Source organism: Paenibacillus oryzisoli (assembly GCF_050467285.1).
In the GTDB taxonomy this organism is placed as follows: Bacteria; Bacillota; Bacilli; order Paenibacillales; family NBRC-103111; genus Paenibacillus_E; species Paenibacillus_E oryzisoli_A.
The window spans coordinates 57,672-105,140 of sequence record NZ_JBCMUN010000025.1 but is presented as its reverse complement, the minus strand read 5'-3'; the positions used below and the strand labels follow the sequence as shown (position 1 = coordinate 105,140).

Below are 47,469 nucleotides of genomic sequence, written 5' to 3'. Positions count from 1 at the left end.
ATCCCCCGTCTTACTCTACTAGTTGAATGCGCGCTTTCGTCGACTTCGCATAATCGGACGGGGGCATGCCAACCATCTTTTTAAAATCGCGTGAAAAATAGTGAATGCTGGTATACCCGAGCATCCCGGCGATCTCGGTCAAGTTGTAATGCTCCTCGCGGATGTACGTCTTGGCCTGCTCGATCTTCAGCACTTTGAACGTCTCCATCACGCCCATGCCGCGCTGGGATTGAAAGAGCTCTTTCATCCGGCTTTTGCCGAGATGAAACGTCTGGCACAGCGCATCCAGCGTCAGCGTCTCCGCGAGATGCGCCTGCAAATACGCCACGATGCTCGCGACGATGTCGTGCTCGGCTTTTTCTTTTTGCAGCGAGGATTGCTTGAGCCGAGCCTTGTCTTGCAACGCCGGCTGCCCCAGCCTGCGGATCAGCGTAATGAGCAGCAGCTCCAGCTGCAGCTTGATCATTTGCTCGCCGGCGAACGGCGCCGCCGGATTGCGCTCCAGCGCGTGCTCCGACGGGCTGTCGAAGGGCGGCAGAAACGCCTGGAAGCCTTCCTGCACGATCAGCGAGAGCAGATTCCGTTCGCGGTCGCCGAGCGCCACGATTTTGCGGGCAAGCCGCAGCATCGCCGGTGAATCCGAACTGAACGCAATCACGATCAGATTCGGCGGTTTGTACGAATGCTTCACATGCACCGTGTGGAACTCCTCCGGTTGGTGGACGATGAGCTGGCCTTGCTGCAGCACGTGCACCTGCTCGTCGGCGCGCACCTCGACCTCGCCTTTGTCGACGTAGAGAATTTCCCAGAAGTCGTGCTGCTCGCCCTCAAAGACGAAGCCTTTGGCATATTCAAAATAATGAAAGGAGATTAACTCCCGAATCGTAATGGATTCTTCCAGCGCAAGACGTGGAAATTGCATGCCGTCTGTCCCTTCTTAAGCGCTTGGCTGCGCCCGATGTCGTCCCTTTATTTTACCATAAGCGCTTTCGCAAAGTGCAAATTATTCGGCTGATTGGATAAATCCAAAGGGCCGGGCTCCTTTTATAATGAGGATATAGAACGGAGGAGATAAGGATGAAAAAAGGGATTAACATTTGGTCCTTTCCAGGGACGTTAAAGGTTAACGAGTGTATTGATATTGCGAAGAAGGCCGGCTTTGACGGCATTGAGCTTGCTCTGAACGAAACTGGCGAAATGAGCCTTGAAAGCAGTGAAAAGGAAGTTGCCTCTTATCGTCAGTATGCAGAAGATAAAGGCATAGAACTTAGCTCGCTCGCGAGCGGACTATACTGGTCGTATCCCCCGACGAGCAGCCAAGCGGTGACACGTCAGAAGGCCAAAGATATTGTGAAAAAGCAGCTTGAACACGCAGCCACACTGGGTGTGGATACGATTCTCGTTGTGCCTGGCGCGGTTGGCGTCGATTTTATTCCGGATTCCGAAGTGGTGCCGTACGATCAGGCTTATGACTATGCCTTGGAAGTGTTCACTGAACTGGCTGCGGAAGCGGAAGCGCATAAAGTTTCCATCGGGCTTGAAAATGTATGGAACAAATTCCTGCTCTCGCCGCTGGAGATGAGAGATTTCATTGATAAAATCGGCTCCCCGTATGTCGGCGCCTACTTCGATGTCGGCAACGTGGTGTTCTCCGGCTACCCTGAGCATTGGATTGCGATTCTCAAGGACCGCATCAAAAAAGTGCACTTCAAAGACTATCGCCGCGCGGCTGGCGGGCTGCATGGCTTCGTAGACCTACTGGCCGGTGACGTGAACTATCCGGAAGTCATGAAAGCCTTGCAAGCGATCGGCTATGACGACTATGTGATTGCCGAAATGATTCCGGGCTACACGCATCACGGCGAACAAATCATCTACAATACATCCGGGGCGATGGACGCCATTCTAGGGAGGAAGTAACTCATGTTAAAAATCGGATTAATCGGCCTTGGTTTCATGGGCAGAACGCATCTGGAAAACTACGCGCGTCTGGAAGCGGAAGGCGTCGCGATCCAAGTTGTAGCGCTGTGCGACGTAGATCCTGAGAAGCTGGAAGGCAAAGCGCAGGCGGGCAATATCGATACAGGCGATTCGGGACTTGATTTTAACCGTTATGCGAAATATACAAGCGTTGCGGAGATGTTGGAAAAAGAGCAGCTCGACATGGTCGATATTACGCTTCCGACGTTCCTGCACAAAGAGATTTCCGTGCAATGTCTAAACGCGGGCGTTCACGTGCTGTGCGAGAAGCCGATGGCGGGCTCGGTGGAAGAGTGCGAGGCAATGATCGCCGCGGCGGAAGCGAATGGCAAGCAGCTCATGATCGGACAATGTCTGCGCTTCTGGCCAGCATATGTGTACTTGAAGGACGTCATCGAAAAAGGCACGTACGGCAAGGTGACGAGCGGCTTTTTCTACCGCGGCGGCGCGACGCCGACCTGGGGACCTTGGCTGATCGACAAGTCGAAGTCCGGCGGCGCTCTGCTGGACATGCACGTGCACGACATCGATATGATCAACTGGCTGTTTGACAAGCCGGAAGCGGTGTCGACGCTGGCGCGGAATGTCGTGCCGGGCAGCGGCTATGACATCGTATCCACGAACTATTTGTACCCGGATGGCAAAGTCATCAACGCGCAAGCCGACTGGACGCTAGAAGGCGATTACGGCTTCGACATGCAGTTCCGTGTCAACTTCGAGAAGGGCAACCTGATCTTTAATGCCGACGGTCTCAAAGTGAACGAAAACGCTGGCGGCGGCTTCAAGCCGGAGATTTCACCGGAGATGGGCTACTACCTTGAACTGAAATATTTCGTCGAGACGCTGATTGCCGGCGGAACAGTCACAACGGCAACGCCTGCCTCCACGCAAGCGACGATTGAAATCGTCGTGGCGGAAATGGCCTCGGCGGACAGTAAGGGTGCATGGGTTAGCTTGAGCTAATCTGACTGTGCGAGTGAAAACTCTTAGATTATCCGAGCGATAGTCTGAGAGTTTTTTCCGTTTGTGTGAAGTTGGCGTAAATGCATTGACTGCAATCGCTTTCGTACCGTAAACTGATAGCATTTGCAACTTAGAGGTGATTTCAAGCGATGGAAGCACAAGCATCATGGAAAAAAATGAACTTATTCGCCGTCACGTGGCCGCTTCTGATCGATTCCGTTCTGCGGATGATGCTCGGAACAGCGGATGTCTTCATGCTGAGCCGCATCTCCGATGAAGTGACCGGAGCCGTCGGATTGGCGAATGAAATTATCGTCTTTTGTATTCTCTTATTCGGCTTTGTCGGGATCGGCACCTCCGTGTCCGTTGCGCAGTATTTGGGCGCGGGAAAAAAGGCGGAAGCCAGCAAAATTTCGGCGTTAGCCATTTCGATAAACGGGATTTTCGGTCTAGTGATCTCCGTCCTGTTAGTGGTGCTATCCGAGCCGCTCATGCGACTCATTCATCTGGCGCCGGAGCAGATTGAGATTGCCAAAGGCTATCTGCTGCTCGTCAGCTCTTTCATCTGGGTGGAGGCGCTGTCCAGCGCGATTGCATCGATCTTGCGCTCCAACGGGCACACCCGCGACGTCATGTTCGTGACGCTGGGCATCAACATCATTCACGTGATGGGCAATGTGCTGCTGATTTTCGGGATGTTTGGCTTCCCTGAAATGGGCGTGATGGGGGCCGCGATCTCGACGGTGGTCAGCCGGTTTATCGGTCTGCTCATTCTCATTCTGCTCCTGTACCGCAAAATTTCGGTGCCGATTCAGTGGCGCGATTATGTGCGCTTTGACCGGAAAATCGTCAAGCTGATTCTCGGCATCGGCCTGCCGGCCGCCGGGGAGCAAATTTCGTGGCAGACGCAGTATCTCGTCATTTTCGGCTTCATCAATGTCATTGGTCCGACGGCGCTTAGCGCGCATGTGTATGTGATGAACATTTCGAACTATTTTATGGCGCTCGGCATGGCGATCGGGCTTGGCACTGAAATTATTGTCGGGCACATGGTCGGTGCCCGCGCTTTCAACGAGGCGTATCACAAGCTGATTCGAAGCTTGAAAATCAGTTTCATGCTCGCGTTCGTCGTAGTGGGAATCACGGCGCTTTTCCGCAAGGAGCTGCTCGGTTTGTTTACCTCCAACCCGGATATTATCGCGCTGGGATCGAGTATTTTGCTGCTGTCGATTTTACTAGAGCCCGGGCGTACGTTTAACCTGGTTGTCATCAACTCGCTGCGCGCCGCGGGCGATGCCAGATTTCCGGTTTTGATGGGGGCTGTCTCAATGTGGGGCATCTCCGTACCGCTCGCTTACTATCTCGGCATTCACTTGGAAATGGGGCTGCTTGGCGTATGGATCGCCTTTGCCGCGGACGAGTGGACGCGGGGCGTGCTGATGTATTGGCGCTGGAAAAGCCGAGTCTGGCAGTCCAAGGCGCTTGTTAAACCGTCTGGCGAGGCCCTGGCGGGATAAATGATAAAGAAGCGCAAGTCTTTGTAAGCAAAGACTTGCGCTTCTTTGTGTGAAGAGGCGGGAATGAGTGGTGTGGCGGCTGGTGGTAATTCTATTATATGACGTCTCTCATTAAAAGATTGGATGTTTATAGAGTAGAGTTAAAAACGTGCTATTGTCCATCCGTATAAATGTGGATGGCGTCGCGCAGAAACTCCGCTGAACCTGGCTGCTTGGCGTCGTAGTACGCCTTGAAGCGCTCGTCGTCGACATACATTTGGGCAAGCCCTCTATGCGCCTCGGGCGAATACTGATCCCAGTAAAAGGTAAGCCACTGCTTGTGCAGCGCCGCGGCTTTTTGCGCGAGCTCGCTGGCAGGATCGCCGGTTTGATGGGCCTCGGCGAGCGTAGTCAGCACCTCTTCCGTCAGGCGGGTGATCTCCTCGTGCTGCTCCTGCGTCATATGTTTAACCTTCTGATTCGAGCGGTTTACCGCGTCTTCCCCGTATTTCTCACGGATTTCCTTGCCGTATTTCGCCTCGTTATCGTCGATCATCTTTTGTTTGAAGCCTTCGAATTTTTGTTTGTCGGACATGACCATTCTCCCTTCTGCTGCGGCAATCGTACGCTCCACATTGGTAATGAGGAGATCAAGCTGCCTGCGCTTGTCAAGAAGGAGCTCGCGATGGCTCTTGAGAGCAGCGGCGGGGCTGAAATCGGGCTGGTCCAGAATCGTTTTAATGTCCTCCAGACCGACGCCAAGCTCGCGGTAAAATAAAATCTGCTGCAGCCTGTCGACCTCCGCTTGCCCATAGATGCGATACCCCGAGGAATTGATTCTCGCCGGCTTGAGAAGCTCAATTCCATCGTAGTACCGCAGGGTGCGCGTGGAGATACCTGCCATTTTCCCTAGATGCTGTACAGTGTATTCCATCCTCGTCACCTCCTGACTTCTTTACTGTAAAGGTTGACGCAGCGGCAATGTCAACACCCGATTTTACTTTTGGCGCTTAGGGCGGTGGCGGAGCCAGGTGATAAGCGCAATCCCGCATATAAAAAGCAGTGCAATCGCGAAGCCTGTCCGGCTGAGCGGGTGAACCGCCGCGCCGACGATTGCGGTCAGAATGAGCAGCATACCGGCGTATCGCTTGGCGGCGCTCCAGGGTGCAGCGGGCAGCAGCTTGCCGGAGGCAGCGAGGATGAAAAGCCAGTTCACGAGCAGTGTCAGTCCGGCTGCTGTGGAGATGTACGTATAGAGCTGCTCCGGGAGCAGCAGCGCGAGCACGACGGCGGCGAGAAGCGCCAGCGCCGTGAACAGCACCGCGGCATACGGAATTTGCCGACGGCCTTTTGTTTGACGCAGGAAGACGGCCGGTGCGTCCAAGCCTTTCGCGAGGGCGACGAGAATCGCCGTCACGGCGAAGAACGAGGCCGCCAGCGTCGAGAAAGCCGCGATAATGAGAATAGCGGTAAAGATGTGCGGGACAAACGGAAGCGGATAGCCGTCTAAGGCGGTTTGGAACGGGCTTTTGGCGCTATCCAGTGCGGTGAGCGGCAGAATCGTCAGCGCGAGAAAGAGGGAGAGCACATAGAGCGCAGTCATCAGGATGAGCATGACATGGCTGGCTTTCCGCACGTCTTCCGGCTCCCGGAGCTTGGCGACGAACAGGCCGAGCATTTCCGCGCCGCCGAAGGCGTAGAACGCGTAGAGCAGGGACGACCATGCGCCGAGGAGCCCGTTCGGCAGCCAGACGGCATGCGTGAGCGGCAGCTTTGGCGCGTGCTTGCCGCCTTCGAGCCAGCCGATCACCGCGGCGCTGGCGATGAGCAGAAACATCGCGACGGCGGCGACCTTGACGAGCGCGAAAATATGCTCCGAGCGCTCGAAGGCTTGCGCGCCGAGCAGGATGACGCCGATCGCGAGCGCGGCGTAGATGATGGCGAAGACCCAGTCCGGCATCGCCGGGAGCCAGAAGCGGGTGAACAAGGACAGGGCAGCCAATTGGCTGCCCATGATCATAACTTGCGAGCCCCAGTAGAGCCAGCCGGAGCTGAAACCGGCCCATTCGCCGTAGGCGAGCCGCACATAGCTGCGGAAGGTGCCGTGCTGCGGCTGTGCGGCGGTCATGCGGAGCAGGCCGTCCAGCATGCAGTACGTGCCGAGCCCGGCGAGGAGAAAGCCGGCGAGCAGCGAAGCGCCGCCGATGGCCAGGCCGATGCCGGAACCGAGAAAGAAGCCGGTCCCGAGTGTGCAAGCGACGCCAAGCAGCGATAGCTGCCACCAGGCGAGTCCGCTTTTGATCTCATCTGCAGCTTTCATCGGTGTTGCACCCCCGTTTCCGTGAATGATACAGGGGATAGTATAGCTTGGCATTTGGTAAATTATACTGATCGGATCAGTCCAGTTCCGCATACAGCTGTCCGTTGATCTCGAGTACGGGATACGCTTGCAGGCGCGCGCTCGGCACATTGTGACAGCGCCCGGTATGGAGCTCGAACGTCCAACCGTGCAGCGGGCAGACGAGTTCTTCATCTTCGATTTCGACGGTAAATCCCGCATGCGGACACCGAGCGGACAGCAGCGTATACTGATCTTCTTCCTGAATCAGAAAGAAAACCTTGCCGCCAACTTTTACTTCGGTCGGACTTGCTGTAAACTGGTCTCGGGGACCAAGCAGGATGTTTGCCATGGGTAAATCTCCTTTTATTTGCAGGTATACCTCTAATTATAAACGAAACTTGAGCAAAGTTCTTGCTAATTTGAAATCAGATAAGGAGTCCGAACAGCATGACGAAACGAACACCATTAGCGGCAGCTTTTCATGAAGCCAAATACCAGGTGCCGGGGAACGGGCAGAGAAATGTGCAAGTGTTAAAAAATGTGCTGGAGGGACTGGACGGTTCGCTGGACAGCGATCACTACGGCACGGGAGAGCTCATCGAGCAGTTCCAGTCGGAGATGGCGGCGCTTGTGGGCAAGGAGAGCGCCGTCTTCTTCCCAAGCGGGACGATGGCGCAGCAGATTGCGCTCCGCATCTGGAGCGACGCCAAGGGGAGCAAGAAGGTGGCCTATCATCCGCTGAGCCATCTGGAAATTCACGAGCAGGACGGGCTGAAGGAGCTCCATCATCTGGAGCCGGTGCTGCTCGGAGAGGCGGATCGTCTCATCCGGCTGGACGATGTGACAGCGCTCGGTGACGATGTCGCCTGCCTGCTGCTGGAGCTGCCGCAGCGGGAAATCGGCGGAGAGCTGCCGCCGTATGACGAGCTAGAGGCGATCGCGGCTTACTGCCGCGGCAAGGGAATCAAGCTGCATCTGGACGGCGCGCGTTTGTTCGAGATTTTGCCGTACTATGGGAAGACGGCGACTGAGGTGTGCGCGCTGTTCGACAGCGTGTACTTCTCGTTCTATAAAGGCATCGGCGGCATTGCCGGGGCGATTCTGGCGGGGGACGAGTCGTTCACGACGTCGTCCAAGGTGTGGAAAAGACGGCACGGCGGCGATCTGATCGCGCTGTATCCGTATTTTTTGAGCGGCCGCTACTATATGGAGCAGCGGCTGCCCCGCATGGCTGCGTATTATGCGCAGGCGGTGGAGCTCGCAGCCATGTATAATGGCTGCGCGGGTTTGGAAACGAAACCGGCGGTGCCGGTTTCGAATATGTTTCACGTGCACGCCGTGCTGCCGGCGGAGCAGTTGGAGGAGATCCTGATCGCGCTGTACAAGGAGACAGGGATCGGGTTAACGGGCTACTTGCGGGTGACCGGCGAGTCGAGCTGTTATTTTGAAGTGAGCGTGGGCGATAGCTTAGGGCGGATTCCGCAGGCGGAGCTGGTTCGCACTTTCGAGCGGCTGGCTGCTCGGTTGTGGGAAGAGGCGTAGCCTAGCAAGGGCCCCCGATGTGATCGGGGGCTCCTTTTCATGTATGCTTAAGTTCCCCGGCAAACGTAGGCCGCTCCTAGTCACTTTCCTGCAAAATGTGCAGGGAATATCCTCTGAAAGTGGCTAAATGGCTGAGGATCATGTAAAACCTACAGTAAAAATGCGGCAATGGGTGCCTTTTCCACGAAAAATGGTGTGGAGGCGGCAATAAACCTGTAGGAAATGCAGCTTCCCTCGGGATATTCGTGTATTCTACGGATTTTGCTGTACAAAATGCAGTTTCTCCACAATGCTGGTAGTGACTTTGTATGCAGATGCCCTCTGTCTCATGAGCATGTGTGTGGGGGGGGACCGCCGCTATGCGCCGCTGAATAATGCGCGTGGTATTACTGGCGCTGGTAGGAACTGCGGCTTTCCGTCTGTGAAGGGCGGCGTGCCATTTGCGGAATCATAATTTTGTCCCCCTCCTGCTGCGAAAAACGTAAGATCGTTCCCCTCACACCGTCCGATTGTAGGTAGATGAACGCTGCCTGGAATCGGTATACTTCAAAAAGTAAGCCCTTACATTTTGCTCGGAAGCTCGGTGATTTGGCTAGTCGGATGTTCAGCTATTCGACTTTCGGCTAACGTGGGGGCTGCTAACTTTTGAATGGAGGGAACGTTAATGATCAAAAAAAGCTTCGCATCTGTGATGAGTCTGCTCCTTCTCTTGCTGCTGTTCGGCGCACTGCCGGCGTTCGCATCGAACGGTCCGATTACGTGGGGCTCGAGCGTGACGGTGACGAACATCAATACCTTCACCGATGCGGGAACGGACGCCCGCGGTCTGCATCCCGGGACGTTCGGCGCGGAATATCCGCGCATGATCAAGCTGGCGAATGGCAACTGGCTGGCGGTTGCGGCGATTTACGATAACAACGGCTATACGAAGGTGTCGTGGGGCGGTACGCGTCTGCAGGTGTTCCTGAGCACGGACAACTGCCGGACATGGTCGCTCGCGGCAACGCTGTGGGAAGACGGCCGCGATTTGGATAACGGCCAGTTTGCGCAGCTGCCGAACGGGGATATTTTGCTGGCGATGCGTTCGGTGCGCTGGCAGGAATCGTATCAGCTCAAAGTGTATAAGAGTACAAACGGCGGTTCCGCTTGGAGCTACTTGAGCACAATCGACGAGAACAATGGCTCGCCTGGTTCGTTGGGCAATCCGGACAAAGGCGTCTACGAGCCCCATATGGGCTTCCTTAATGATGGTTCGCTGGCGGTGTACTATGCCAATGAGAAGCATGTGACTGGTTCCCCGTCGTACAGCCAAATCGTGTCGGAGAAAATTTCGACGAACGGCGGCGCAAGCTGGGGCAGTGAAATTTACGTCGCCTGGGACCCGACGAACAGCGGGGCGCGTCCAGGCATGCCGGTATGGACGAAGATGTCCAACGGGCAATATATCGTGGCCTTTGAGGTGTGCGGCACGCAAAGCTGCAACATCTTTACGAAGAAGAGCAGCGACGGCAAAACGTGGTCCAGCGGCATCGGCACGCAGGTGCCGAGTCAGCAGGGCGGGCCTTACATTTTGTCTTTGAGCGACGGCCGGCTTGCGCTGATTTCGAACAGCAATGTCGTGTCGATGAGCAACAACTACGGCGCAAGCTGGTATACGAATGATGCGACGGCATTTGGCAACTCTTTATGGGGAGCGTTGTACCAAACCGGTACCAACGAGATCGCCTACATTGACTCGGTGAACCGCAGCGTGGGCGGGCACAATATTCAAGTGCGGTTTGGTTCGCTGTTGACGTCGTATTCGAACGATTTTGCAGCGAATGACAGCGGCTGGGTGCGCTATGGCGGCACTTGGGGCATCAGCGGAGGCACGTATAATGCTACGTCCTCCTCTGCGGATAAGTCGGTCCTGACGCCGTATCCGTCCAAACGGAATTTTACGCTCCAGGGCGACATCAAGCTGAATAATGCAGGTCAGGGCAGCCTGATTTTCAATGTGACGAACCCGGCGACAGGCACGGACAGCTTCACTGGCTACGGTGCAGGCATTGATTCAGGGACCGGCACCGTCTGGCTCGGCCGCTTCAACAACGGCTATACGCAGCTCAGTTCGGCCAGTATGTCGATTGCGACAGGCACGTGGTACACGATGAAGATCGTTGTGAACGAAGGCAACATTAAGGTGTATGTCGGGGATATGACGACGCCGAAAATCAACTTCACCGACACGACGTATACGAATGGCACTGTCGGCGTACGGGGAGGTTTCTCGAATAGCGTCAGCTTTGATAATGTTAGCGTGAATTAAAGTGTAACGGCCTGCCGGAGATTTCGGCGGGCTTTTTTTTGCGCCAACCATCCGTAAAATTTACAACTCCACCGTAATATTCTCCACCTCGAACCGTCCTAAGCCGCATAGAGAGCGTACGATCGTCGCCCAAAAGCAGGCTTTTTATCGGTTCAGCCCAGCCCGAAATCGCGCTAAAGTTAATACCAAGGAAGCCACACCGCTGCAAGGCAGTTTGGAAGGGCTTTCGCAAACCAACAAATTGTCAGAGAGAGGGTTGACCACCACAATGAAAAAGAAAATGGCAAGTCTGATGACGGCAAGTTTGGCGCTGGCTATGGTCGTGTCGGGGTGCTCGACGAGCACAAAAGAAAGCGGTGCCACACCAGCAGCCTCCGCTCCATCGGAGACAACCAAGGCAGCAGAAACGAAATCCGCCTCCCCGGTCGAGATTACGTTCTGGAACATGTTCGGCGGCGGCGAGGGCGACTTCGTCGACCAGATCATCAAAGGCTTCAACGATTCGCAGAAGGAAGTTACCGTGAAGCAGCTGCGCCTTGAATCCAATGAGTACTACGCGAAATTGAGCACAGCGCTTTCCTCCTCGAAAGGCCCGGACGTGGCCGTGGCGCACGTGGATCGCATTTCGCCTTTCGTGAAAGCGAAGCAGATCGTGCCGATCGACCAGCTCGCGAGCAAGGTTGGTTTTGACCTGAAGCAGATTACCGACTCCAACCTGAAGAGTGTGACGTACGATGGCAAACCGTATGCGGTGCCGCTCGATACGCACTTCCACATGTTCTACTACAACAAGGATTTGTTGAAAAAAGCGGATCTGCTGAACGCTGACGGCACGCCGAACCTAGGTGAGCTCTCGCCGGAAGGCTTTAAGAAAACACTCTCGCAGATCAAAGCGAAGGTGCCGGATGTGCAGCCGTTGGCTGTGAATACGCCGTACTTCCAGGAACCGTTCCTGAACCTCTACTACGAAGCGGGCGGCGACCTCTTGAACGCGGATATGAATAAAGCAGCGATCAATAACGAGAAAGCGCTCTCCGTTCTGAAATTTTACATGGATCTCTATAACAATAAATACAGCGATCTGAACGACAAAACGCCGTGGGATTCGTTCAACAACGGCAAAGCCGCATTCTGGTTCGGCGGCGTATGGGAAGCCGGGCTGTTGCTCGGCGACAAGACCAAGAACATCGGCGCGATGCCGCTGCCGGCGATTTTCGGCTCGCAGACACATTGGGCCAGCTCGCACTTGCTCGTTGTGCCGTCCTACGTTTCGGCTGAGAAGCAAGAAGCGTCCGCGAAGTTCATGAAATACTTCTCCGAAGTTGGCGGCCAGACATGGGGCCAAGCGGGGCACGTGCCGGCGAACAGCAAAGTGACGGCAAGCGCGGAATACAACAAGCTGCCGTACCGCAATTTCTTTATCGAAGCACAGAAAACCGTCAAATTCGCACCAAAAACCGATAAATACACAACGATCATCACGACGGTGTCCGAGTCGCTGCAAAACATTATTTTCGGCAAACAATCCCCGGAAGACGGCCTGAAAAGCCTGGAGAAACAAATCAACGAAGTATTGGCCAACTAACGCTGCACACAGACAAGGAGGGGCTTTCGGGCGGCTGCCCGCAGGTCCCTCTGCTAGATAGAAGCAAGGGAGAGTAACCTACCCATGGAGACGAAACTGAACGAGCACTTCCAGGCAGACAGCCGCACAACACAGCGTGCCTCGAAACCGCTTCGCTTTTTTCAAGAAATGAATGCGCTTGTTTATCTGCTGCCTTTTCTACTGCCATTTGCCGTATTTTACTTGTGGCCTGTCGGCCGTGGCGCCTGGATGAGCCTGCATGTTTGGGGCATTCAAGGGATGCAAAGGTTTGTAGGGCTGGCGAATTACCGAAAAATTTTTACCACATCCGATTTTTACTTGTACGTCTGGCATTCCTTCTATTTCGTTCTATTGTGTGCGCCGACGGTCATTATTTTGGGCCTGCTGCTCGCGCTGCTCATCAATCAGAAGCTCTGGTTCCGGACACTGATCCGATCGGTTTTCTTTTTGCCTTATGTGCTGTCGGTCTCGGTAATCAGCTTTATCTGGCTGCGCTTGTTTGATTCAAAATATGGACCGATTAACGCCTTTCTGAAGCTGATCGGGCTTCACGGGGATATCAACTGGCTGACGAATTCCCACTATGCCTGGTGGGCGCTTACGATTACGACGGACTGGTGGACGGTAGGGTTTGTGATGGTGCTGTTCCTGGCCGGCTTGCAAGAAATTCCGAGAGATCATTATGAAGCTGCGACAATCGATGGGGCTGACAGCTGGCAGCAGTTCCTGCACATTACGCTCCCCGGTTTGTCGAGGGTGATGCATATACAGATTTTTTACCAGATTATTGCGTGTTTGAAGCTGTTCGGGCAAGTGCAGATCATGACGGGCGGCGGTCCGGGGGATTCGACGAATACGATGATACGCTACATTTATGTGACAGGATTTAAAAAGGATATGTTCGGCCTGGCCTCGGCGCAGTCGATCGTCTTTTGCGGCTTGATGCTGCTGATCGCCCTTATTCAGTTTAAATTATCGAGCCGCTCGGATGGCTGACGGCAGCGGAGGTTGACTATGAAACGAATGGCTATGCAAGTGCTGGCGATCGTGCTGGCCTTATTATTTATTTTCCCGCTGATCTGGATGATCATCGTTTCGCTGAAGCCGGATGGCGTGAACGTCTATACGCTTGCGGATTGGCTGCGGTTATCTGATCTTCATTTCGATCATTACCGCAAGGTGATTAAGGATTCCCAGATTCTAAGATGGACGTGGAACAGCGCGGTGATCGGCGTGTTGACAACGGTCCTCTCTCTTCTGTTCAGCTCCTTGGCGGCGTTTGCGTTCTCGAAGCTGCCTTTTCGTTCCAAAGGCTTTTTCTACATCCTGATCGTCTCCGGCCTGCTCATTCCGACGGAAGCAATTCTCATTCCGCTGTATGAAACGACGCTTCATTTGAAGCTGATCGATAACATTTGGGCGATCATTTTACCGGGCCTTACGAATCCGCTGGGCATTCTGCTGCTGAAGCAGTTCATGGACGGTGTGCCCAAGGATTACATCGAAGCGGCTCAAATGGACGGCTGCCGCAACCTCGGCTTGTGGGCGAGAATCTGCTTGCCGCTGACCCGATCGGCAATGATTTCCGTTGGCATTTTCTATTTTATTATTTCGTGGAACAACTTCCTGTGGCCGTACTTGTCCATTACTTCGCAGGAGAATATGATTCTTTCGGCAGGACTCCCTACCTTTTTGTCGAATAATACGATGTCCTTGAATCTCATTATGGCAGCCAGCAGTATTGCGGCGATTCCGACGATTCTGGTGTTTGCGGTTCTGCAGCGGCATATTGTGCAGGGCGTGGCCATGTCCGGGATTAAAGGATGAGGCAGGATTATCCCTAAAAATGAGAGAAGGGCGGCGCAAGACGATGCATCTCACACCTGAACCTGCGCGCCCCTCCCGCTGGAAACCGCTAAGAAATCCGCTATCAACGCTGACAAGCTCCATCCGGGTCAAATGGATGCTGCTTTTATTTCTATTTTCGCTGACTCCGCTGCTGGCTTTGGGGTTTATTTCGTTTTCGATTTCGAAGTCGACGATGAATACCAAAGTGACGGAGTACTCTGAGCAGCTGCTCAAGCAAACGGCAGAGAATGTGGATACCCGCCTGGGTATTTATAAAGACATGATGATGCAAGTCGTGGGCAATAACGACATTGTCTCGATGCTCCGTACGATGGACCGAACCGATGGGGAACAGTACGATCTTGACAGTCTGTCACTGACGACGAAGCTGTCGACCATTATTGCGATCAATCAGGATTTGCAGTCGATTTCATTTATTTCGAATCAGCATTATATCAAAGGGATTTATCGCTGGAAAGATCGCAGCAAGATGACGGTTGCGCCGTTTCTGCAAACGCTGGATGACGGGAGCAATTTCCGTTGGTTTTCCACCCGGCTCGGCACATATGTCGACAGTCTGAATGCACAGACGGTGCCGGTCTTTTCGCTGGCGAAGCAGATTTACAAAATGTCGGATGACAGTCCCGTGGGGATCGTGGCCGTTTTGGATATTCGCGAGGATGTGCTGAAAGAAATCGGTTCGCGTACGACGAAAAGCCAGATGGATATTCAGAGCTTTGTCATCGACGGCAAGGGGCAGATGATTTCGTATCCGGACAACAGCATGCTCGGCAAAAGTGTAAAAGAAGTGCTCGGCGAGGACGGTTTCGAAGCGCTGATGGGCTCTGATGTCGGCGAGCGCGGCTTTCCGCTGAAATATCAAGGGCAGAAGCTGATTGTCAATTCAAAAAAGCTGCATACGAACGACTGGATCGTCGTGAATGTGATCTCGGAGTCCTCGCTCTATAAGGATTCAAACCGGCTGCTGCAGATTTTGATGATCATCGCGCTTATCTGCATTCTGTTCTCTGTGTTGACAGCCTTTCTGCTGGCGGGGTCGATCTCAAAGCCGATTCTGCGCATGATCAAGCTGATGCGGCAGGTAATGTCCGGCGATTTGACCGTCCGTTTCAAAGCGAAGCGGAGGCATGACGAATTCGACGTCCTTGGCGAAAATTTCAATTACATGGTGAGCCGAATTGATGAGCTGCTGGCCGCCGTCTATGAAGAGCAGAACCAGAAGCGGGTGGCTGAGCTGAAAGCGCTTCAGGCGCAGATCAACCCGCATTTTCTCTATAACACGCTGGATGTGATCAAGTGGACGGCGCTGCTGCAAAAAGCGAATAACGCCGCCGAAATGGTCAGCCTGCTCTCAAGGCTGCTGCGGATTTCGCTTGGCAAGGGTGAGGAAACGGTCACCGTTGAGGAGGAAATTGAGCATGTGCAGTGCTATCTCGGCATTCAGAAGTTCCGGTTTAATTTTGCCATTGAGACGGTTGTCGAGCTTGAAGATGACGTGCGGGCGCTGCGGACGCCGAAGCTGATTTTGCAGCCGATCGTGGAAAATGCGATCAAGCATGCGTTCCCTGACCAGGAAGCGGGCGGCGAAATTCGGATTCGCTGCTATCGCAGCGGGGGCGGCGTAACGTTCGAGATCAGAGATAACGGCTGCGGCATGGAGCCTGCGCAGGTAGCGAGCTTGAACCGGTTTGAAATGAGCGGGGAACGAGCGGGCGGAATTGGCCTCCCGAACGTCGATGAGCGGATTAAGCTGATCTGCGGCAAAATGTACGGACTCAACATTCAGAGCGAAACGGGAGCCGGCACGTGTATACGGATTCGGCTTCCGGAAATGAAGTAGGTGAAACAGATGCATCGCGTAATACTCGTGGAAGACGAATATATCGTCCGGTTCGGCATCAAGTCGATGATCGACTGGGAAAAGCTTGGCCTGACCGTGTCTGGGGAGGCGTCCAACGGTGTTGAAGCGTTGGCGCTGATTCAGGAGAATCCGCCGGATATTCTCATCACGGACATTAAAATGCCGCAGATGGACGGCATCACGCTCATTTCCGAAATACGCAAGGTGAGCCCTCGCATGAAGATCGTCATCCTGAGCAATCTGGAGGATTTTCAATATGCCAAAGAAGCGATACGGCAGGGGGTATCGGATTATGTGATCAAATCGGATATGATGCCGCGCGATTTTGAGAGTATGCTTGTGAAGGTGAAGGCTTCGATTGCAGATGTGGCGCACGCTGGCGGGGAGCATCCGCATGCGGTTGTAGAGCCGCTCCTCAGGGAGAAGCTGCTGCTTGAGCTGATCGAAAGCGGCGAGCGCAGCGCGGAAAGCCGTGGGGCGCTCGCCGGCAAAGCGGCGCATACGGCGCTGAGGGCTCCGCTTTGTCTGCTGCACGTGAGCAAGCAAGCCGGGGAGCCGGGTGTTCGCCATGGCGGCGAATCCGTTATTCGCCAAGCACTGGCTGAGGTGCTTCCGTCATATACGGAAGTGCAAGCGGAGGTGTTCGCCGACCGTCTGGGCGAAGTGAATGTGGTGCTCGGCGGCAAGGAGGCCGGTAAGCCGGAATTGCCGGAGCTGGCGTGGCAGCTGGGCGAAGCGCTGCTGGTGAGGCTTCGAGTGGCCTGCACGCTAACCGCAACGGTCGGCATTTCCCGCAGCGTGCCCGGTTGGGCGGAGCTGCCTCAGGCGTATGAGCAGGCCGTTGCGGCTGCGAAATACCGCATGTTTATCGGCGAAGGCATCGTCATCCGCTATGGCGTGGATTATGTGGGCGCGCGGTCGGCGGGAAGCGAGATGATCAAGATCAGCCCGCAGCAGATTCACTCCATGGTCTATGCTGCGCAAGGGAAAGAGCTGCGGGGGTATTTGGCGTCGATTTTCAGCGAGATGGCACTGCGCCAGGACTACGAGCTTGTGCAAATCGTCTCGCTCGAGCTGCTGATTCAGCTCACGACGCTGTGGTCGGATATCGCGAGCGATCCGGAAAGCGTGATGGGGCTGAAGAAGCAATACTACGAGCAGCTTGCCAAGCTGGAGACGCTTGAACAGAGCAAAGCTTGGTTCATGCAGGCCTACGAGTCGCTGATTCAGCACATGATCGGCGTTTACAGCAATGACCGAACGAGCATCCTCAAAGCGGTTCAGTATATGCAGATGAACTACCAGCAGGAAATGTCGCTGCAAGCGATCTCCAATCTGGTGCATCTCAGCAAAAATTATTTTGCCAATCTGTTCAAGAAGGAAATGGGTGAGAGCTTTCTGGAGCATCTGACCCGCATCCGGATCGAGAAGGCGAAGACACTGCTGACCAGCGAGCTGAAAACGGCGGACATCGGACATTTGGTCGGCATTCCGGATCCGAAATATTTTTCCAAAGTGTTCAAGAAGATTACCGGCGTTTCGCCGTCCGAGTATCGGGCGCGCGCCAGGGAGGAAGCGTGAGTTAGGCGAAGCCGCTTCAGATCAGATCGGGTAAGGGCGGCTTACGCCTACTGGTGAGTGCAAGCGCTTCCGGAATTGAGCGCAGAGGGAAGGAAGGATGTTCTTGTTCACATGTCGGAAAGTTTGGTGTCTGATAGCGGTGCTGTTGGTCGCTGTGTTAGGCGCAGGCTGCCAGGAGAGCGCTTCGTCAGGGAACGCCGGCGGTCAGGGGAGCTCGGCGGGCCCGGAGCAGACTGTGGAGCTTAGCTTCTGGAATCCGTTCGGCGGCGGCGAGGGGGATTATGTGGAGCGCATCGTCCATGATTTCAACGCTTCGCAGAAAGGGATTGCTGTGCGGCCGCTGCGCCTGGAGTCCAACGAGTACTATGTCAAGCTGAGCACGGCGCTCTCCTCGGGTAAGGGACCGGACATCGCGGTCGTTCATGCGGACCGTTTGTCGCCGTTCGTGAAGGCGAAGCAGATCATTCCGCTCGATGGCTTGGCGCAGGAGGCGGGATTTGATTATCAGGAGGTGGACGAGCGCAATGTCAGCGCAGTGACGTTTGGCATGAAGCTGTATGCGGTGCCGCTCGATACCCATTTTCACATGCTGTATTTCAATAAAACGATTCTCCGGCAGGCGGGCCTGCTGAACGGGGATGAGACGCCGAAGCTTGGGGAGCTGACGCCGGAAGGTTTCACGCAGATGCTGCAGCAGATTCGCAAGGCTGTGCCAGGGACGGAGCCATTTGCGGTGAACACGCCGTATTTCCAAGAGCCATTTCTCAATATGTATTATGAGGCAGGCGGCGAGCTGTTAAGCCCGGATGGAAAGCAGGCGGCTGTTCATAATGACAAGGCGGTTCGCGTGCTCCAGTTTTATCAGCGACTCTATGCAGACGGTCTGGCGGACGTGAACGACAAGACGCCGTGGGATACGTTCCATAACGGGCGTGCGGCTTTCTGGCTTGGCGGCGTGTGGGAAGCCGGCTATCATTTGAACGGGGCTTCGGACCGTTTCGGCATTATGGCGATTCCGCCGCTCTTCGGCAGCTCGGCGCAGTGGGGCAGCTCGCATACGCTGGTCGTGCCTTCTTATGTTTCCAGGGAGAAGCAGCAGGCGGCGATGACGTTCATGGCGTACTTCTCACGGGTCGGCAGCAAGCTGTGGGGCGAGGCCGGGCATGTGCCGGCGAACCGTGCTGCTGTGGAAAGCGAGGCGTATCAGGCGCTGCCGTACCGGAAGCTGTTTATCGAGGCGGCGAAGCATCAGGTCAAATTCGCCCCGCAAACCGATAAGTATTCGACGTTGTTTACGACGCTCTCGGAGGAGCTGCAGAGCATCGTGCTCGGCGGCACGGACCCAGAGGAAGGGCTTGCGGCGCTTGAAAAGAAAATGAATGCGATTCTGACGAATTGACGCCATCAAGCTTTTTATCGCCGAATTAGAACTTACATACTCCCCTATGCTAAAATAACAATGGTTAAAAACCCATTCAAGCAGACGAAGGAGCGGTGTACGTTGGACATTATTTTTCATGGACAAAGCTGTGTAGAAATTCGTTTCGAGGAACATACGATCATCATCGACCCTTTTTTGACCCATAATCCGCAAGCGGTTGTGAAGGCGGAAGACATAAAGGCCGACTACGTGCTCGTGACGCACGGGCATGGGGATCACCTCGGCGATACCCTTCCGATTGCGGAGCGCAACGGGGCGACGATCATTGCGCCGAACGACCTCGGTCGCTATCTCAGCTTCAAGGGGGCCGCTACGCATGGTATGGGAATTGGCGGAGCGTATCAGTTCCCGTTCGGTCGCGTAAAGCTGACGCTCGCCTTGCATGATTCTTCGTTCAGCGAGCCGGGTACCAAGGAAAATATTTACACAGGGATGGCAAACGGGTTCTTGATCACGGCAGAGGGCAAAACCATCTATCACGCCGGTGACACCGGGCTGTTCGGGGATATGAAGCTGATTGGGGAGCTGAACGATATCGATCTGGCGTTCCTACCGATTGGGGATAATTACACGATGGGGCCGGACGATGCGGTGATTGCCGCGAAAATGCTGAAAGCCAAATGCATCGTGCCGATGCATTACAATACGTTCCCGGTCATCGCCCAGGACCCGGAAGCGTTCGTCTCCCGCCTCGCCGCGGAAGAGATCAAAGGCCTTGTCATGGCGCCGGGGCACATGATCACTTTGTAAGCCGCGTTAATATGCAAACCATCGATGTGGGATGTCGATGGTTTTTTGCGACGCGTTGGGACAACGCTTGGCCCCGGGTGAGTACTCGGGCGCTGCCCGCAAGCCTTTGCGATCCGCCGGGAAGGCCGCCGGCTCACTTCTCCTCGGGTTCCAGCTTCGCGGCGGATTGCCGTTCTTTCCAGAAAAGAACGGTGAGCATGCGCTCGATCCATTCCTTATCTTCGGCACCCAGCACCATGCCGTCAAAGATCAGCTCATTCTCCCGGAGAAATCTCCGCAAGTTGACCGGGACGCCTGGTTCGTAAACCTTGTCCGAGGACGGCGCCTCCAGGTAGCCCGCAATGTCCATGAGCTCGGTGTAAGCGATGTTCAATCCTTCGGACAGCTTCATCAGCACGTCCGGTGAAGGGACGCCGCGGTTGCCATTCTCAAGCTGCGAGATATAGCCGGCGGAGACGCCGGAGCGATCCGCCAGCTCGCGGATCGTGAATCCTTTTAGCTTGCGGATGTCGCGTAATTTATAGTAAAAGTCCAAACACGGTCACCCTCCAAAAGTTAACAATAGTAAACATGTTCATAGTAGCAGGTTGTGGGAGGAAATACAATGTTTGTGTGGAGACCCTACCTAACGGTGGTGGAAGAAAGGAAAAGTTGGTTCGGACTTATGTTTACAAAAGTAAATAAAATGTGTTGCAAAAGATAACTAAATTGGGTATACTGGAAAAAGTTAGAGGGAGGTTATCGATATTAGAATAAAAATAATAGCTGGTGGTCTGGGTAAATAAAGTTCGTTAGTCGTTTTTACAACAGTAAACATAACAAAATTAGTGTCAGTATCAGATTAAATCGCGGTTGTTGGGGAGGTTTCCGGTATTAGAATAAAAATAACAGCTAAATCTGAAGCTTTTATAAAAGCTCGGATTACTAAAGGCTTTTCGCAACGGGAGCTTGCGCGGCACTCGGGATTTAGTCATGCATATATATCACTATTGGAACGTTCTATAAAGAATGTTGGGCCTTCCACCGCGAAGAAATTGAGCGAATTGCTTGAGAAGGAAGTTGAGGAGTTGTTTGAGATTCAAATTGCTTAAACTTGAGTTTATTAATAAACAATGAGTTTTACGAGTTTTATTTATGTACTATACGGGGTCAATCAACTCGAGCATAAAGTTATTAATAACCAAAGGAGTTAATAATAAAGGAGTTAATTACCTAGAATTAATAATCTCACAGGAAGAGATAAGATGGATAATGGTGAGGAGCAGTCGGATAATCCGGCTGCTTTTTTGTATTCAGTAAAGAAATTTATTTCATAGAGGGCATTCGATTAATTTACCCTCCAAGTCCTAAACAATGAGCCTTACTTGAAACTGCAGATGAACGATTTGTTAACAGTGTATAGCATCTGATACTACTTATTTATGATTTACCTCAAAGGATGAAAATAATATTTTAAATTGACTAGATTTAGGCTAGATGGTAGTATTGTCTTAATAATGAACAATGTTCAATATAATGAACGACTTCGATTATAACATTATCGGATGCAGTAATTCACTCAATATTGGTCTCTACTAAACATTGTGCTTAGGGTGGTGTAGTATGCGTGGCTTTGCAATTTTGCTCGGTTTTTACCTAGTTGGAATGTTTATTCAAAAAGTATTACATGTTCCTCTTCCCTCTAATGTGATCGGTCTAGCCCTATTTACTTTATTTTTATTTCTAGGACTAATTAAATTGAAGTGGGTTGAAAGAGCGGCGACATTTTTGAATCGTCATATGCTGTTGTTCTTTGCTCCCATTGTCGCTGGGACTGTATCCATTCTGCCATTGGTGCGGGGGCATGTAATTTCTATCATGGTGACTTTTTTTCTGAGTTGGTTAGCTGTACTGCTTTCAGCCGGATGGACGATGAAATCACTGAGTATCAGAAACGAAAAGAGTTCGAAAACGAATACTTCCAAATCTTCGCGTGTCGCAGTAAGGAGTGAACATTCATGAGTGTATCCTCATTGTCACAAAGCCCAATTTTCGGCATATCTTTGACTGTGCTTGCATACGTATTTTCCTTTGGCATAAATCGTTTTATTAAATGGCTTCATCCACTCTTTATATGCTCAGGTCTCATTATCGTTGTATTACTTATGGTTGGCGTATCGTATACGGACTACCAAATCGGAGGAAGTCTTATTGAGTTTTTTCTTGGCCCTGCGACGGTAGCAATGGGAGTTCCGCTTTATAAAAACGTGCAGAAGTTTAAAGAAAAGATAGCCCCAATATTAGCAGGGATATTTGCGGGTTCAGTTATGGGTATCGCGAGCAGCTCAGCCTTGATTTGGTTATTTGGCGAATCACGAGAAATCATGGTTACCATGATGCCAAAATCTGTAACAACTCCTATTTCAGTTGAAATTATCCGAAATATGGGGGGGATTCCGGAGTTAGGATCTGTACTTACCGTATTAACTGGATTGCTCGGAAGCATGATAGGTCCCGAGGTATTGAGGTTGTTTGGCCTGCGGGACAATTATTCGGTTGGCATTGCTATTGGAACTTCTTCCCACGGGATTGGAACGGGCAGGCTAATTCGTGAGTCAGACCTGCTTGGCAGCATCAGCGGTTTTTCCATGTGCATGGCTGGAATGATCACTTCGGTACTCGTAATCCCAGTCTATTGGTTAGTTTATCGATAGTGGTGGATTGGTCGAGTTTAACTATGGGGTTATAATACAAATAGGGGGAATAGTTAATGAAAGGAAAGGTAGCCATAATTACGGGTTCCGCTACCGGCATTGGAAAAGCAATCGCTCTTCGTTTAGCCAAGGAAGGGGTTCATATTATAATCAACTACTCCAAATCTAAAGGTGAGGCGTTGGAAACGATGAAACAAATTGAAGACTTAGGATCTAAAAGTTTGCTGATTAAAGCTAATGTTTCGGATGATTTTCAAGTCCGGCAAATGATCAATGAAAGTGTGGCCGCTTTTGGCCGCTTGGATATATTAGTTAATAATGCGGGAGTGACAAATTACGTAAACCATGAAGACCTTGAGGGGTTAAAGGAAGAGTTCTGGAACCGCGCGATGGATGTCAACGTCAAGGGCCTATTCTATTGCTGCCGGGCTGCAGCGCCCGAATTAAAAAAGCAAAGGGGATGTATCGTCAACATTACGTCGGTAGCGGGGTTGACGGGATTGGGGAGCTCAATTGCTTATGCAGCTTCGAAAGCCGCCGCCATCAGCGTAACGAAATCACTTGCCCGCGTCATGTCCCCTGAAGTCAGGGTGAACAGTATTGCACCTGGGATTGTTCAAACCCGTTGGGTTGATGGACACCAGGATCATATAATGCGAATGGCGGAAGGAACGCCGCTCGGCAGAATTGCAACTCCTGAAGATGTTGCGGAAGCAACGTACTCATTAATTGCTCATTCGCATTTCGTAACCGGAGAGGTCATCAAAGTAGACGGTGGGATGTTTATCTAAGATGAAACGACGGCAAGTTCCCCCCCATATAACCCTCAAAATAGTGGGAATTTAACAATAGTCAGATACGTGGATGAACGATTAGATATTTATTAAAGGAAACGAAATATAAAAAAGGTACAACATTGAAATGTCCTGTTTAATTAGGTACTATTAGTATTAGTCGCCTTGATCAGTAATTGCTTCAGATATATGACATTTATGTAAGCGTATACAAAAATAAGGATGGATTTGTTTGTCGGTGATATTTACCAGCCGATAAGAGATTCATTTATATCTCCGGTTGCTGATCAAGAATTGGACAATAACATTCTGAGGATGAATTTGCCATGGAGAATACCAAATGGCTCCCAAAAGTAGCTATGTTTATAAGAAATATGAAGCTCCATAACAAATTGATGGTAGGTTACCTGCTTGCTGGTGTTTTCCCTGTGGTGTTAGTTAGCGCAATTATTTATCAACAGTGGGTAACAGGTTTGGAAGATTCTTCGCAAGAATTTGCTGCGCTATACACTTCCCAGATCGAGGTTTCTCTAAATAATTTTACTAAAGAATATGACAAGATCACAAAATCAGTTTTGATGGATAATGATATTATATTCAAGTTCAGTGACGAGCGGAAGTTGACCATGGACGAATTGATTATTCAGCAGGTTACTGTTCAAAGGTTATTAATGAGGGTTGCATTGTTAAAACCGGAAATTGTTAATGTGATGTTGATCAGTCGTGAGAACAGTATTTATCAGTACAGTAATACAACAAGCACAGCAAATTTAAGTGCGCTAGGTGCTAAAGAATGGTATAAAAGGCTTCAAAGCTCGGACAATACGTTTTTCATTACAGCTCTCCACGATCGTACTTATTACGAGGACAGGGGGACGGGGGCGCTCGTTACAATAGGGAGGGTGCTTCTTAATTATGATGGCACTTACGCTGGATTGCTTCTGATTGATATTGACCCGTATACATTGCTTCCACTTGATAATGATTTTCTCAAAGCTCAGGACAAATATGGTATAAGTGTTAACATAAGTGATAGACTAGGAGGAATTGTTTATCATTCGGATGCCGCTAGTGGAAGGCTATCATGGAAGAAAATAATGGAATCTGGTAAGGATTATACGAGTGATTCGAGTACGGATGATCAAATTGTTCTCACTGGCGAGACCGAGCTAGGAAATCTAATTATTAAGACTGAAATTTCCCGAGCCAAATTACTTATGAAAATCAGCAAGATGAAGGGTGTATCCATATTAGTAATTGTAATCGCAAGTCTCATAATGGTAATGATCTCTATAACCTTAAGTTATACCATCACTAAGCCAATCAAAGCATTACGTAGAAGCATGAAGCAGGCAGAAACTGGAGAATACAAACCAATCAATAATAAGCAGTCATATGACGAAATAGGATGCTTGGTGAATAGTTATAACAAAATGATTACAACGATTCGAACCTTGATTGAAGAGGTCTATATAGCTGAGATAAAGCGTCGTAATGCCAAGTTTATTGCCCTTCAGAACCAGATCAATCCTCACATGCTCTATAATACATTGGATTCGATCCGCATGAAGGCTCTTGTCAACGAGGATGAAGAAACTGCCGACATGATTATTATCTTGGGAAGAATGTTCCGGCTAGCATTGGGTAAGAAAGGTAAAAGGCATTCTATTAAGGATGAATTAGAATACACGGTTAATTATTTAAAGTTGCAGAATATCCGTTTTGATGACAAGTTCTCTTTGGACATTCGCATTCCTGAGGAAATGCAGCGGTGCAGCATCATTCCCATCATTTTTCAGCCCATCGTTGAAAATAGTGTTAATTATGGTTTTCAAGATTACAGCAGGATGATGAATGTCGTAATTGAAGGGCTTTGGACTGAAGAGGGATGGATACTGATTCGAATTTCGGATGATGGACTTGGCATACCTATTGAAAAATACAAAGAGCTTAGTCGAATTTTGGAAGATGCAGATTTGGATAAGTACAAGCTGGAATCGGAGAATGTTCTTGAGGAAAAAGGGCTTGGCCTTAAAAATATTGCTGAGCGCATAAAAATACATTATGGCGAACGATATCACCTTAAAATTTTGCCTTCAGACGGGAAAGGGACAACGGTAGAAATACTGATTCCGAAGGTTTAATCCTTAGTAAAATTAATAAAAGAGGGGGGTAACAATGAAAGTATTTTTGGTAGACGACGAGAAGGGGATTCTTGACGGCCTTCAACTGTTAATAAAACGAAATATTCCAGCATGTAAAGTGATTGGTGTAGCTCTCAACGCTCATGAAGGCGTTAAATTAATTCAAGAACAGAAGCCAGACATTGTAATAACGGATGTTCGGATGCCTCAGATTGATGGTTTAGAAATGATCAGACTGCTTAAAGAGGCTGGGTGTCAAGCGAAGTTTATTGTTTTGAGTGGCTATGCAGATTTTGAATACGCCCGCAGAGGCATACAGTTGGGGGTGCAATTTTACCTTAACAAGCCAGTGGAGGGAAGAGAGCTGCGAGATTGTATTCAGAAGGTCGTAGAGACTATCGAGACAGAAAAGGCTAAGATTCGAGAAGTAGAAGATCTGAAGCAAGAGGTTCAAAGCCGAATGCAGGAAATTTCTTTAAGGGACATCATTGACGTTGGTAGTGAAAATACCGAATACGTGGAAGGTCTGCTCCGGATGGCGGCTATCCCCATCGAGGGTAATTCTTTTGTTTGTGCTCTCTTAGAATTTGGGGATACCCTTGAAAGCTTTAAAGAATTTGTTCTGGAACCCATGTTTCGCCAGATAGATCACGTATTTGGGAAGTACCGAGAGGTCTACAGATTCCGTTATTCCAGAGGACAGATTGCGTTAGTAGTTGCTGTTAACCCAGATACTGCTTATGAAAATTTGGTCGGCTCCGCCCAACGCTTGATAGAATCCCTGTATCGCGAGTTAAAGCTGCCTATAACTGTCGGAATTGGAACTGTACATGAACGGGCAGCAGGAATCAGCCGGTCCTTTGAGGAAGCCCGCTATGCTTTAAGCTACAAAGTTATCAAAGGTGTGGATGTTGTGATTCCTTATCCTGATATACTTAGTCTTCCGGGAACGAGCCATCCTATTTCGGAAGATATGATCATCCAATTGGAATCGGGTTTGGATAATATGGATGATGCAGAATGCGTTCGTATCATACATGAAATATTCCAACAGATGGAGTCGGAAAAAGAAATGAGTCCGATTGACCTTCAATTGCAATGCTTGAACATCCTATTATCTAGTGTACGTAAAATGTCTTTCCTTCAGTTACAGCAAAATAACCTGTTGGGCGGAAATATTTTGTCCACGGAGGACACTTCGCGTATCCGAACGATGGAGCAATTGGAGCAATGGATGGTTCAAGTTTTTAGGGGGATTATTTCTTTAAAACGGGAAAAGAAAATACCAAAGAAAAAGGATATCATTACCGAAATCAAAGAGTACGTGAAGAACCATTACAACGATCAAATCAGCCTCGCTGATCTATCCGATCGTTTTTTCATTAATCCATTTTATTTAAGCCAACTGTTTAAACAGAAGACAGGCGATACCTATCTTAATTTTCTTGCGCAGATTCGAATAAATAAATCGAAGGAGCTGTTGGAGAAAACCAATTTAAAGGTGTATGAGATCTGCCAATTGGTCGGATATTCGGATGGTCAGCATTTTTCCCGTTTATTTGAGAAGTTGGTAGGTGCTAAACCTAGTGAATATCGTAAGAATCTAAGAAGGAAATAAAAGTAAATATAAAAAAGTTGCCAGATTCAACACATGATGTGTGCAAATCCGGCAGCTTTTTTTCATTATGAAAATAGTAAGAGTAGGACATTTTATAGTTTCAAGCAATGGCATTTTTAAGGGTTTTAATACGATGAATGTTCTTTTAAAAAGCCAAGAAGCGAGTGGGAGTAAGTATCTAAAAAATCACATGGTTATATGCTTAAAAACCCCCAATTGAGCTAAACTGGTCTGAATAGTATAGTAAATGTAAGCGATAACAACATTAGATTGCAGGGGTGAAAAACTTGGAAAAAGTAGTAAATCAGCGGATGAAAGTAGCTGAAGGAGGAAGTAAGATAGTTAAATCCGCTAACCATCGGATGAAAGTGTTTTGGCCCTTATACATAATGGCCATTCCAGGTATGCTGTTTCTAATTGTGTTTAAATACGTTCCAATGGTTGGAACTGTAATTGCCTTCAAAGATTATTCCGTGTTCAAGGGAATGCTTGACAGTCCGTGGGTGGGTCTTAAGCACTTTCAGACCCTCATTCATCATCCCGATTTTGTCAGGATATTCAGCAACACATTGACGTTGGGATTTCTCAAAATCGTGCTAGTGTTTCCCATTCCAGTCCTGCTGGCACTCATGATTAACGAAATACGGAAATCGGCGTTAAAGAAAGGAATTCAAACGGCACTCTACATTCCGCATTTTTTGTCCTGGGTGATCATCGCCGGCATCGTCTTCGATTTCTTCTCGCTCAGCGGATTGTTTAATGTAGTAATTGGATGGTTCGGATACGACCCTGTACTGGTTATGCAAGAAAGCGGATACTTTCGCTTGGTCTATGTCATTACAGCCATATGGAGAGATGCGGGATGGGGAACTGTCGTTTATATGGCGGCTATAAGCGCAATCGATCCTCAGCTGTATGAATCGGCTATGATGGATGGCGCTTCCAGGTTCAAACAGATCCGCCATATCACCTTCCCGCTTTTATTGCCCACAGTATTAGTCCTGTTCTTGCTTGAGATTGGAAATTTCATGGAGCTGGGCTTTGATCACGTGTATAATTTGTTGACCCCGATGACGTACAGTGTTGGTGATATTCTGGATACCTACGTATTCCGAACGGGAATCCAGCAAGCGCAGTATAGCTTTGCTACGGCGGTTGGCCTGTTCCAGTCGGTTATTGGATTTACACTCGTATACATTTTCAATAGACTATCAAGAAAAGTGTCTGATGGGGGGCTATGGTAAGTATGTCTGAATCCAGAGGAGAAAAGATATTCGGATCAGGGGTCTCAGTTGTTCTTGTACTTCTGTCCATCGTTGCGATTATTCCGCTGTTATCCGTTCTCTCCACTTCGTTCAGTTCCAAGAAAGCAGTGGATTTGAATCTGGTCACGATCTGGCCAAAGGAGTTTACGTTTGACTCCTGGTCGTATATCATTTACCGTCCGGACCTGTGGAAAGCGTTCTTCCTCACCTTAGGCTCAACGCTAATCGGTACCCTATTGGCGCTGCTGGTCACCGCATTGCTTGCTTATCCGCTTTCCAAAGTGGAATTCCGTTGGGGGCCGGTAGTTATGATCGGTGTAGTTATAGCCATGGTCTTTAAAGCGCCACTTGTCCCTTACTTCCTGACAGTGCGTGGTGTAGGACTTTATAATAACCCGTTAGTCCTGATCATACCTCATATTCTGAATCCATTTAATCTGATTATTATGAGAACCTTTTTCAAGCAATTTTCAAAAGAACTGGAAGAAGCGGCTTTCATTGAGGGTTGCGGATACTTCAGGATGTTGTTCCAATTCGTACTCCCGCTGTCCAAGGCGGTATTGGCCACCTTGGCCTTGTTCTACGGCGTTGTGCTATGGAATCAATTTCAGACGCCACTGTTATTCTTGCAAAATCCGGACCTGTTCCCGTTGCAAATCAAAATCAGGCAGTTTATTACCGACGATAGTGTGATTATGGCGTTCGTTCCTTCCAAGCTTGACGTCAATTATAACGAACGGACTCTGAGAGCGGCAACCGTCATTTTCGCGATCGTTCCAGTCGTTGCCGTATATCCTTTCTTACAGAAATATTTTGTCAAGGGAGCTATGGTTGGATCAGTTAAAGGGTAATAACATTATTGGTTTATGGCTTATAGCCTTAATCATACTTAAATAAAATTCAAGGGGGAAATGGCATGAATATCAAAAAACTTGGTTCGCTCTCACTGACGGTCTCACTTATGTTATCAGTCATTGCCGGCTGTTCAGGTAATGCGGATTCGCCTGCATCTTCTACAGCTGTGTCTCAGGAGCCAAACAGCACAAACGAAATTGTAGATATTGAAGTATGGAGAGAGAACAACGGCTATTTACCGACCACCAAGGGCAGTAAGTTATATGAATTCTATAAGGAAAAGCTGGGCGTTGGCGTCATCCATCCCTATGTGGAATGGAATGGCGGTACCAATTACTTAAATCAACTAAACCTGAAAATTGCGGCTAACGAAATGCCGGATCTATTTTCACCATATAATGGAATTGAATCTAGCCTCGCCAAGAGCGGCGCTATTGCGGATCTGACTGACTTACTGCCTAAGTATGCTCCTAATGTATGGGAAGCAGTTCCCAAAGATGTTTGGGATATTGTTAAAGCAAATGACCCTACAGGAAAAGGAAGAATTTATTATATACCTGGTGTGCTAGACTACGGAAGATACGCCGGTATGATCCGAAAAGATTGGCTCGACAAGTTAGGTTTGCAGATGCCCAAGACCCAGGATGAATTTGAAAAGGTTCTGGAAGCGTTTCGAGACAAGGATCCTAATGGTAATGGTCAAAAGGACGAAGTTCCGACTGGCGGCAGAGAGCAAGCGCGTTGGATGGATCATCTATTCGCTATGTACGGCGTTGCAATGTTCGAAGGAATGCCGGACTGGGATATGTACGACGGCAAGCTGACTTATTCCGCAGTTACTCCGAATATGAAAGCGGCTCTTGAATATATTTCTAAACTATACAAAGACGGATTATTGGACAAAGAGACACTGCTGAACAACAAAGCAAAGTGGGACGGCAAGGTTGAGGGGAATAAAGCGGGGCTTTATTTCCATTGGGCAGAAACAGTTAATGACCGTCTAGAGAACATGAACAAAAATACTGGGGTTAAGGCTGATTTTTCTGTACTTCCCCTGCCGGAAGTTCCGGGGTACAAAGGCTTCTACACCTGGAAGAGATTAACTCCTCCAGCCTGGGTCGTAAAGAACAACAAGGATCAGAAGAAGCTAATGGCTACCTTGAAGCTGCTGAACAACGTGTATGATAAGAAAATTTGGAATGATCTGTTTTTGGGAGTAGAAGGAATGCACTACACCATGAAAGACGGAAAAGCTATTCGTCTTCCAGATGACAAGAGTACTCAGGAGAACATGATTTTCGAGCCGTATAAGAATCTGGCAACCCTAGATTTTATGACCGGACTCATTAAGAATACGTCAACGGAAGAAAGAAAATGGGCTACAGACCAGACCATCCGTGATATGCAAGAGGCTCAGAAATATGCAAAGGTTATCGCTGGGGATGGAATGCCGGCGGATGTTTATGAAGGCTTTGCAGATATCAACAACCGTACGATGTATGTGGAATATGCCACTAAGATTATTCTTGGCCAGTATCCCATCAGTAAATTCGATGAGTTCGTAGACAAATGGAACAAATCTGGTGGAGAAGAAGTCACGAAACGCGCTAGAGAATGGTATGCGAAAGTGAAAAAATAACAAAGTAGCTAGTCGGGGTATAATATACAAGGCATGTTGTCTCGGCAACGTGCCTACTTTTTTACAGTCGAAAGGAATTACAATCAATGGCGATAGCACTTACATTTCCGGATTATTCCCCCAAGCTAATCTTTGCCGTTTGCAGATTGCAAGCTGCAATAACAGATTTGGGTGAGACATGGACGCCCAACACTGAGCAATCCTTGGATCAAGATCATATCGTAGTTGTTTTTGATGACACAGTTGCAAAAGAAACATTCGGTTTGACCGTCGATGCGTCTGTCAAGACGGAAGGTTTTGAGATACGCCGCTCGCAGCATCTTGGATATCCAGCACTGTTCGTTCTGGCTCGTGATGAGTCCGGCGCCATGTACGGCGTGCTGGAAGTCGCTGAGCAGCTTCGGATGCATGGTAGTATATTAGATGTATCAGAATGTATCGTTAACCCTAGATTTCCATTCCGCGCCGTGAAATTTAATCTTCCTTGGTCAACTTACCGGAGGAACGAGTGCTTCGAATTACAAAAGGAAACGGTCCGCAACCTCGATTTTTGGGAAGCTTTTTTAGACATGATGGCGGAAAATCGCTACAATGTGCTGACTTTATGGTGCCTTCATCCATTCCCTTATATGATTAAGTCCAAAAGTTTTCCTAAAGCCACCCCTTTTACGGATGATGAACTCGCCGATTGGAAGCGGTTTTGGACATCCTTGTTCCAAATGGCCCATGATCGAGGAATTGAAACCTATTTGATCAACTGGAATATTTTCGTCTCGGAATCGTTCCGCGAACATTACGACCCCCATGCCGTTAGTGATGAGACATTCTACCATCACGGTGATTATTATTCTACTGAGCAAATCAAGCAGTATACCCGTGAATGCGTGACTCAGCTCATCGACGAGTATCCCGGATTGGCCGGCTTTGGTATTTCTGTGGGGGAAAGAATGAATGGAATGACACCTGAGGAGCGGCAGGAATGGATCGCGGATGTCTATTTTGAGGGAATGAAGAACGCCAGCCGTGCTGTGAAATTTATCCATCGTGCCCCATTCTCAGTTGACCCGTACATAACTCGAACCGCGATTGAAGAAAACGAGATGCTGCCCCAACCGGTATGGGTTGAAGTCAAATTCAATTGGTCCCATGCGTACTCATCGACGAAGCTGCTGATGACACACGGCGGTTCCGAAGGCATGGAAGGATACTGGAATCCGGCGCCGCAAAATTACAAAATTACTTGGATGGTCCGAAATGAGGATTTTTTCACATTGCGCTGGGCTCAGCCGGATTTTATCAGAAAACATCTGTTGGATAACGGACATGAGTATGTCGGTGGGTATTACATCGGCTCTGAATGTTATATCCCTGCCAACGATTATTCACATGCCCCAGGGAGTCCACATATCCAGTGGACATACGCCTTCGAAAAGCATTGGTTATATTACATGCTATGGGGGAGATTGTTATACGACCCAACGGCATCCGATGATGTGTTTGTGAACGCAATCGAACGCCGTTACGGCAAGTCCGTAGGTCGACCGCTGCTTGCGGCTTTTTCGTTTGTTTGCAAAATGCCGATGGCACTCGCGTCGTTCTTTTCTTTCTCTTGGGATTTTACCTTGTATGCGGAGGGATTTATTGCCACTGATAAATCTGAATACAATGCAGGGAAAGCTTTTATCTCGTTAGAGGATTTACTAAACAGTGAACCGCTGGACCCCGACTATTTATCGATTCGGAACTATGTCGATTGTATCATTGCTAAAAAGTCTGCTGAAGGTTATGTGACTCCTCTCCAATTGGCTGACTTATTGGCGTATGATGCCCGAGAAGGTTTATCGAGGCTTGTTTCAATTGTACGCGATATACCATCTCTTTGCTGCGAGATGGCGGATATCGAGGCTTGGGCACATCTGGGGCTTTATTTCGCAGCTAAATTGCGTGCCGGAGTTAGTTATGAATTATACGTGAGGACCGGGGATGAAGGGGAACGGCAGAAAAGCATACAATGGCTGGAATCGCCAAACGCCCTTAAACACTGGGATGATCTCATTCGTGTGACCAATTCTCATTATATAAAGCAACCGTTACTGCATTTAGGAAAAACACCATTCTCATGGGAACTCTTCCGTCCACAGGTACTCGAAGATATTATATTCGTCCAGAAACGATTGACCAGTACCTCTTGACGCAATGTCCGAAAAACCATAACCGTGAAAGGATTCATGATGAAAATCAAAAGTATAGAAACGTTCACTTCGCATAATATTTGTATGACCCGAGTCCGCACGGACGATGGCCACGAGGGGATTGGGCAAATTGCGCCTTACCATGCTAATATTTCCGCGCTTGTGTTGCACCAACAGATTGCTCATCAAGCATTGGGCCAGGATGCAGACCGAATAGCAGATCTTATTGAAACGATCGTTACCCACGAGCATAAATTTCCCGGCTCTTATTTATGCCGGGCTGTCGGAGGGCTCGATACCGCACTCTGGGACCTTAAAGGGAAACGTCTCGGGAAAAGCGTATGCGAGTTAATTGGCGGAACCCGGGGCGACATCGAGGTCTACGGCTCGAGCATGCGACGCGATATCATGCCGGAGGATGAGGCTGAGCGTCTGAAACGACTTCAGGATAAGCACGGCTTCCGTGCCTTTAAATTTCGGATTGCGAATAAATTCGGAAACGATGTCGACGTTTTTCCAGGCCGTACGGAACAGATTGTGCCTGCTGTGCGTCGAGCGCTTGGCGACGATACGCAGTTGTATGTCGATGCGAATAGCGGCTTTACCCCTGCCCGTGCGATTGAAGTGGGCCGTATGCTAGAACAGCAAGGTGTGGTGCACTATGAGGAACCGTGCCCCTATCCGCGGCTTGAATGGACCAAGCAAGTCACTGACGCCCTAAGCTTGAATGTAACGGGTGGGGAGCAGGATACCGATCTTGTACAGTTTCAACGGATGATAGACATGCATGCAGTTGATATCGTACAGCCGGACATCTGCTATATCGGAGGACTCAGTCGGGCACTTGAAGTAGCGCGTATGGCGCAGGAGGCAGGAATGTCGTGTATGCCTCATGCGGCTAATTTGTCAATGGTAACGATCTTTACCATGCATATGTGCGCTGCGATTCCGAACCGTGGTCCATTTATGGAGTTCAGTATCGAATCTAACGACTGGACGAAAGACTTGTTTGTGGAGAAACTCGTGGTGCGGGACGGCAAAATATCGATTCCTGACGGCCCAGGCTGGGGTGTCAATGTGCGGCCGGAATGGCTTGAGAAAGCTGAGTATCAAATTAGTCAACTATGAAGCCCTTGCATTTGGCGAAATAATGCCTGGGGTGCAAATACACAATCGTAGGAGGAACCGACAATGGATTGGTGGAATGAGAAGCCAATGCGGCTGATACAGACCAATTTAAGAGAAATTGACGCGATGCTGGATACCGACGAATATATGCGGAGCCTTGAGGATTTCTCGGCAAACGTTCTGCTGTTTAACGTAGGGGGGATCGTAGCTAACTACCCTTCGTCCCTTGAATTCCATTATGTGAATCCCAATTTGAAGGATGATTTTGCCGGGAGGGTAATTGAACGTGTTCACGAGAAAGGGATGAAGTTTATAGCCCGCTTCGATTTCAGCCGGTTAAATCAAAAATGTGCTTTGCCGAATCCGGACTGGCTGTATCGGAGTGTGGACGGAGAGATAGTCAATTACAACGGTCAGGTTCACACCTGCATCAATGGCTACTATCAACAGGAATATTCACTTCACATATTGAGGGAAGTGGCTGAAAGGTATTCCATTGACGGTATTTTCTTTAATATGCATGGTTATGTGACTCACGACTACAGTTATAACTATTATGGGGTTTGTCAATGTGGCAACTGCCAAAAACGATTTTTTGAATACACTGGACATGAGCAGCTGCCTCTTAGGGAGGATCCGAACGATCCGGTCTTCCGGGATTATGAAAAATTCCGTACAGAGACAGTAAGAGAGCTATTTCTTAAACGAGTAGAGATCGTTAAGCGAATCAATCCTCATATAGCGATATGCAACTATACGCATTCTGGTACCGATATCTTCCGGAAGGAATCCAACACGGGAATGAACCGGCCTCTGCCGGAATGGAATTATTCAGCCACAGAAAATGTGCGCACTGTTCGGGGGACCTGGGATGGAATGGCTGTAAGTAATTCGGCCGTTCACTTTGTTGATTACGCCATGCGGCATACGGCGGTTTCCCCTCATTTAACTGGGCTGCGACTGGCGCAAAATCTAGTGAATGGAGGATGGCTGGATTATTATGTGATCGGCACTCTCATTAATCAGGATGACCGTCTTTGTCTCGATCTTGTGAAAGATATTTACTGCTTTCATCAAAATCATGAAGATGATTACACGGGCCTGCAATCGTTAGCAGAGGTATGCTTGATTGTTCCGGAAAGCAGTAGTATATACGAAAGCAAAAACGAGCTAAAGGGAATTATGAGAATTTTGGCAGAGAATCATGTGCAGTACGATCTTCTTCACGACAGTATGCTGCAATCGCCGCAGATTGACAAGAAGCTTGGTCGATATAAACTGTTGATTCTCGCCGACCAGCGAACGATGAGCGACGAAGCTGTGGGCGCTGTTGACCGTTTTGTAGAACAGGGTGGGAAACTCCTTGCAACCGGATTTACCTCTACCTGCGATCTTAAAGGTCATCCGTTAGGGCAAATCCGACTGCAAAGTATTGGGGCAAAGGAATTTACACTTAAACCGAAAGCGCAGGGGGCTTATTTCCGAATTCGCGAAGCTGATAAGTCGATTATTCATCATTTTGAACGAATTGACCTTGTGTATTTATGTGGTGAAGCTTTGGAATGCGAGCTTGAGGATGAAGCTTTCGGATTACTCGGCTTGATTCCTTCCTGCATGTTCGGGCCGCCGGAGAAATGTTACATCACCGAAGAGACGAACATCCCCGGATTAATCTATAAACATTACGGGCAGGGGAAATCCGCTTATATTCCGTGGGGACTAGGATCGCATTATGAAAAACTGAGCAATCACGGTCATAGCCGCCTACTGATGGCAGCACTTCAGGATATACTCGGCCATCGGGAGCCCTTACAGGTTACCGCCCCAGCTTTGGTTGAAGTTTCTTATTACAAGGGAGATTCACGTCGATTGGTAAGTGCTGTGAATGTATCGGGCCAACTAGGCACAGCATTCCATGCACCGATTCCGATTCGGGACATTCGCTTCACGCTCCGGAGTGATTCTAAGCCTTCACGTGTGTATGCGTTGCGTCGTTCAGGGGATATCCCGTTTGTTTACAGTGAAGGGCAAGTTTCATTGAGTCTAGATGAGCTTGAGCTATTCGAGACGATTGTGATTGAGGATTAACGGCGTTATGCCTAAGGAGGCAAGTGCATGAGGGATATAAGGGTTGTTCTTACCACAGTTGATTATAAAGATGAACATTATCGTAGACTAGCTCAGGCTTTTGAGCCTGCAACCATGATTCGTCTGCGAAGTGACGATTATGTAGGCATCGGGGAAGCGCTTGAGCTCGCGGATGTAGCCGTGCTTGCAGGTGATATCCTCGATGAACGATTCATTCAAGCACCATTGCTCCGTTGGATTCACTGCGACCATGCGGGATTAAATAAGAGCGCTCGTCCTGAAATATTCGAGCGGGAGTTGCTGGTAACAAGTTCTGCGGGTCGATCTTCCCCTGCATTAGCGGAGCATGCCATATTTTTCATGCTGGCGCTAGCCTATCAGTATCCGCGGTTTCTTGACGCTCAACGGGTCCACCAATGGGGAGTGCCCGGGCAACATGAGCTGCGAGGATTGTATGGACGTACGGTCGGCATCGTTGGTATGGGAAACATCGGTACCGAGCTGGCGCTGCGAACCAAAGCAATGGGCATGCACGTGCTTGGCTATCGGAAGAGCAGTGCGCCTCCGCCTCCGGGAGTCGATAGGTTCTTCTGCGCCGATAACGGGGATTCGCTTGACGATCTACTTGCTGAGAGTGATTTTATCGTATTAGCTTTACCGCTGAGTAATGCGACGCATCACCTGATTGGCAGACGTGAACTGGCGCTGATGAAGCGCTCAGCATGCTTGATCAATATGGCACGCGGTGCTGTCATTGATGAAGCGGCACTGACAGAGGCTTTATATGCAGGACAAATCGGCGGAGCCGGACTCGACGCCTTCGCGCAGGAGCCGCTTCCGTCCAGCAGTCCGCTCTGGGACGCGCCCAATACGCTGATTACACCGCATACAACACCGCAGGTGCCCGACCGTACTGGTCGTTCCATTGACATTATCACAGAAAACGTTAGGCGCTATCGAGCAGGAGAAGCGATGCTCAATGAATTGAAGCCTAGCGATGCATACACTAGATAACCATAATGAAACCAATTAGGAGGGAATTCAATATGAAACTTGTATTTATCGGTTTGGGAAATATGGGATTGCCGATGGCGCGAAATCTTGTAAAAGCTGGGTACGAAGTGTATGGAATAAACCGGAGCAGGGGAAGAGAAGCTGTGTTTGCGGAATCTGGGGGCAAAGTCGGACTCTCCCTGAAAGAATTAGCAATGCAAGCCGATGTGATCATGACGTGCTTGCCAATGCCGTCAGATGTGGAGCAAATTTATCTTGGGACGGAAGGAATCGTGGCGAATGGACGAAACGGATTGACTTTAATCGACTTCAGCACCGTGTCGCCGGATCTTTGTGTAAAAATCTCCTCAGCTGCTGAGCAAGCAGGAATGGATTTTCTAGATGCGCCTGTTAGCGGGGGGACGGTAGGAGCCGAGCAGGCGACGTTGTCTATCATGGTTGGTGGAAGCAGGCAAGTTTATGAACGTGCTCTTCCCGTAATGGAGAAGGTAGGTAAAAACATTTATCATGTTGGAGAAGTCGGAAATGGGACTGTCGTTAAGCTGTTAAACCAACTCATGGTCGGCATACATACCCAGGCTGCGAGTGAAGCAATGACGCTTGCTGACAAAATGAATCTGCCCAAAGATATGCTTCATCGAATTTTAAGTAATAGCTTTGCTCAAAGTCGGATTTATGATCGACACTATACCCAGTTTGTTGAAAAGGGGGAGTTTCAGGCGGGCTTTGCTCTTAATCTTCTGCATAAGGACCTGGTTCTGGTGAAGAAAATGGCGGATGATATCGGTGCTGCATTACCTATTGGAACCCATGTAGAACAGCTCATTGATACGGCTAAAGTCAAAGGGTTTGGGGAGAAAGACATGTCCGGTATGTATTTGTACATGAGCGAAATAAACGGACAACGCCAAGTGACCAAGTAAATATATGTCGCTTTCATCCTAACTCTATCGTCAAGCGTTATAACCGTTAGCTAAGTCATCATTTCGAATACTCGCGAGGTGAGAACATGTCTGAAAGAGTCAAGCTAACAATCGATACAATGAAAAATGATTTAATCAAATTGATCGGTCCAGAGTACGTAGTTGTTGGTCACGAAGAGGGGGGGCGACAATATCAGCTTCATGCTCCTATCGTTGTGTTTCCCGACGAGGAACAGAAGGTAAAGCAGATTTTGAGTTGGGCTTACAACAATGATGTGCGGATCTCACCTCAGGGTGGGGGGACAAAAGATGCCTGTGGACATCCCGGTGAAGGAACGGATGTGATATTGTCGCTAAGAAAAATGTCTGGTATCCTCCACCATTCCGTCGGTGATCTTACCGTTACTGTGCTGCCGGGGACTACGCTGCTAGAGCTCCAGCAAGCTTTAGGCAAGGAAGGGCAGTTTCTGCCACTTGATGCAGCCTGGGAGGAGTGTTCAACCCTAGGGGGGATTGTCGCTGCCAACGCTTCGGGTCCAAGCAGAGCGATGTACGGATCGGTGAGAGATCATTTAATTGCAACCCGTATTTGCTATCCGGACGGCACGCTGATTCGTACGGGTGCAAAAGTTGTCAAAAACGTGGCAGGATACGATATGAACAAGCTTTTTATCGGTTCCATGGGCACCCTTGGGGTTTTCACCGAGCTCACCTTTAAAATCCGGCCAATTCCCGTGTTTACTGGGGCTTTAGCCGTACGCAGCTCGGATTTACTTAAGCTTCGCAAACTACAGGAAATTCTGCTGGACTCCCAGCTTGAGCCTTCAGTAGTTGAATGGGTAAACGGGAGACTCGGAGGGGAAATATTCGGTGAAGCTACGCAAGACCCTATGCTGTTGGTTTCGTTTCAGGATGTGGAGCGTTCGGTGCTATTTCAGATTAATTGGTTGATGAACGCGTGCGAAAGCTTAGGGGTTGCGATCCAGTTGAAGCTCATGGGGTATGAAGAAACCCACACCGTACTCGCTAAATTAAGAGAGGATCTTCCGAATTCGGGCGTGATCTCTGATGACAAGCTTGTGATAAGCGTCAAATTACTCTCTTTGATCACAGAGGTACCTCTTGTTTATGAAGCCGCGCAATCTGTAGCATACGAAAAGGAGTTAGTGTTGGACTTCCACGGAGGACTATATACGGGTATTAGCAGAGCAACGGTTCGAGCGGATTGGGAACAACAGCAGGCAGTTTTTGAATGGCTGCGCTCGGTCGAGTTATTTGTCAGCAGGCTGAACGGGCGTTCGGTGATCGAAGTTGCTCCCCGCAAAATCAAGCAGATGCTGAATATATGGGGCACTGAAGCAGAAGATTGGAATTTGATGAAAGAGATCAAAAACAAAATCGATCCGAAGTGCATCTTGAATCCAGGTCGGTTTGTAGGAGGGATTTAAGATGTCGCAGAATGGCGCTAAAAATGCACAAGCAACTCCGACGGCATGCCAGGATGTTTCGTTAACCCGTTCCAATTATCTATGGGAGGATGCCCCTGATCCGGAAAAGTTTTCACAATGCGTGCATTGTGGGATGTGCCTCGAAGCGTGTCCGACCTATCAGGAAACCGCTTTGGAGCCGCATTCTCCACGAGGACGGGTTTATTTGATTAAATCTGTTGCCGAAGGGAATATGCAGCTGAATGAGTTTTTCAAAAATCCAGTGTCTACTTGTTTGGACTGTCGAGCCTGCGAAACAGCTTGTCCTTCGGGTGTTCAAGTGGGTGCGTTGATCGAAGAAGCGAGAGGACAGCTTTATAAGGCCAGTCCTCCCAAAGGATTCTCGGGGTTGCTGCACAAACTATTTCTGCATGGTCTTTTCCCGTATCCATCAAGAATGCAAATGCTTGGTGCGATGCTGAAGCTGTACCAGAAGTCGGGACTTTCTTATTTGGCGCGACAATTGAGAGTAATGAACATACTCCCAGCGCATTTGCGCGAAATGGAAAAGGCGCTGCCGAAGTTGACAAGGCCCCCGGTGCTGCGTTCCCATCCGGAAACGTTGCCGGCCATCGGTGTAAAGCGATCGAAGGTGGCAGTACTTACTGGCTGTGTCATGGACGTCGTATTCAGTGACATAAATGAAGCGACGATTCGAGTTCTGCGTCGTAATGGCTGTGAGGTATGGATTCCGAAAGCGCAAAAGTGCTGCGGCGCTCTGCACGTTCATGCAGGTGACCGCGATCAAGCCAAGCAATTGGCACGTCATAATATCGACGTGTTTTTATCCGATGACATTGACGCCATTATTGTAAATGCGGCAGGTTGCGGCTCGACACTGAAGGAATACGAAGAATTGTTCAAAAATGATGAGCGCTACCGCGGCAAGGCGCACGCGTTTAGCGAAAAGATTGTGGACGTATCGAAGTTTCTCGATAGGCTTGGTCTTATAGCACCAAAAGGGAACCTCGACATGACAGTCACTTATCACGATGCATGCCATCTTGCGCATGCACAAGGAATTCGAGTTGAGCCGCGCCGGCTGCTTGCAGCCATCCCTGGTTTGCGTATTGTTGATTTGCCCGATGCAGACCGCTGCTGCGGCAGTGCAGGCATATACAACCTGACGCATCCCGAAATGGCGGGGCAGCTTTTGGATCGCAAGATGAATGACATTCCCGACGGCTGCGAGGCTGTGGCAATGGGGAATCCCGGGTGCATGATGCAGTTTCAGGTAGGCATCGTGCGCCATAACCGATCGGAGCAGATTTTGCATACGATCCAACTTCTCGATTGGGCATACAGCAAGGAGGAGGCACACCGCTCATGAATACAAAGGGGAAGGCAGCGACGGGTTTCCTAAGTCTTGAGCAACGTGAACAGCTCATTCGGGATATGGAACAAATGATAGGACCTGCAGCCATTCTGCATAGGTATGAAGATTTGGTTGCTTATGAATGTGACGGATACACGATCGAAAGATCGCTTCCCACTGCCGTGGTCTTCCCGAAGGAGACCAAGGAAGTTTCCCAAATCGTCAAATATTTGTATGAGCGTCGAATTCCTTTCTTGCCTAGGGGAGCGGGAACTGGTCTTAGCGGAGGAGCTATAGCACGAGGAGGAGAAGTAATCATCAGTCTTGCTCGAATGAACAAATTGCTCAACATCGATTATATGAACCGTAGAGCAATCGTTCAACCGGGATACATCAATTTGAAGCTGTCCAATTCGATTTCTTTAAAAGGATACTATTATGCACCCGATCCTTCCAGCCAGGCCACTTGTACCATTGGGGGAAACGTCGGGGAAAACGCCGGCGGAGCGCACTGTCTGAAATATGGTGTCACAACTAATCATGTATTAGGACTTGAGCTCGTTCTCCCAAACGGGGAAATTGTGAATACTGGAGGAACACTCGATAGTCCGGGGTATGACCTGCTTGGAATCCTTACCGGATCGGAAGGTACGATGGGCATCGTAACGGAAATAACAGTCCGGATTTTGAAGAAGCCGCAAGGAGTTAAGACGGTGCTGGCCTTATATGACGACGCCAGCGATGCCAGTTTGGCTGTTTCCGAAATCATTGCCGCAGGAATCGTCCCGGCAGCTTTGGAAATGATGGATAAAACCGCTATTGAAGGCGTTGAGTCAGGCAATTATCCCGTCGGATATCCAAAGGATCTGGGCGCAGTGCTCATCGTCGAAGTCGACGGAATTGAGGAAGGATTGCAGGATCAGGTCGATCATATTATTGCCGTTTGCAAAAAAAACCGAGTTCTGGAAGTACGCCAAGCGGCAGATACGCAGGAAAGGGCGCGCTGGTGGGCTAACAGAAAAACGGCATTCGGCGCAATGGGAACCATTTCTCCCGATTATTTGGTTCAGGACGGGGTAATTCCGCGCAGCAAGCTTCCTGAAGTTTTGGCGAAGGTGGGGGAGATCAGCGAGAAATATAAGCTGCGTATCGCTAATGTGTTCCACGCCGGGGACGGCAATCTTCATCCGCTCATTTTATTTGATTCAAGGGTCTCTGGGGAGACGGAACGTGCAGTAGCCGCAGGGTCCGAGGTTCTTAAGGCTTGCGCGGACGTGGGCGGTTCTATTACTGGTGAGCATGGGGTCGGCATCGAGAAGATGGAGGATATGCGCTTTATTTTTAATGAACGAGAAATTCAGGCGCAAACGGATCTTCGCGACGTATTCAATCCGCATGGTCTATGTAATCCGGACAAAATATTCCCTAAACCTGCCCGCTGCGTAGAAGTTAAACACTATGCGGTCTTGTCTAAGGAATAAAACGAAACCCGTTGGGTATGGGCCCGGTGTAATACTGGGCTTATACCTTTTAATTTTACATGGATGGATGGACTTCTCGCTTGATTTGTATCTATAATAAAGTATTGACTCTCCGTCATAGCCGAAAGTTCGGTTCGATAGATATTAGTTGAGTAGGATGTGATTGCTTGGACCAAAAGTATTCCGTTCCTGCATTGGATCGGGCGGATGCCGTTTTAATGCTGGTAGCCGAGGAACCCTATAAATGGAAGCTTTCGGATATATCCAAACAGCTAAGTATAAGCAAGAGTACGCTGCATTCGCTTTTGCATACGATGGAACGGCTGCAGTGGATAAACAGGGACCGTAACGAAACTTATGCGGTAGGAAGCGCGCTCGGTGATTATGGAAGCGCCTATTTCCGACAGTTCGATCTCATTGACGAATTCAGACGCACTGCCGAGCCAGTGATGCGAAAGCTTCAGGAATCGGTTCAACTTGCTCGATTGGATGGAAATGAAGTTCTATATTTGGCGAAAATAGAAGCACCTTCGCCTGTGCAGATGGTATCCGGCCCCGGTGTGCGATTTCCTGCCCATTCCACAGGGCTTGGCAAAGCCCTAATGTCCGATATGGATGCCGGACAAGTCCGAGGATTGCTTCCACACGAACAGTTGCCGAAACGGACCGTCCATACAATTGACAGTCGTGAGACCTTCATTCAAGAATTGGAAAAAGCTCGACGCGCAGGCTATGCCTTGGACCTTCAGGAAGGCGTCATGGGCTTCTGCTGCGTTTCCTCACCCATACGGCTCAGGGGCGTGATCAATGCGGCTGTCAGTTGCTCAATGCCTGTTCACACTTGGGAAACGAAGAGGGAAGAGGCTATTGAGGAAATAACTAAGTTGGCAGCAACTCTCTCGACGAGTCTATAGGGTTCAAGGAATAGCATAAAAAGCATATGGATATGATACGTACGAATCTCGGTCGCTGCTTTCAAGCGGACCGGGATTTTTTACATATTGGGCATTTCAGTCATTGACAATGAAGTTCACGTATGGGAAGATGTGGTTAGCAACAAATTATCGAACGATGTTCATAATACCGAACAAGGGGTGTAAACAATGAAATTAGTGAGGTTTTCGCTGCCTGCCGAGGATACCATATGCAGCGGGTTATTGGAGGGGCACAGTATTCATGAGTTTGCTGGGGATATGTTCTCGGATAGACAGATGACTGGACGGATTTTTGACCTGGAGCAGGTTTCACTGAGGGCTCCGATTGTTCCTAATCAGATCATTGGCATCGGTAAAAACTTTGTCCCTGACAATGCGGAAAAGCCTTCGATCCCGGAGATGCCTATTTTATTTTTTAAACCTCTGACAACTGTCGTGGGTCCAGGGGAACCCGTGGTGTTGCCCCAAGGAACGGATGAAATTAAATTTGAATCGGAGCTGGCTGTCATTATTGGCCGCACAGCCAAGGATATCCATCCGTCCCAAGCAGATGACATCATTTTCGGTTTTACAGTAGCTAACGATTTAGGAGCATTTAATTATTTTCATCCGGAAGGGCATTGGACAATTGGCAAAGCATTCGATACGTTTTGTCCGCTGGGGCCGATCATTGAAACGGATTTTGATTATAGGACCGCTCGGATTCATGCAGCTGTTAACGGTGTGATGAAGCAAGATGCGGCAATAGAACGTATAATAACGCCTATTGCTGAGATGATTGCCTACATCAGCCGATTTATGACCTTGAATCCAGGAGATGTGATTTTGACAGGGACACCGGCAGGATCGGACTATGTGCGCGACGGAGATGTCGTTGATTGCTGGATTGATGGCATCGGGCGTTTGTCCAACCATGTGCAAGCCATTATTCGTTAAACGAAGGAGAGTTAGAAACTATGAATCCCTATTTGCAAGTAGGAAATCTGCAAGTCGCATCCAGTCTGCATCGTTTTCTGGAGTCTGAGGTACTACCGGGAACTGGCATAAGCGCAGATAAGTTCTGGGCACAGCTGGAATTGCTGATCGATGACCTATCCCCGGTGAACCAGGCACTGCTTCAAAAGCGCGATGCGCTTCAAGACCAGTTGCATCAGTGGCATAATCAGCACCGGGACGATTTTAATGCGGAGACTTATAAAGCATTTTTATCTCAAATCGGTTATCTGGAACCGGAAGTTGAAGATTTTCAGATTGGGACACAGAGTGTAGACGATGAAATTGCTATACAGTCCGGCCCGCAACTGGTTGTACCTGTGACCAATGCGCGGTATGCGCTGAATGCGGCAAACTCGAGGTGGGGAAGCCTGTATGATGCGCTATATGGCACAGATGTCATTGATGAAGGCGGCGGTGCTGAACGAAGCGACTCGTACAATGAAGTTCGTGGTCAGAAGGTCATTTCGTTTGGAAAGTCATTCTTAGACCAAGCGGCTCCTTTAACGAAGAATTCGCATGCAGATGCAGTTGCCTATACGGTTGTTGATGGGCAATTGCAAATCGTACTAACCAGCGGGGGACGGGTTGGTTTGTACGACAAAGTGAAGTTTGTCGGGTATCAAGGCAACCCAAGCAGCCCGTCAGCTGTTCTATTGAGAAATAACGGGCTCCATATAGAACTTCTAATCGATCGTCGTCACCTGATCGGTCAGAATGACCTGGCAGGCGTGAAGGACATCTTCCTAGAAGCAGCAATTACTACGATCATGGACTGTGAAGATTCTGTTGCAGCTGTAGATGCGGAAGATAAGGTGGACGTGTACCGCAACTGGCTAGGCCTCATGAAGGGGAACCTGCAGGCTTTCTTTTCAAAAGGCGACACAACGATAACCCGTGCTCTTCATCCCAATCGCAGCTATGTGTCTCCCGAAGGCGAAGCATTCGAGCTTGCTGGACGTTCCCTGCTTTTTGTGCGGAATGTCGGGCATTTGATGACGATCGACGCCATTCTGGATAGAAATGGAGAGGAAGTGCCTGAAGGGATATTGGACGCCGTAGTGACTAGCGCTATCGCCATGCATGATGTGCTGGGCAACAGTCTTTATCGGAATTCAAACAAGGGATCTATCTACATTGTTAAACCCAAGATGCATGGCTCGAAGGAAGTAGCATTTGCCAACACGCTCTTTGATCGGGTAGAGGATTTACTCGGTCTTGAGCGACACACCATTAAAATTGGCGTGATGGACGAAGAACGGCGCACATCTTTAAATTTGAAAGCCTGCATTCGGGAAGTAAAGGATAGAATTGTGTTTATAAATACGGGATTTTTGGATCGGACAGGCGACGAGATGCATACGTCTATGGAAGCCGGACCGATGATCAGGAAGAACCATATGAAGTCTTCAATCTGGCTGCAGGGCTATGAACGTTCTAATGTGCACGTCGGACTGACTTGCGGCTTGCAAGGTAAAGCCCAGATCGGCAAGGGGATGTGGGCGATGCCGGATCTGATGAAGGAGATGCTTCAGCAAAAAATCAGCCAATTAGAAGCAGGCTGCACAACAGCCTGGGTGCCCTCCCCTACTGCGGCAACTTTGCACAGTTTACATTATCATCAAATAGATGTAAAAGAAGTTCAATCACAACTGTTGATGCAAAAAGTGAATTATATCGATCAAATTCTGGAGATTCCCGTTTCGCACGATCCTTCATGGTCCCAAGAGGAGATCCAGCAGGAATTAGATAATAATGCCCAAGGCATTCTCGGATATGTCGTTCGTTGGGTGGAGCAGGGTATCGGCTGTTCGAAAGTCCCTGATATCAATAACATCGGTTTAATGGAGGATCGGGCAACGCTTCGGATTTCCAGCCAACATCTGGCGAACTGGCTGCGACACGGCATTTGCAGTCAAGAACAAATGATCGAGACTATGCGGCGTATGGCACATATCGTGGATAAGCAGAACGCGAATGATCCCGCATATCGTAGTATGTCAGCTGACTTTGAGCACTCGGCAGCGTTTCAGGCAGCGCTCGAGTTGGTTCTGCAAGGTTTCGATCAGCCCAATGGTTACACAGAACCAATTTTGCATCGTTACCGCAGGGCCTTTAAAGCTGGCAGCACAGCGTTGAACGCTTAACCGTAACATCCTCATGTAGAAAGGAGCGTTAAATGCATGCGTATTCTGGTTGCACCCGATTCGTATAAAGGGTGTATGACAGCTTCACAGGTTGCAGCGATCATAAAGAAGGGCATTGAAGCGGGATTTCCGGAAGCCATTGTGGAAACCGTCCCTTTAGCGGATGGAGGGGAAGGGACTCTCAGTACGTTGGTGGATGCAACCGGAGGCAAAGTTATGGAGCTCGAAGTAAGCGGACCCAACATGGCGAGAATTACTTCTCAATATGGCGTCTTAGGCGACCGACGGACAGCCGTTATTGAAGTTGCGCAGGCAGCAGGTTTGACGTTGGTGGAACAATCGGAAAGGAACCCGATGCAAGCAACAACTAGGGGCGTCGGTGAGCTGTTGATTGCCGCTCTAGATGAAGGATACAGAGAATTCATCATTGGACTGGGTGGAAGCGCGACAAATGATGGCGGGTTGGGTATGCTTCAAGCGTTGGGGGGCGTATTTACGAATGTGAATGGCCAGGAGGTGCTCCCCATAGCCTTGTCTTTAGCAAGTATCCACTCCGTAGATTTAACAGGGATTGACCCCAGAATCAAAGAAAGCCAAATTACAGTAGCTTGTGATGTAGAGAATCCGTTATGCGGGCCAACGGGGGCATCTGCGGTATTCGGTCCTCAGAAAGGTGCCTCGTCGGAACAAGTGAAGGCGTTGGACGGTTCCTTGCACGCCTATGCCTCGCTGATCGAACAACATACCGGGTGCAAGGCTCAAAGTATCCCTGGAGCAGGCGCAGCAGGCGGTCTTGGGTTTGCTTTCCTTACGCTTGGAGCTAAGCTCGTGCCTGGTGCCAAGATCATGGCGGAAGCATCCGGCTTGAAGCATAAAATGCGTCTTGCTGATTGGGTCATTACAGGAGAAGGCCGGAGCGACTCCCAGACGGTCTACGGCAAATTGCCGGTCTATGTCGCACAACAAGCGGAGGAGCTGGGAGCGAAGGCAATTTTGATATCCGGCGGTCTTGGACAGGGG

At 49.6% G+C, this 47,469-nt stretch carries 38 protein-coding genes (1 of these 38 cut by a window edge); 33 read left to right on the top strand and 5 right to left on the bottom strand.

Annotation, left to right across the window (positions count from 1 at the left end):
- Positions 1-10 precede the first annotated feature (10 nt).
- Entirely contained in the window at positions 11-922 is a 912-nt protein-coding gene (locus ABE504_RS30470; RefSeq protein ID WP_430096252.1) for an AraC family transcriptional regulator, read from the bottom strand.
- 155 nt (positions 923-1,077) lie between these two features.
- Here ABE504_RS30470 and ABE504_RS30465 point away from each other — a divergent pair, with 155 nt between their 5' ends.
- The 3 genes from ABE504_RS30465 to ABE504_RS30455 all read left to right on the top strand — a co-directional run bounded on the left by ABE504_RS30465 (position 1,078) and on the right by ABE504_RS30455 (position 4,460).
- Positions 1,078-1,920 (top strand): sugar phosphate isomerase/epimerase family protein, encoded by an 843-nt coding sequence (locus ABE504_RS30465; protein WP_430096250.1) that lies wholly within the window; start codon positions 1,078-1,080, stop codon positions 1,918-1,920.
- 3 nt (positions 1,921-1,923) lie between these two features.
- Positions 1,924-2,943, top strand: a complete 1,020-nt coding sequence (locus ABE504_RS30460; protein ID WP_430096249.1) for a Gfo/Idh/MocA family protein — start codon at positions 1,924-1,926, stop codon at positions 2,941-2,943.
- A 149-nt stretch (positions 2,944-3,092) separates the two neighbouring features.
- Positions 3,093-4,460, top strand: coding sequence for an MATE family efflux transporter (locus ABE504_RS30455; RefSeq protein WP_430096248.1), 1,368 nt, complete (start codon positions 3,093-3,095; stop codon positions 4,458-4,460).
- Positions 4,461-4,611: 151 nt separating this feature from the next.
- Here the strand turns inward: ABE504_RS30455 and ABE504_RS30450 are convergent, their stop codons facing one another.
- From ABE504_RS30450 to ABE504_RS30440, 3 genes are all read right to left on the bottom strand, one after another.
- Positions 4,612-5,373, bottom strand: coding sequence for a MerR family transcriptional regulator (locus ABE504_RS30450; protein ID WP_430096246.1), 762 nt, complete (start codon positions 5,371-5,373; stop codon positions 4,612-4,614).
- A 63-nt stretch (positions 5,374-5,436) separates the two neighbouring features.
- Positions 5,437-6,813 carry an amino acid permease gene (locus ABE504_RS30445; protein ID WP_430096244.1) on the bottom strand — a complete coding sequence of 459 codons (1,377 nt, stop codon included), beginning with the start codon at positions 6,811-6,813 and terminating at the stop codon, positions 5,437-5,439.
- A gap of 22 nt (positions 6,814-6,835) precedes the next feature.
- On the bottom strand, positions 6,836-7,129 hold the full coding sequence (locus tag ABE504_RS30440) for a Rieske (2Fe-2S) protein (protein ID WP_430096242.1): 294 nt from the start codon (positions 7,127-7,129) through the stop codon (positions 6,836-6,838).
- A 98-nt stretch (positions 7,130-7,227) separates the two neighbouring features.
- Between ABE504_RS30440 and ABE504_RS30435 the strand changes: the two genes are divergently transcribed.
- The 9 genes from ABE504_RS30435 (at position 7,228) to ABE504_RS30395 (ending at position 19,738) form a co-directional block, all read left to right on the top strand.
- Positions 7,228-8,322, top strand: coding sequence for a threonine aldolase family protein (locus tag ABE504_RS30435; RefSeq protein WP_430096241.1), 1,095 nt, complete (start codon positions 7,228-7,230; stop codon positions 8,320-8,322).
- 664 nt (positions 8,323-8,986) lie between these two features.
- Positions 8,987-10,630 carry a family 16 glycoside hydrolase gene (locus tag ABE504_RS30430; RefSeq protein ID WP_430096239.1) on the top strand — a complete coding sequence of 548 codons (1,644 nt, stop codon included), beginning with the start codon at positions 8,987-8,989 and terminating at the stop codon, positions 10,628-10,630.
- A 268-nt stretch (positions 10,631-10,898) separates the two neighbouring features.
- Positions 10,899-12,215, top strand: coding sequence for an ABC transporter substrate-binding protein (locus ABE504_RS30425; RefSeq protein ID WP_430096237.1), 1,317 nt, complete (start codon positions 10,899-10,901; stop codon positions 12,213-12,215).
- An 84-nt stretch (positions 12,216-12,299) separates the two neighbouring features.
- Positions 12,300-13,232, top strand: a complete 933-nt coding sequence (locus ABE504_RS30420) for a carbohydrate ABC transporter permease (protein ID WP_430096235.1) — start codon at positions 12,300-12,302, stop codon at positions 13,230-13,232.
- 18 nt (positions 13,233-13,250) lie between these two features.
- Positions 13,251-14,063, top strand: a complete 813-nt coding sequence (locus tag ABE504_RS30415; protein ID WP_430096233.1) for a carbohydrate ABC transporter permease — start codon at positions 13,251-13,253, stop codon at positions 14,061-14,063.
- A gap of 19 nt (positions 14,064-14,082) precedes the next feature.
- On the top strand, positions 14,083-15,945 hold the full coding sequence (locus ABE504_RS30410; protein WP_430096232.1) for a sensor histidine kinase: 1,863 nt from the start codon (positions 14,083-14,085) through the stop codon (positions 15,943-15,945).
- Between the two features lie 9 nt (positions 15,946-15,954).
- On the top strand, positions 15,955-17,547 hold the full coding sequence (locus ABE504_RS30405) for a response regulator (protein WP_430096230.1): 1,593 nt from the start codon (positions 15,955-15,957) through the stop codon (positions 17,545-17,547).
- A gap of 103 nt (positions 17,548-17,650) precedes the next feature.
- On the top strand, positions 17,651-18,946 hold the full coding sequence (locus ABE504_RS30400) for an ABC transporter substrate-binding protein (protein WP_430096229.1): 1,296 nt from the start codon (positions 17,651-17,653) through the stop codon (positions 18,944-18,946).
- Positions 18,947-19,048: 102 nt separating this feature from the next.
- Positions 19,049-19,738 carry a metal-dependent hydrolase gene (locus ABE504_RS30395; protein ID WP_430096227.1) on the top strand — a complete coding sequence of 230 codons (690 nt, stop codon included), beginning with the start codon at positions 19,049-19,051 and terminating at the stop codon, positions 19,736-19,738.
- A 133-nt stretch (positions 19,739-19,871) separates the two neighbouring features.
- Here ABE504_RS30395 and ABE504_RS30390 read toward each other — a convergent pair whose 3' ends face one another.
- Positions 19,872-20,273 carry a helix-turn-helix domain-containing protein gene (locus ABE504_RS30390; protein ID WP_430096225.1) on the bottom strand — a complete coding sequence of 134 codons (402 nt, stop codon included), beginning with the start codon at positions 20,271-20,273 and terminating at the stop codon, positions 19,872-19,874.
- A 310-nt stretch (positions 20,274-20,583) separates the two neighbouring features.
- Here ABE504_RS30390 and ABE504_RS30385 point away from each other — a divergent pair, with 310 nt between their 5' ends.
- The 21 genes from ABE504_RS30385 to ABE504_RS30285 form a co-directional block, all read left to right on the top strand.
- The gene (locus ABE504_RS30385; RefSeq protein ID WP_430096261.1) at positions 20,584-20,829 is read left to right on the top strand and encodes a helix-turn-helix domain-containing protein; all 246 of its coding nucleotides are present in this window, start codon (positions 20,584-20,586) and stop codon (positions 20,827-20,829) included.
- 511 nt (positions 20,830-21,340) lie between these two features.
- On the top strand, positions 21,341-21,739 hold the full coding sequence (locus ABE504_RS30380) for a CidA/LrgA family protein (RefSeq protein WP_430096223.1): 399 nt from the start codon (positions 21,341-21,343) through the stop codon (positions 21,737-21,739).
- Positions 21,736-22,431 (top strand): LrgB family protein, encoded by a 696-nt coding sequence (locus tag ABE504_RS30375; protein WP_430096221.1) that lies wholly within the window; start codon positions 21,736-21,738, stop codon positions 22,429-22,431. The genes ABE504_RS30380 and ABE504_RS30375 overlap by 4 nt, the downstream gene beginning before the upstream one ends.
- Before the next feature lie 56 nt (positions 22,432-22,487).
- Positions 22,488-23,222, top strand: a complete 735-nt coding sequence (locus ABE504_RS30370; RefSeq protein WP_430096219.1) for an SDR family NAD(P)-dependent oxidoreductase — start codon at positions 22,488-22,490, stop codon at positions 23,220-23,222.
- Between the two features lie 329 nt (positions 23,223-23,551).
- Positions 23,552-25,369 carry a sensor histidine kinase gene (locus tag ABE504_RS30365; protein WP_430096217.1) on the top strand — a complete coding sequence of 606 codons (1,818 nt, stop codon included), beginning with the start codon at positions 23,552-23,554 and terminating at the stop codon, positions 25,367-25,369.
- 34 nt (positions 25,370-25,403) lie between these two features.
- Complete coding sequence (locus tag ABE504_RS30360; RefSeq protein ID WP_430096215.1) at positions 25,404-26,987, top strand: response regulator; 1,584 nt, start codon at positions 25,404-25,406, stop codon at positions 26,985-26,987.
- A 311-nt stretch (positions 26,988-27,298) separates the two neighbouring features.
- On the top strand, positions 27,299-28,231 hold the full coding sequence (locus tag ABE504_RS30355) for an ABC transporter permease (RefSeq protein WP_430096259.1): 933 nt from the start codon (positions 27,299-27,301) through the stop codon (positions 28,229-28,231).
- 2 nt (positions 28,232-28,233) lie between these two features.
- Positions 28,234-29,103, top strand: a complete 870-nt coding sequence (locus ABE504_RS30350) for a carbohydrate ABC transporter permease (RefSeq protein ID WP_430096213.1) — start codon at positions 28,234-28,236, stop codon at positions 29,101-29,103.
- Positions 29,104-29,168: 65 nt separating this feature from the next.
- Positions 29,169-30,746: an ABC transporter substrate-binding protein gene (locus ABE504_RS30345; protein WP_430096211.1), complete on the top strand. Its 1,578-nt coding sequence runs from the start codon at positions 29,169-29,171 to the stop codon at positions 30,744-30,746.
- Positions 30,747-30,832: 86 nt separating this feature from the next.
- On the top strand, positions 30,833-32,938 hold the full coding sequence (locus tag ABE504_RS30340) for a hypothetical protein (RefSeq protein ID WP_430096210.1): 2,106 nt from the start codon (positions 30,833-30,835) through the stop codon (positions 32,936-32,938).
- 39 nt (positions 32,939-32,977) lie between these two features.
- The gene (locus ABE504_RS30335) at positions 32,978-34,066 is read left to right on the top strand and encodes a mandelate racemase/muconate lactonizing enzyme family protein (protein WP_430096208.1); all 1,089 of its coding nucleotides are present in this window, start codon (positions 32,978-32,980) and stop codon (positions 34,064-34,066) included.
- A gap of 63 nt (positions 34,067-34,129) precedes the next feature.
- A complete protein-coding gene (locus tag ABE504_RS30330) occupies positions 34,130-36,154 on the top strand; it encodes an alpha-amylase family protein (RefSeq protein WP_430096207.1) in 2,025 nt (674 codons plus the stop codon).
- 27 nt (positions 36,155-36,181) lie between these two features.
- On the top strand, positions 36,182-37,168 hold the full coding sequence (locus tag ABE504_RS30325) for a D-2-hydroxyacid dehydrogenase (RefSeq protein WP_430096205.1): 987 nt from the start codon (positions 36,182-36,184) through the stop codon (positions 37,166-37,168).
- A gap of 32 nt (positions 37,169-37,200) precedes the next feature.
- On the top strand, positions 37,201-38,091 hold the full coding sequence (locus ABE504_RS30320; protein WP_430096203.1) for an NAD(P)-dependent oxidoreductase: 891 nt from the start codon (positions 37,201-37,203) through the stop codon (positions 38,089-38,091).
- A gap of 86 nt (positions 38,092-38,177) precedes the next feature.
- Positions 38,178-39,539 (top strand): FAD-binding oxidoreductase, encoded by a 1,362-nt coding sequence (locus tag ABE504_RS30315; RefSeq protein ID WP_430096201.1) that lies wholly within the window; start codon positions 38,178-38,180, stop codon positions 39,537-39,539.
- A 1-nt stretch (position 39,540) separates the two neighbouring features.
- On the top strand, positions 39,541-40,908 hold the full coding sequence (locus ABE504_RS30310; protein ID WP_430096200.1) for a (Fe-S)-binding protein: 1,368 nt from the start codon (positions 39,541-39,543) through the stop codon (positions 40,906-40,908).
- Positions 40,905-42,374, top strand: coding sequence for an FAD-linked oxidase C-terminal domain-containing protein (locus ABE504_RS30305; RefSeq protein ID WP_430096198.1), 1,470 nt, complete (start codon positions 40,905-40,907; stop codon positions 42,372-42,374). Before ABE504_RS30310 ends, ABE504_RS30305 begins: the two co-directional genes overlap by 4 nt.
- A gap of 167 nt (positions 42,375-42,541) precedes the next feature.
- Positions 42,542-43,288 carry an IclR family transcriptional regulator gene (locus ABE504_RS30300; RefSeq protein ID WP_430096196.1) on the top strand — a complete coding sequence of 249 codons (747 nt, stop codon included), beginning with the start codon at positions 42,542-42,544 and terminating at the stop codon, positions 43,286-43,288.
- Between the two features lie 189 nt (positions 43,289-43,477).
- A complete protein-coding gene (locus tag ABE504_RS30295; protein ID WP_430096194.1) occupies positions 43,478-44,245 on the top strand; it encodes a fumarylacetoacetate hydrolase family protein in 768 nt (255 codons plus the stop codon).
- Between the two features lie 20 nt (positions 44,246-44,265).
- Entirely contained in the window at positions 44,266-46,449 is a 2,184-nt protein-coding gene (locus ABE504_RS30290) for a malate synthase G (RefSeq protein WP_430096193.1), read from the top strand.
- A gap of 36 nt (positions 46,450-46,485) precedes the next feature.
- On the top strand, positions 46,486-47,469 hold the 5' portion of the coding sequence (locus tag ABE504_RS30285; protein ID WP_430096192.1) for a glycerate kinase. It continues 162 nt past the right edge of the window; 984 of the gene's 1,146 nt are visible here — the first part of the coding sequence; its start codon is at positions 46,486-46,488; its stop codon lies off the right edge, out of view.

Bases quoted from the DNA above. Each gene is read 5' to 3' on its own strand.
- ABE504_RS30470 (WP_430096252.1), bottom strand. From the start codon at position 922: ATGCAATTTCCACGTCTTGCGCTGGAAGAATCCATTACGATTCGGGAG.
- ABE504_RS30465 (WP_430096250.1), top strand. From the start codon at position 1,078: ATGAAAAAAGGGATTAACATTTGGTCCTTTCCAGGGACGTTAAAGGTT.
- ABE504_RS30460 (WP_430096249.1), top strand. From the start codon at position 1,924: ATGTTAAAAATCGGATTAATCGGCCTTGGTTTCATGGGCAGAACGCAT.
- ABE504_RS30455 (WP_430096248.1), top strand. From the start codon at position 3,093: ATGGAAGCACAAGCATCATGGAAAAAAATGAACTTATTCGCCGTCACG.
- ABE504_RS30450 (WP_430096246.1), bottom strand. From the start codon at position 5,373: ATGGAATACACTGTACAGCATCTAGGGAAAATGGCAGGTATCTCCACG.
- ABE504_RS30445 (WP_430096244.1), bottom strand. From the start codon at position 6,813: ATGCCAAGCTATACTATCCCCTGTATCATTCACGGAAACGGGGGTGCA.
- ABE504_RS30440 (WP_430096242.1), bottom strand. From the start codon at position 7,129: ATGGCAAACATCCTGCTTGGTCCCCGAGACCAGTTTACAGCAAGTCCG.
- ABE504_RS30435 (WP_430096241.1), top strand. From the start codon at position 7,228: ATGACGAAACGAACACCATTAGCGGCAGCTTTTCATGAAGCCAAATAC.
- ABE504_RS30430 (WP_430096239.1), top strand. From the start codon at position 8,987: ATGATCAAAAAAAGCTTCGCATCTGTGATGAGTCTGCTCCTTCTCTTG.
- ABE504_RS30425 (WP_430096237.1), top strand. From the start codon at position 10,899: ATGAAAAAGAAAATGGCAAGTCTGATGACGGCAAGTTTGGCGCTGGCT.
- ABE504_RS30420 (WP_430096235.1), top strand. From the start codon at position 12,300: ATGGAGACGAAACTGAACGAGCACTTCCAGGCAGACAGCCGCACAACA.
- ABE504_RS30415 (WP_430096233.1), top strand. From the start codon at position 13,251: ATGAAACGAATGGCTATGCAAGTGCTGGCGATCGTGCTGGCCTTATTA.
- ABE504_RS30410 (WP_430096232.1), top strand. From the start codon at position 14,083: ATGAGAGAAGGGCGGCGCAAGACGATGCATCTCACACCTGAACCTGCG.
- ABE504_RS30405 (WP_430096230.1), top strand. From the start codon at position 15,955: ATGCATCGCGTAATACTCGTGGAAGACGAATATATCGTCCGGTTCGGC.
- ABE504_RS30380 (WP_430096223.1), top strand. From the start codon at position 21,341: ATGCGTGGCTTTGCAATTTTGCTCGGTTTTTACCTAGTTGGAATGTTT.
- ABE504_RS30375 (WP_430096221.1), top strand. From the start codon at position 21,736: ATGAGTGTATCCTCATTGTCACAAAGCCCAATTTTCGGCATATCTTTG.
- ABE504_RS30370 (WP_430096219.1), top strand. From the start codon at position 22,488: ATGAAAGGAAAGGTAGCCATAATTACGGGTTCCGCTACCGGCATTGGA.
- ABE504_RS30365 (WP_430096217.1), top strand. From the start codon at position 23,552: ATGGAGAATACCAAATGGCTCCCAAAAGTAGCTATGTTTATAAGAAAT.
- ABE504_RS30360 (WP_430096215.1), top strand. From the start codon at position 25,404: ATGAAAGTATTTTTGGTAGACGACGAGAAGGGGATTCTTGACGGCCTT.
- ABE504_RS30355 (WP_430096259.1), top strand. From the start codon at position 27,299: ATGAAAGTAGCTGAAGGAGGAAGTAAGATAGTTAAATCCGCTAACCAT.
- ABE504_RS30350 (WP_430096213.1), top strand. From the start codon at position 28,234: ATGTCTGAATCCAGAGGAGAAAAGATATTCGGATCAGGGGTCTCAGTT.
- ABE504_RS30345 (WP_430096211.1), top strand. From the start codon at position 29,169: ATGAATATCAAAAAACTTGGTTCGCTCTCACTGACGGTCTCACTTATG.
- ABE504_RS30340 (WP_430096210.1), top strand. From the start codon at position 30,833: ATGGCGATAGCACTTACATTTCCGGATTATTCCCCCAAGCTAATCTTT.
- ABE504_RS30335 (WP_430096208.1), top strand. From the start codon at position 32,978: ATGAAAATCAAAAGTATAGAAACGTTCACTTCGCATAATATTTGTATG.
- ABE504_RS30330 (WP_430096207.1), top strand. From the start codon at position 34,130: ATGGATTGGTGGAATGAGAAGCCAATGCGGCTGATACAGACCAATTTA.
- ABE504_RS30325 (WP_430096205.1), top strand. From the start codon at position 36,182: ATGAGGGATATAAGGGTTGTTCTTACCACAGTTGATTATAAAGATGAA.
- ABE504_RS30320 (WP_430096203.1), top strand. From the start codon at position 37,201: ATGAAACTTGTATTTATCGGTTTGGGAAATATGGGATTGCCGATGGCG.
- ABE504_RS30315 (WP_430096201.1), top strand. From the start codon at position 38,178: ATGTCTGAAAGAGTCAAGCTAACAATCGATACAATGAAAAATGATTTA.
- ABE504_RS30310 (WP_430096200.1), top strand. From the start codon at position 39,541: ATGTCGCAGAATGGCGCTAAAAATGCACAAGCAACTCCGACGGCATGC.
- ABE504_RS30305 (WP_430096198.1), top strand. From the start codon at position 40,905: ATGAATACAAAGGGGAAGGCAGCGACGGGTTTCCTAAGTCTTGAGCAA.
- ABE504_RS30295 (WP_430096194.1), top strand. From the start codon at position 43,478: ATGAAATTAGTGAGGTTTTCGCTGCCTGCCGAGGATACCATATGCAGC.
- ABE504_RS30290 (WP_430096193.1), top strand. From the start codon at position 44,266: ATGAATCCCTATTTGCAAGTAGGAAATCTGCAAGTCGCATCCAGTCTG.